General features: G+C 74.1%; 50 protein-coding genes (1 of these 50 cut by a window edge). 26 read left to right on the forward strand and 24 right to left on the reverse strand.

Going from position 1 to position 56188, the window contains the following annotated elements; translation table 11 throughout:
• Nucleotides 1–117 precede the first annotated feature (117 nt).
• From ACFVVA_RS32825 to ACFVVA_RS32835, 3 genes are all read right to left on the reverse strand, one after another.
• Complete coding sequence (locus ACFVVA_RS32825; protein WP_387694400.1) at nt 118–1545, reverse strand: hypothetical protein; 1428 nt, start codon at nt 1543–1545, stop codon at nt 118–120.
• Nucleotides 1546–1780: 235 nt separating this feature from the next.
• Nucleotides 1781–2551, reverse strand: coding sequence for a lysophospholipid acyltransferase family protein (locus tag ACFVVA_RS32830; protein ID WP_359915562.1), 771 nt, complete (start codon nt 2549–2551; stop codon nt 1781–1783).
• Between the two features lie 222 nt (nt 2552–2773).
• The gene (locus ACFVVA_RS32835) at nt 2774–3199 is read right to left on the reverse strand and encodes a DUF4395 domain-containing protein (RefSeq protein WP_359915560.1); all 426 of its coding nucleotides are present in this window, start codon (nt 3197–3199) and stop codon (nt 2774–2776) included.
• A 319-nt stretch (nt 3200–3518) separates the two neighbouring features.
• Between ACFVVA_RS32835 and ACFVVA_RS32840 the strand changes: the two genes are divergently transcribed.
• The 5 genes from ACFVVA_RS32840 to ACFVVA_RS32860 all read left to right on the forward strand — a co-directional run bounded on the left by ACFVVA_RS32840 (nt 3519) and on the right by ACFVVA_RS32860 (nt 8787).
• On the forward strand, nt 3519–3845 hold the full coding sequence (locus tag ACFVVA_RS32840; protein ID WP_387694401.1) for a TlpA family protein disulfide reductase: 327 nt from the start codon (nt 3519–3521) through the stop codon (nt 3843–3845).
• 264 nt (nt 3846–4109) lie between these two features.
• Nucleotides 4110–4895 carry an electron transfer flavoprotein subunit beta/FixA family protein gene (locus tag ACFVVA_RS32845; protein WP_387694402.1) on the forward strand — a complete coding sequence of 262 codons (786 nt, stop codon included), beginning with the start codon at nt 4110–4112 and terminating at the stop codon, nt 4893–4895.
• A gap of 45 nt (nt 4896–4940) precedes the next feature.
• Entirely contained in the window at nt 4941–5903 is a 963-nt protein-coding gene (locus tag ACFVVA_RS32850; RefSeq protein ID WP_387694403.1) for an electron transfer flavoprotein subunit alpha/FixB family protein, read from the forward strand.
• A 293-nt stretch (nt 5904–6196) separates the two neighbouring features.
• Nucleotides 6197–7618 carry an acyl-CoA synthetase gene (locus tag ACFVVA_RS32855; RefSeq protein WP_387694404.1) on the forward strand — a complete coding sequence of 474 codons (1422 nt, stop codon included), beginning with the start codon at nt 6197–6199 and terminating at the stop codon, nt 7616–7618.
• 299 nt (nt 7619–7917) lie between these two features.
• Complete coding sequence (locus ACFVVA_RS32860; protein ID WP_387694405.1) at nt 7918–8787, forward strand: C40 family peptidase; 870 nt, start codon at nt 7918–7920, stop codon at nt 8785–8787.
• Here ACFVVA_RS32860 and ACFVVA_RS32865 read toward each other — a convergent pair.
• Nucleotides 8771–9796, reverse strand: coding sequence for a PfkB family carbohydrate kinase (locus ACFVVA_RS32865; RefSeq protein ID WP_387694406.1), 1026 nt, complete (start codon nt 9794–9796; stop codon nt 8771–8773). The two genes, ACFVVA_RS32860 and ACFVVA_RS32865, sit on opposite strands and share 17 nt — an antisense overlap.
• Before the next feature lie 431 nt (nt 9797–10227).
• Here ACFVVA_RS32865 and ACFVVA_RS32870 point away from each other — a divergent pair, with 431 nt between their 5' ends.
• Nucleotides 10228–11295 (forward strand): NUDIX domain-containing protein, encoded by a 1068-nt coding sequence (locus tag ACFVVA_RS32870; RefSeq protein ID WP_387694407.1) that lies wholly within the window; start codon nt 10228–10230, stop codon nt 11293–11295.
• A 154-nt stretch (nt 11296–11449) separates the two neighbouring features.
• On the forward strand, nt 11450–12346 hold the full coding sequence (locus ACFVVA_RS32875; RefSeq protein WP_387694408.1) for a DUF4184 family protein: 897 nt from the start codon (nt 11450–11452) through the stop codon (nt 12344–12346).
• On the opposite strand, the gene ACFVVA_RS32880 is transcribed toward ACFVVA_RS32875, so the two are convergent.
• Entirely contained in the window at nt 12322–13686 is a 1365-nt protein-coding gene (locus tag ACFVVA_RS32880) for a dipeptidase (RefSeq protein WP_387694409.1), read from the reverse strand. The genes ACFVVA_RS32875 and ACFVVA_RS32880 overlap by 25 nt on opposite strands.
• Before the next feature lie 176 nt (nt 13687–13862).
• On the opposite strand from ACFVVA_RS32880, the gene ACFVVA_RS32885 reads away from it, so the two are divergent.
• The gene (locus tag ACFVVA_RS32885; protein WP_387694410.1) at nt 13863–15119 is read left to right on the forward strand and encodes a geranylgeranyl reductase family protein; all 1257 of its coding nucleotides are present in this window, start codon (nt 13863–13865) and stop codon (nt 15117–15119) included.
• A gap of 143 nt (nt 15120–15262) precedes the next feature.
• Here the strand turns inward: ACFVVA_RS32885 and ACFVVA_RS32890 are convergent, their stop codons facing one another.
• Both ACFVVA_RS32890 and ACFVVA_RS32895 read right to left on the reverse strand, forming a co-directional pair.
• Nucleotides 15263–17566 carry a glycosyl hydrolase family 18 protein gene (locus ACFVVA_RS32890; RefSeq protein WP_387694411.1) on the reverse strand — a complete coding sequence of 768 codons (2304 nt, stop codon included), beginning with the start codon at nt 17564–17566 and terminating at the stop codon, nt 15263–15265.
• A 183-nt stretch (nt 17567–17749) separates the two neighbouring features.
• On the reverse strand, nt 17750–18739 hold the full coding sequence (locus tag ACFVVA_RS32895; protein WP_387694412.1) for an ArsR/SmtB family transcription factor: 990 nt from the start codon (nt 18737–18739) through the stop codon (nt 17750–17752).
• 105 nt (nt 18740–18844) lie between these two features.
• On the opposite strand from ACFVVA_RS32895, the gene ACFVVA_RS32900 reads away from it, so the two are divergent.
• Nucleotides 18845–20293, forward strand: coding sequence for an MFS transporter (locus ACFVVA_RS32900; protein WP_387694413.1), 1449 nt, complete (start codon nt 18845–18847; stop codon nt 20291–20293).
• A 21-nt stretch (nt 20294–20314) separates the two neighbouring features.
• On the opposite strand, the gene ACFVVA_RS32905 is transcribed toward ACFVVA_RS32900, so the two are convergent.
• On the reverse strand, nt 20315–20719 hold the full coding sequence (locus tag ACFVVA_RS32905; protein ID WP_387694414.1) for a RidA family protein: 405 nt from the start codon (nt 20717–20719) through the stop codon (nt 20315–20317).
• 63 nt (nt 20720–20782) lie between these two features.
• Complete coding sequence (locus ACFVVA_RS32910; RefSeq protein WP_387694415.1) at nt 20783–21613, reverse strand: ATP-grasp domain-containing protein; 831 nt, start codon at nt 21611–21613, stop codon at nt 20783–20785.
• A gap of 237 nt (nt 21614–21850) precedes the next feature.
• Here ACFVVA_RS32910 and ACFVVA_RS32915 point away from each other — a divergent pair, with 237 nt between their 5' ends.
• Complete coding sequence (locus ACFVVA_RS32915) at nt 21851–22624, forward strand: enoyl-CoA hydratase family protein (protein WP_380353113.1); 774 nt, start codon at nt 21851–21853, stop codon at nt 22622–22624.
• A 111-nt stretch (nt 22625–22735) separates the two neighbouring features.
• On the opposite strand, the gene ACFVVA_RS32920 is transcribed toward ACFVVA_RS32915, so the two are convergent.
• Nucleotides 22736–23506 (reverse strand): maleylpyruvate isomerase family mycothiol-dependent enzyme, encoded by a 771-nt coding sequence (locus ACFVVA_RS32920; RefSeq protein ID WP_387694416.1) that lies wholly within the window; start codon nt 23504–23506, stop codon nt 22736–22738.
• 106 nt (nt 23507–23612) lie between these two features.
• Here ACFVVA_RS32920 and ACFVVA_RS32925 point away from each other — a divergent pair, with 106 nt between their 5' ends.
• Entirely contained in the window at nt 23613–24368 is a 756-nt protein-coding gene (locus ACFVVA_RS32925; RefSeq protein WP_359911850.1) for a DapH/DapD/GlmU-related protein, read from the forward strand.
• A 65-nt stretch (nt 24369–24433) separates the two neighbouring features.
• Here ACFVVA_RS32925 and ACFVVA_RS32930 read toward each other — a convergent pair whose 3' ends face one another.
• A complete protein-coding gene (locus tag ACFVVA_RS32930) occupies nt 24434–25747 on the reverse strand; it encodes a PucR family transcriptional regulator (protein WP_387694417.1) in 1314 nt (437 codons plus the stop codon).
• A 203-nt stretch (nt 25748–25950) separates the two neighbouring features.
• Between ACFVVA_RS32930 and ACFVVA_RS32935 the strand changes: the two genes are divergently transcribed.
• Complete coding sequence (locus ACFVVA_RS32935; RefSeq protein ID WP_387694459.1) at nt 25951–26844, forward strand: esterase/lipase family protein; 894 nt, start codon at nt 25951–25953, stop codon at nt 26842–26844.
• A 155-nt stretch (nt 26845–26999) separates the two neighbouring features.
• Here ACFVVA_RS32935 and ACFVVA_RS32940 read toward each other — a convergent pair whose 3' ends face one another.
• Both ACFVVA_RS32940 and ACFVVA_RS32945 read right to left on the reverse strand, forming a co-directional pair.
• Nucleotides 27000–27572 carry a HutD family protein gene (locus ACFVVA_RS32940; protein WP_387694418.1) on the reverse strand — a complete coding sequence of 191 codons (573 nt, stop codon included), beginning with the start codon at nt 27570–27572 and terminating at the stop codon, nt 27000–27002.
• 94 nt (nt 27573–27666) lie between these two features.
• Nucleotides 27667–28968 carry an MFS transporter gene (locus ACFVVA_RS32945; RefSeq protein ID WP_387694419.1) on the reverse strand — a complete coding sequence of 434 codons (1302 nt, stop codon included), beginning with the start codon at nt 28966–28968 and terminating at the stop codon, nt 27667–27669.
• 17 nt (nt 28969–28985) lie between these two features.
• Here ACFVVA_RS32945 and ACFVVA_RS32950 point away from each other — a divergent pair, with 17 nt between their 5' ends.
• Both ACFVVA_RS32950 and ACFVVA_RS32955 read left to right on the forward strand, forming a co-directional pair.
• Nucleotides 28986–30266, forward strand: a complete 1281-nt coding sequence (locus tag ACFVVA_RS32950) for an ROK family protein (RefSeq protein ID WP_380353122.1) — start codon at nt 28986–28988, stop codon at nt 30264–30266.
• 168 nt (nt 30267–30434) lie between these two features.
• On the forward strand, nt 30435–31565 hold the full coding sequence (locus ACFVVA_RS32955) for a PLP-dependent cysteine synthase family protein (protein ID WP_387694420.1): 1131 nt from the start codon (nt 30435–30437) through the stop codon (nt 31563–31565).
• 142 nt (nt 31566–31707) lie between these two features.
• Here ACFVVA_RS32955 and ACFVVA_RS32960 read toward each other — a convergent pair whose 3' ends face one another.
• The 5 genes from ACFVVA_RS32960 to mscL form a co-directional block, all read right to left on the reverse strand.
• A complete protein-coding gene (locus ACFVVA_RS32960) occupies nt 31708–32007 on the reverse strand; it encodes a DUF6191 domain-containing protein (protein WP_359911835.1) in 300 nt (99 codons plus the stop codon).
• An 89-nt stretch (nt 32008–32096) separates the two neighbouring features.
• Nucleotides 32097–34604 carry a right-handed parallel beta-helix repeat-containing protein gene (locus ACFVVA_RS32965; protein WP_387694421.1) on the reverse strand — a complete coding sequence of 836 codons (2508 nt, stop codon included), beginning with the start codon at nt 34602–34604 and terminating at the stop codon, nt 32097–32099.
• Between the two features lie 356 nt (nt 34605–34960).
• Nucleotides 34961–35836, reverse strand: a complete 876-nt coding sequence (locus tag ACFVVA_RS32970) for an MOSC domain-containing protein (RefSeq protein ID WP_387694422.1) — start codon at nt 35834–35836, stop codon at nt 34961–34963.
• A gap of 196 nt (nt 35837–36032) precedes the next feature.
• Complete coding sequence (locus ACFVVA_RS32975; protein WP_387694423.1) at nt 36033–36812, reverse strand: DUF6643 family protein; 780 nt, start codon at nt 36810–36812, stop codon at nt 36033–36035.
• 438 nt (nt 36813–37250) lie between these two features.
• Nucleotides 37251–37697, reverse strand: a complete 447-nt coding sequence (gene mscL / locus ACFVVA_RS32980) for a large conductance mechanosensitive channel protein MscL (protein ID WP_387694424.1) — start codon at nt 37695–37697, stop codon at nt 37251–37253.
• 446 nt (nt 37698–38143) lie between these two features.
• Here mscL and ACFVVA_RS32985 point away from each other — a divergent pair, with 446 nt between their 5' ends.
• The 3 genes from ACFVVA_RS32985 (at nt 38144) to ACFVVA_RS32995 (ending at nt 41299) form a co-directional block, all read left to right on the forward strand.
• Nucleotides 38144–39439 (forward strand): glycosyltransferase, encoded by a 1296-nt coding sequence (locus tag ACFVVA_RS32985; protein ID WP_387694425.1) that lies wholly within the window; start codon nt 38144–38146, stop codon nt 39437–39439.
• A 174-nt stretch (nt 39440–39613) separates the two neighbouring features.
• Nucleotides 39614–40288, forward strand: coding sequence for a thiol:disulfide interchange protein DsbA/DsbL (locus tag ACFVVA_RS32990; protein WP_387694426.1), 675 nt, complete (start codon nt 39614–39616; stop codon nt 40286–40288).
• A 135-nt stretch (nt 40289–40423) separates the two neighbouring features.
• Nucleotides 40424–41299, forward strand: coding sequence for an alpha/beta fold hydrolase (locus ACFVVA_RS32995; RefSeq protein WP_387694427.1), 876 nt, complete (start codon nt 40424–40426; stop codon nt 41297–41299).
• Between the two features lie 125 nt (nt 41300–41424).
• Here ACFVVA_RS32995 and ACFVVA_RS33000 read toward each other — a convergent pair whose 3' ends face one another.
• Both ACFVVA_RS33000 and ACFVVA_RS33005 read right to left on the reverse strand, forming a co-directional pair.
• Nucleotides 41425–42171 carry an SAM-dependent methyltransferase gene (locus ACFVVA_RS33000; RefSeq protein ID WP_387694428.1) on the reverse strand — a complete coding sequence of 249 codons (747 nt, stop codon included), beginning with the start codon at nt 42169–42171 and terminating at the stop codon, nt 41425–41427.
• 56 nt (nt 42172–42227) lie between these two features.
• Nucleotides 42228–43415 carry a glycosyltransferase gene (locus ACFVVA_RS33005; RefSeq protein ID WP_387694429.1) on the reverse strand — a complete coding sequence of 396 codons (1188 nt, stop codon included), beginning with the start codon at nt 43413–43415 and terminating at the stop codon, nt 42228–42230.
• Between the two features lie 18 nt (nt 43416–43433).
• Between ACFVVA_RS33005 and ACFVVA_RS33010 the strand changes: the two genes are divergently transcribed.
• Nucleotides 43434–44204 carry a glutamate racemase gene (locus tag ACFVVA_RS33010; RefSeq protein WP_380353138.1) on the forward strand — a complete coding sequence of 257 codons (771 nt, stop codon included), beginning with the start codon at nt 43434–43436 and terminating at the stop codon, nt 44202–44204.
• Nucleotides 44205–45018: 814 nt separating this feature from the next.
• Here ACFVVA_RS33010 and ACFVVA_RS33015 read toward each other — a convergent pair.
• Entirely contained in the window at nt 45019–45852 is an 834-nt protein-coding gene (locus ACFVVA_RS33015) for a polysaccharide deacetylase family protein (protein ID WP_387694430.1), read from the reverse strand.
• A gap of 864 nt (nt 45853–46716) precedes the next feature.
• Here ACFVVA_RS33015 and ACFVVA_RS33020 point away from each other — a divergent pair.
• The 3 genes from ACFVVA_RS33020 to ACFVVA_RS33030 all read left to right on the forward strand — a co-directional run bounded on the left by ACFVVA_RS33020 (nt 46717) and on the right by ACFVVA_RS33030 (nt 48276).
• Nucleotides 46717–46941: a hypothetical protein gene (locus tag ACFVVA_RS33020; protein ID WP_359914598.1), complete on the forward strand. Its 225-nt coding sequence runs from the start codon at nt 46717–46719 to the stop codon at nt 46939–46941.
• A gap of 284 nt (nt 46942–47225) precedes the next feature.
• Nucleotides 47226–47777: a sugar transferase gene (locus ACFVVA_RS33025; RefSeq protein WP_387694431.1), complete on the forward strand. Its 552-nt coding sequence runs from the start codon at nt 47226–47228 to the stop codon at nt 47775–47777.
• 10 nt (nt 47778–47787) lie between these two features.
• Nucleotides 47788–48276: an NUDIX domain-containing protein gene (locus tag ACFVVA_RS33030; protein ID WP_359914604.1), complete on the forward strand. Its 489-nt coding sequence runs from the start codon at nt 47788–47790 to the stop codon at nt 48274–48276.
• Nucleotides 48277–48369: 93 nt separating this feature from the next.
• On the opposite strand, the gene ACFVVA_RS33035 is transcribed toward ACFVVA_RS33030, so the two are convergent.
• Entirely contained in the window at nt 48370–48909 is a 540-nt protein-coding gene (locus ACFVVA_RS33035) for a PTS-dependent dihydroxyacetone kinase phosphotransferase subunit DhaM (protein WP_387694432.1), read from the reverse strand.
• Nucleotides 48910–49344: 435 nt separating this feature from the next.
• Between ACFVVA_RS33035 and ACFVVA_RS33040 the strand changes: the two genes are divergently transcribed.
• From ACFVVA_RS33040 to ACFVVA_RS33055, 4 genes are all read left to right on the forward strand, one after another.
• A complete protein-coding gene (locus tag ACFVVA_RS33040) occupies nt 49345–49572 on the forward strand; it encodes a DUF397 domain-containing protein (RefSeq protein WP_359914630.1) in 228 nt (75 codons plus the stop codon).
• 734 nt (nt 49573–50306) lie between these two features.
• Nucleotides 50307–50801: a hypothetical protein gene (locus tag ACFVVA_RS33045; protein ID WP_030058989.1), complete on the forward strand. Its 495-nt coding sequence runs from the start codon at nt 50307–50309 to the stop codon at nt 50799–50801.
• A gap of 80 nt (nt 50802–50881) precedes the next feature.
• Nucleotides 50882–50965 (forward strand): putative leader peptide, encoded by an 84-nt coding sequence (locus ACFVVA_RS33050; RefSeq protein ID WP_350526312.1) that lies wholly within the window; start codon nt 50882–50884, stop codon nt 50963–50965.
• 400 nt (nt 50966–51365) lie between these two features.
• Nucleotides 51366–52592, forward strand: a complete 1227-nt coding sequence (locus ACFVVA_RS33055; RefSeq protein WP_387694433.1) for an acyl-CoA dehydrogenase family protein — start codon at nt 51366–51368, stop codon at nt 52590–52592.
• Nucleotides 52593–52776: 184 nt separating this feature from the next.
• On the opposite strand, the gene ACFVVA_RS33060 is transcribed toward ACFVVA_RS33055, so the two are convergent.
• A complete protein-coding gene (locus ACFVVA_RS33060) occupies nt 52777–53787 on the reverse strand; it encodes an aminoglycoside phosphotransferase family protein (protein WP_387694460.1) in 1011 nt (336 codons plus the stop codon).
• A gap of 758 nt (nt 53788–54545) precedes the next feature.
• Here ACFVVA_RS33060 and ACFVVA_RS33065 point away from each other — a divergent pair.
• Nucleotides 54546–56027, forward strand: coding sequence for a hypothetical protein (locus tag ACFVVA_RS33065; RefSeq protein ID WP_387694434.1), 1482 nt, complete (start codon nt 54546–54548; stop codon nt 56025–56027).
• Nucleotides 56028–56088: 61 nt separating this feature from the next.
• Here ACFVVA_RS33065 and ACFVVA_RS33070 read toward each other — a convergent pair whose 3' ends face one another.
• Nucleotides 56089–56188, reverse strand: partial view of a hypothetical protein gene (locus tag ACFVVA_RS33070; RefSeq protein WP_387694435.1) — the end only. The gene runs 470 nt beyond the window's last position; the window shows 100 of its 570 coding nt (coding positions 471–570); its start codon lies off the right edge, out of view; it ends in the stop codon at nt 56089–56091.

Below are 56188 nucleotides of genomic sequence, written 5' to 3' on the forward strand. Positions count from 1 at the left end.
CCGATGGTACTGCAGGGGGGACCCTGTGGGAGAGTAGGACGCCGCCGAACAATTATTCAGAAGAACCCCCATCCGGGATCCGGATGGGGGTTCTTTGCATTTCCAGAACTGTGCGATCTATTCGTCGGAGCCGGAGCCGGAGCCGGAGCCGGAATCGGGCTCCGGTCCCGTCCCGGGTCGCGCCTTCTCGGTGGGCTCCTGCCCTTGGGCCTGGGCCTGGGCCTGCTGCTGGTCATCCGGACGCGGCGTCCGGGAAGCCTGTGCTGCCGGCGAAGGCTGACTCGACCCCTGACCCGACGGTTGGTCCGTCGCCGGAACCGACGGCTGATCCGTTGTCTGAGCCGGTTCGGCGGGAGCCACCGAGCTCTCCGCGGTCCCCCAGGCCGGGCGGCCGAGCCACTTGTCCGCGCTGTTGGTGAGACGGGCGACGCCTGTACCGTCCGGCCGCATGCTGTAGAGGTCGGCGCCGGCACCCGAGGGGGCCTGGGCGAAGACGATGGACTTGCCGTCGGGCGCGTAGGCGGCGGTGCCGTAGTAGGTGTCCGAGGGTGCGGGGGTGAGGGCGCCGATGGCGCTGCCGTCGGGGTGCACGGTGTAGATGCCTCCGCCGGGGGCGTTGTCGGGGCCGGCCGGGTAGGTGGTGAAGAGGATCTGGGTGCCGTCGGGGGACCAGTCCGCACGGTCGCCCGCGCGCAGTTCCCAGGGGGTGAGCTGGCGCAGCCCGGTGCCGTCCGCGCTGACGACGTAGATGGCGCGGCTGCCGGCGGGCTGCCCCGTGGCGCTGGTGCGGTACTCGAAGGTGAGCTGCTTCCCGTCGGGGGACCAGCTGGGGTTGCTGACGATGCCGGAGTAGGGCTTGTCGTTGGTGAGGAAGGTGAGCCGCTGGACTTCGGTGCCCTCGGGGCTCATCAGGTAGAGGTCCGAGTACTGGATCTGGCGGCTGCCGGTCGAGTCCTGGGCGCCCCAGGATCGGCTGAAGGCGACCTGCTTGCCGTCCGGGGAGAAGGCGGGGGCTCGTTCGTCCTCGTTGGCGCAGTCGGCGGTGCCGCTGTCGCAGAGCTGGTTGATCTGGTGTTCGGGGCCGCCGTTGGTGGGGACGGTCCAGAGCCGGGCGGTGCCGCTCTGCGGGTCGGTGCGGTCGAAGGCGATGGTGGTGCCGTCGGGGGACCAGTCCGGGCGGTCGTCGAGGGCGCGGGCCGGCGGCTTGGTGACCTGGTGCTGGCCGGTGCCGTCGGGGGAGAGGGTGACGATGGCGCTGCTGGTGCGGGCGGAGTCGGTGTAGGCGCGGCTGACGATCAGTCCGTTGTGCGCGGTGGCCGCGGGCGCTCCGACGGCCGCACCGACCACGCCGGGGGTCTCGGCCGGTCTCGCCTCGGGGGTGCTGGTGGGAGTCTCCGGCCGGATCTCGGAGAGCGGGATCTCCCCGGGTTCGGCTCCGCAGCCGGTGAGCAGGGTGCCCAGAAGCAGGAGGCCCGCACCGGCGCTCGCGCGGGTGCGGGCCCTGCCCGTGGGTGACTGCCGTGTGCCGGTGGTGATCCGTGCCATCTCCGCCTCCGAGCCTTTCGACCGTTCCGACGTGTGCCCCCGCCGCGGATTCAGGACGAAGGCCCCTGGAAGGAGCTGTCACTGTGTCAGACGGGTGGCGTCGGCGGTCGGGCGACACGCGACGGAGAGTTCCCGCTCGGTCGCACGGAGTAGACGGAGGGCGGGGGAGGCGGGGAGGCCGGCAGGTGGGGCGGAGAAGAGAGGAGAAAGGAGAGAGAGGGGGGAGAAAGAGCTGTCAGTCCCGGGCGGCGCGGCGCTCGGCCCGGGCGAGGGCCTCCGCCTCGTCCTCGGCCTCGGCGACCTCCAGGGTGGGGGCGGTGCCACCGAGGTGGGCGGGCAGCCACCAGGTGTCGTCCTGGCCGGAGGGCTTGGCGGGGTACTCGCGCTGGGCCTGGTCGAGCATCTCGCTCATGGCGGCGCGCAGCCGTCGGGTGACCATCACGGGCTTGTCGTTCGGTCCGAGGTGGATCGGTTCGCCGATCATGATGGTGACCGGGACGTGCCGCTTGGTGAGGGTCTTCGGGCGGCCCTTGGTCCAGAGCTGCTGGGTGCCCCAGAGCACGACGGGCAGCAGCGGGGTGCCGGAGTCGGCGGCCATCCGGGCGGCGCCGGTCTTGAACTTCTTCAGCATGAAGGAGCGGCTGATGGTCGCCTCGGGGAACACCCCGACCACCTCGCCGGCCTTGAGGGCGCGCACGGCGGCCTCGTACGCGGGCTGCCCGTCGGTGCGGTCCACCGGGATGTGCTTCATGCCGCGCATCAGCGGGCCGGAGATCCGGTGCTTGAAGACGTCGTCCTTGGCCATGAAGCGGGTCTTGCGCTTGCCGCCGCGGTACGCGCCGAGGCCTGCGAAGAGGAAGTCCAGGTAGCTGATGTGGTTGCTGACCAGTACCGCTCCCCCCCTGGCGGGGATGTGTTCGGCGCCCACGATCTTGATCCGCACGTCGAGCGCGCGGAAGGCGGTGAGTGCGGCGCCGATCACCGGCGGGTACACGAACTCTGCCACGGTCAGTCCTGACTTCCACGGGCCGGAGCCCGGTTCGGCGGGTACCCGCTCCGTTGTGCGGGCGGCGCCGACCGGAGCACGGCACTCCGCGGCGGTCACGGGTGATTCACGGAGATGATCCCCCGAACGAGTGCCCGCTGTCACCTGAGGCGTGCGGTCAAGCGAATTTTGGCGGTGTGATCTCCGTGATGAATTCGAACGGGAACTTTTCCGCCGCGCACATCACGCGCCGGCGGTGAGTCGGCCCTGGGCGCGCCGGACCAGGGGGTAGAGCTCGCTGCCCACGCAGTAGCCGAACGCGGCGTTGGCGAAGGCGGCGGTGAGGGCGGCCGAGCAGGCCAGCGCACCGAGCCAGGTCACCTCGGCGCAGTAGCCGAGGGCGCCGACCGCGGTGAACACCATGAGGATGCCCTGGTCGAAGCGGAGCGGCCGCTCGTCCTCGGTCTCGGAGGGCGGTGCGAGCCGGGGGAGCACGAGCGCCTGGAACAGCCGGACGTACGGGGCCATGCGCAGGCCGCCGAAGGCACCGAGGGCCAGGACGAGCGTCTGGGCGGCCAGGAGGGGGCAGTTGCCGGTGCGCAGGACGACGGCCAGGACGATGGAGGTGAGCGCTGCGGCGAGGCGGGAGCCGCGGGGATCGGTCTGCAACGGTGGCTCCGGGGGTCGCGACGGGCGGCGGCAGCGGCGGGGCGTCGGCGGCGGGCGTCAGCGTCGTCGGTGGAGGACGGCCCGGGCCGTGGCGGTGACGCGGCGGCAGGCCGGCGGCGGCGTTGGGCGACAGTCGGAATCCACCGGCCGATCGTACGTGGCCGGGCCCTGGCGGTCGACCGTGTTTCGGGCGCGGAGGGCCCTGCCGCAGACTGGGGGGATGACCTGGCCGCCGGTGCGTGTTGTGGTGCCTCGACGGTGGCCGGGACCGGCCCGCCGTGGGCCGGGCGCGGGATCGGGAGTGACGGGAGGCCGAGGGTTGAGCACCGAGGACGGGGCGGTACGGCTGTCGGAGGCCGAGTTGGGCGGGCCGCTCGGCACGCGGGCGACGCTGGTGCAGTTCTCGACGGCCTTCTGCCAGCCGTGCCGGGCCACCCGGAGGGTGCTCTCCGAGGTGGCCGGGATGGTCGACGGGGTCGAGCACGTCGAGGTGGACGCGGAGGAGCGGCTGGAGCTGGTCCGCCGGCTGGAGGTCCGGCGGACGCCGACCGTCCTGGTGCTGGACGGGGAGGGCCGGGTGGTGCGGCGGGCGGCGGGGCAGCCGCGCAGGGCGGACGTGATCGCGGCGCTCGGGCGCGTGGTGTGAGCGTGGTGTGAGCAATCCGGCGGCAGTTGTTCCGCCCCGTCGGGTGGAGTCGGCTCCGGGCTGGGGCAGGATGGGCGCAGGCGGCGGGAGCGGCCGAACGGCATAAGCTACTGGCCAGTAGTGACCGCTGCACTACCGGCGAGTATGCTGCCAGGAAGTTCCGGACCGGCACGGGAATTCGCTGCCCGGAGCGGGTGCGTGCCGTGTTCGCGCCCGCTTGCACCGCCGCAGCCGCCGGACGAGACCAGTACAGGAGACAAGGCCGTGAGCTTGAGGATCGTTGTCTGTGTGAAGCACGTGCCGGACGCGACGGGTGACCGTCGTTTCGCGGACGACCACACCACCGACCGGGAGGGTGTGGACGGCCTCCTGTCGGAGCTGGACGAGTACGGCGTGGAGCAGGCGCTGCGGATCGCGGAGGCGAACGAGGGCGCCGAGGTGACGGTGCTGACGGTGGGGCCGGACGACGCGAAGGACGCGTTGCGCAAGGCGCTGTCGATGGGTGCGGACAAGGCCGTGCACGTGAACGACGACGACATTCACGGCACGGACGTGATCGGGACGTCGGCGGTCCTGGCGAAGGCGCTGGAGAAGACCGGGTTCGACCTGGTGATCGGTGGTATGGCGTCGACGGACGGCACGATGGGTGTGCTGCCGGCGCTGCTGGCGGAGCGTCTGGGTGTGCCGCAGGTGACGCTGCTGTCGGAGGTGTCGGTCGAGGGCGGTGTGGTGCGGGGTCGTCGTGACGGTGACGCGGCGACCGAGCTGGTCGAGGCGGCGCTGCCGGCGGTGGTCTCGGTGACGGACCAGTCGGGCGAGGCCCGGTACCCGTCGTTCAAGGGGATCATGGCGGCGAAGAAGAAGCCGGTGCTGTCGCTGGACCTGGACGACCTGGGTATCGAGGCGGACGAGGTCGGTCTGGCGGGTTCGTGGACGGAGGTCGAGTCGGTGGCGGCGCGTCCGGCGCGGACCGCGGGCACGGTCGTCAAGGACGAGGGCGAGGGCGGCAAGTCGCTCGCCGCCTTCCTCGCCGACCAGAAGTTCATCTAGTCCCACCCGTTCGCGCATCCAACGATCGATCAGGAGCAACGAATCATGGCTGAGATCCTGGTTCTGGTGGACCACGCCGACGGTGCGGTCCGCAAGCCGGCCCTGGAGCTGCTGACCCTGGCCCGCCGCATCGGCGAGCCGTCCGCGGTCGTCCTCGGCGCCGGTGCGGCCGCGGCCGGCATCGCGGCGAAGGCCGGCGAGTACGGCGCGGTGAAGGTGTACGTCGCCGACGGCGCCGAGTTCGCCGACCAGCTGGTCGTCCCGAAGGTGGACGCCCTGGCCCAGATCGCCGGGGCCGGCGACGTCGCCGCCGTGCTGGTGACGTCCTCCGGCGAGGGCAAGGAGATCGCCGCGCGTGTCGCGCTGCGGATCGGCTCCGGCATCATCACCGACGCCGTCGACCTGGAGGCCGGCGACGGCGGCCCGGTCGCCACCCAGTCGGTGTTCGCCGCGTCCTTCCAGGTGAAGTCGAAGGTCACCAAGGGCGCGCCGGTCATCACCGTCAAGCCGAACGCCGTCGCCCCGGAGGCCGCCCCGGCCGCCGGCGCGGTGGAGAACGTCGCCGTCGCGTTCACCGGCAACGCCGCCAAGGTGACCTCGCGCACCCCGCGCGTGTCCTCCGGCCGCCCGGAGCTGACCGAGGCCGCCATCGTGGTCTCCGGCGGCCGCGGCGTCGGTGCCGCCGAGGGCTTCGGCGTGGTCGAGGAGCTCGCGGACGCGCTGGGCGCGGCCGTCGGCGCCTCGCGCGCGGCCGTGGACGCCGGCTGGTACCCGCACAGCAGCCAGGTCGGCCAGACCGGCAAGCAGGTCTCCCCGCAGCTCTACATCGCGGCGGGCATCTCCGGCGCGATCCAGCACCGGGCCGGCATGCAGACCTCGAAGACCATCGTGGCCGTCAACAAGGACCCCGAGGCCCCGATCTTCGAACTGGTCGACTACGGCGTGGTCGGCGACCTCTTCCAGGTGCTGCCGCAGCTCACCGCCGAGGTGAAGGCCCGCAAGGCCTGATCCCCGGACGACAGCGGAGGGCGTGGCGCCGAGTGGTACTCGGTGCCACGCCCTCCGTCGTTCTCCCTCGTTCTCCGGCAGCACCCCGGGCGCGCCGCCGCCCCGCCCGCCGCTCCCTCGGCCCAGCCCCACCGCGCCTGAATGCTGGCCCCGCCCGTCGTCCCCGGAGCGCGGCGCGCGGGGCGGCGGCCCGTAGAGTCGGCGCCGGCGCGTGACGCGGAGGCGGACGCGCCGGTCGAGCGCGTGGCGCACGGGCGCGGCGCGGTGGCGCGGGACGAGGCGAGGACGGTGGCATGGCACTGCTGACGGCACTTCAGGGCGGTTTCGGCGACGGGGCGGAGGCGCTGCGGATCGACGGCCGGGCACTCTCCCGGGAGGACCTGCTGGGCGCGGCGACCGCCGTCGCCGACCGGGTGGCCGGCGCCCCGGCGCTCGCGGTGCTCGCCAGGCCCACCGTCGAGACCGTCACCGCCGTGGTCGGCGGCCTGCTGGCGGGCGTCCCGGTGGTGCCGCTGCCGCCCGACTCGGGACCCAAGGAGCGCGAGCACATCCTGCGGGACTCCGGCGCGGCGCTGCTCGCGCACGCCGTCGGGGAGACGCTGCCGCAGGGCACCTCGGTAGCGGGGCTGCCGGTCGACCCCGAGCAGCGCTCCGCCACCACCTACGCCGAGCCGGACGCCGCGTCGACCGGTTTCGTGCTCTACACCTCGGGCACCACCGGCGCGCCCAAGGGCGCGGTGATCCGGCGCGAGGCGATCGCCGCCGACCTGGACGCCCTCGCCGCCGCCTGGCAGTGGACCGCCGAGGACACCCTCGTGCACGGCCTGCCGCTGTTCCACGTGCACGGGCTGCTGCTCGGCGTGCTCGGCGCCCTGCGCACCGGAAGCGGCCTGGTGCACACCGGGCGGCCCACCCCGGCGGGGTACGCGGCGGCCGGCGGCAGCCTGTACTTCGGCGTGCCCACCGTCTGGTCCCGGGTGGCGGCCGATCCGGACGCGGCGGGCCGGCTCGCCGCCGCCCGGCTGCTGGTCTCCGGCAGCGCGCCGCTGCCCGTCCCGGTGTTCGAGAAGCTGGCGGCGCTCACCGGGCACGCCCCGATCGAGCGGTACGGGATGACCGAGTCGCTGATCACCGTCAGCACCCGGGCGGACGGCGAGCGGCGCCCCGGCAGCGTCGGGCTGCCGGTGGACGGGGTCCGCACCCGGCTGGTCGGCGAGGACGGCGCGCCGGTGCCCCGGGACGGGGAGAGCGTCGGCGAACTCCAGATCAGCGGCCCGACGCTGTTCAGCGGTTACCTCAACCGGCCGGACGCGGACGCCGAGGCGTGGACGGCGGACGGCTGGTTCCGCACCGGTGACGTCGCGGTGATCGGGGCGGACGGCTTCCACCGGATCGTCGGCCGCGCCTCGGTGGACCTGATCAAGAGCGGTGGCTACCGGATCGGCGCCGGCGAGGTGGAGGCCGCGCTGCGCGACCACCCTGCGGTCGCCGACGCGGCGGTGGTCGGCGTGCCGGACGAGGACCTCGGACAGGCGATCGTCGCGTACGTCATTCCGGACGGCGCCGTGACGGGGGACCAGCTGACGGCCTTCGTGGCGGAGCGGCTCTCGGTGCACAAGCGGCCGCGCCGGGTCGTCCTGGTGCCCGAACTGCCCAGGAACGCGCTGGGAAAGGTGCTGAAGAAGCAGCTGCTGGCGGAGGCCGGCGGCAGCTGACGAGGGGGGTGGCGGACGCCCTCTCGGATGACGGCCGTTCACCCTGATGCGCCGTCGGTGCTCACCACCGGTGACCCTTCCATTGGCGCACTCCACTGCGCGCAGTGAGCGGACGCGTGCCTAACGTGACACGCAGGCAGAACCGAATCCCCGGGCGACACGCCGCGGCTTCCGGTCGCTGGACCGGAAGCCGCGGCGTGTCGGGCGGGGACCCTGCCGACAAGCACGGCCAGTCCTGGCCGGTCACAGCAATCCGCTGCAGTCCGCAGCGATCCGCAGCAGTGAAGGAAGTCAGCACGATGACCACCGTCAACACCGGCGCGCCGGCGGCCGCCGGCGAACCGACCGGGCAGCAGCCCGCCGCCACCGTCCGTACCTCCCGCCCGTCCCGCACCGCGCGACTCCGTCGGGGGATAGCCATGGTGGCCGTGGTCGCGACCGGGGCGGGCGTGATCGGCCTCGGCACCGGCGCCGGCACCGCGGCCGCCGAGCCCGCCCCGGCGCACGCCGGGTGGGACGGCTCCAGGTACTGGTTCAAGAACAGCCAGGGGCAGTGGCGCTGGACCTCGCACTACAGCGTGTACGCGGCCCGCACCGGGGGTGGCTCCGCGTCCGCCGCCAAGGCCACGAGCAGGCCCTCCGGTGGGATCCGGGAGGGCTGGGACGGCTCCCGCTACTGGTTCCGCAACAGCAAGGGCGAGTGGCGTTGGACCTCGCACTACGACATCTACCTGGACCGCACCGGCGGCGGCTCCTCGTCGGACTCCGCGGGCTCGGGCCACTACAACGACTCGGTCGCCGAGGACCGGGACGTCGAGACCGCGGTGCAGTTCGCTCTCGCCCAGCTGGGCGTACCGTTCCGCACGGCCGGCAACGGGCCGGACGGCTACGACTGCTCGGGCCTGGTGCAGCAGTCCTTCCGACGCGGCGGCATCGACCTGCCGCGCGTGGCCAACGACCAGTACGCGGCGACCACGCCGATCGGGGCGAGCCAGTTGCGCCGCGGTGACCTGCTGTTCTGGGCGCCGGACGGGACCGCCCGGGGCATCCAGCACGTGGCGATCTACCTGGGCGACAACAGGTACGTCGAGGCCGCGCGGCCCGGGACCAACATCCGGGTCTCGGGGATCAGCAGCGGCTACTACCCAGCGTTCATGGGGCGCCCGTAGCGGGGCCGGACGCCGGCCCGTCGGGGGTGCCGGGTCCGCCCGGTGCCCCCGACGGGCGCTGCGCGGGCGGGTCCCGGTGCTCGCCGACGCGTGGTCGGAGGTCCGTCGGGCGGGGCAGGGCTCCGCGGGCGCCGAGGCCGGTGACGGCGAAGGCCCCGGCGGCGACGGCGGTGGCGGCCGCCTCGGACAGCGTGGCGCCGCGGGCGAGCGCGGCGGCCAGGGCGCCGCAGAAGGCGTCGCCGGCGCCGGTGGTGTCGACCACCCGGACGGCGGGGGCGGGCAGCCGGGCGGACGTTCCGTCCACGGCGACCAGCGCACCCTCGCCGCCGAGGGTGACCACGGCGCCCTCGGCGCGTTCGGCCAGGACCCGGGCGGCCTCGGCGACGTCGACGGCGCCGGTGAGCTGGCGGGCCTCGACGGCGTTCGCGACGACCAGCGGGCGGCGTCCGGAGGGGCCGGCCTCCGGCAGGGCCCCGGCGGGGGCGGTGTTGTGCAGCCAGCGGGTGCCGCCCGAGGGGCCCGCGGCGGGGAGGGCGGCGGCGGCCGCCCGGATGCATTCCGCGGGGACCTCGTTGCTGGTCAGGACGACGTCGACGGGGAGCAGGCGCAGGCGGGTGAGCGCGGCGGTGACCTCCTCCGGGGTGAGGTGGGCATTGGCGCCGGGCACGACGACGATGCTGTTCTCGCCGGACGGGTCGACCATGACGATCGCCTGACCGGTGGGTGCGTCCGGGTGGGTGAGCACGGCGCCCGTCTCGACCTGCGCGCCCCGCAGATCGGCGAGCGCCGCCTCGCCCTCGGCGTCCCGCCCGACCTTGGCGACCAGGTGCGTCGCCGCCCCCAGCCGGGCCGCGGCCACCGCCTGGTTGGCCCCCTTGCCGCCGAAGCCCCGGGCGGCGCCGGTGGCGAGGACGGTCTCGCCGGGAGACGGGAGTACGGGGCAGCGGAGGATGCGGTCGGTGTTGACCGAGCCGATGACGACGACCCGACCGGCGGGAAGCAGCTTCATCGTTCCTCTGTACGCGGCAGGGCGCGGGTGGCGCAAGGAGGCGGGCGGTGACGGGCGAGCGCGGGGCGGGCACGGTGTGAGCACAGGGCGGGCACGGGGCGTGCACGCGGGAGCGCGAGGGTGCACGGGTTGGGGCGTGCGGAGCGTACGAGCGGGGCGTGCGCGGCAGGTCGACCCATCGGGCGCCCTGTGCTCCCGCCGTGGTGAAGGGGTGCAATTTTGATGTAGACCGGTCTGCATATTTCCGTCCACGGGCTCCTGACCTGGGCACATGCCCCTGTCACGGGGCAGATCGGGGCGTGGCGGCGGGCGCGCCGGAGAGGTATGGGGAGCGGCATGGCGCGGGTACCACCACGGGTGGCGCCGGTTCGACCGACGGGGGCGCTGCCCGGTGCGAACGGCACCGGGGGAAGTCGAGGGCAGGGGACGTTGTGATCGTCTGGGTCAATGGCACATTCGGGGCGGGCAAGACGAGCGCCTGCCGCGAGCTGGTGGAACTGCTGCCCGGGAGCGTGCTCTTCGATCCCGAGCTGGTGGGCTTCGGCCTGCGCCGGATGCTCCCGGCCGACCGGTTGGCGACGGTGTCCGACTTCCAGGACCTGGCGGCCTGGCGCCGGCTGGTCCCCGAGACGGCGGCGGCGCTGCTCGGTGAGGTCGGGGGTCCGCTGGTGGTCCCGATGACCCTGCTCAGGGAGGACTACCGGGACGAGATCTTCGGCGATCTGGCCTCGCACGGGATCACGGTGCACCACGTCGTGCTGGACCCTGAAGAAACGATCCTGCGCGACCGCATAGCCCGCCGCGAGGAGTGCCCGGGCGATCCGCAGGGCAGCGAGCGGGTCCGCACCTGGTGCCTCGAACACCTGCCCCACTACCGCGCCGCCCGCCGCTGGCTGGTCGGGGACGCCCGGATGATCGACACCAGCGAGCTCTCCCCCCGGGAGACCGCGCACCGGATCGCCGAGCTGGTCCGGGTCGGCGCCGCCCGCTGTCCGATCGTCCAGACCCCGGACCCGACCGGGGACACCGTGGCCTCCGCCGTGCTGTTCTTCGACGAGCAGGACCGTGTGCTGCTGGTCGACCCGGTCTACAAGCCCGACTGGGACTTCCCCGGCGGCGTGGTCGAGCGCGGCGAGGCCCCCACCGACGCCGCCCTGCGCGAGACCGCCGAGGAGCTGGGCCTGCGCCTGGACCCGTCCACGCTGCGCCTGCTCGCCGTCGACTGGGAGCCGCGCACCGGCCCCCGCCGCGGCGGCCTGCGGCTGATGTACGACGGCGGCCTGCTGGACGAGGAGGGCCGGCAGCACCTGCTGCTCCAGCAGGAGGAGCTGCGCAGCTGGCGATTCGTCACCCTGGACGAGGCCGGCGAGCTGCTGCCGCCGGGGCGCTACCGGCGGCTGGCGGCCGCGCTGGACGCGCGGCGGAGCGGCGAGCTGCGGTACCTGGAGGCGGGGAGCCGGGTGGCCGTCGGGCTGGCGAGCACGGCGGACGCGGCGTAGGGCCGGTAGGGCGGCGGGGCTGGTCGGGGCGGGGGCGTCGGGGCGGGGCGGAATCCGTCGGCGCGGGGCGGGAGGCCGGCGTGGCGGCCCGTGGAACCCCATCCGGTGCACCTCCGGTGCGCAGGGCCGCGGTGGCGGGCGGGAGGATGGGGGCATGCCGTTCACGCTGAGCCATCCCGCCGCCGTCCTGCCCCTGCTGCGTGCCGCCGGCGCGCGCGGGCCCCTGGTGGCCTCGGCGCTCGTCGCCGGGTCGATGGCGCCGGACGTGCCGTTCTTCGCCGAGTCCCTGCTGCCCGGGGTGTACGGCCACGGCGGGCTGACGCACCGCTGGTGGGCGGTGCCGACGCTGGACGTGGCGGTCGCCGGCGCACTGGTGGCCGGCTGGCACGGGCTGCTGCGCGGGCCGGTGGTGGCGCTGCTGCCCGAGCGCTGGGCGGGCGGCGCCGAGGCACTGACCGCCCGCCGGGCTGCGGACACCCGGGACCCCGGGGACACCCGGGACTCCGGGGACACCCGGGGCCCCGCAGGCGTCGGGGCGGTCGGTGGCGCGGCGTGGTTCGCGGCCTCGGCGGCGATCGGCGCGGCCACCCACGTCGGCTGGGACGCGTTCACCCACGGGGGCCGGCTGGGGGTGCGGCTGCTGCCCGTACTGGACCGGCCGGTGGCCGGGGTACCGCTGTACGAGGCGGTGCAGTACGGCAGTTCGGCGCTCGCCCTGGCAGCGCTGGGCGGCTGGGCGGTGCGTGCGGTGCGGGCCGTGGAGCCGGTGCGGCCGGCCGTGCGGCTCGCGCCCCGGACCCGGCGCGCGGCCGTCGCGCTGCTGGGCGCGGCGACGGCCGCCGGGGTGGTGCACCGGCTGAGCCCACTGCGGCGGAACCTGGTGCCGGAGGTCTGCTTCGGCGCCGGGGCCGGGCTCGCGGCGGGCGCGGTCGGGTACGCGGCGGTGCTGGCGGCCGCCCGCCGACTGCGCGGCGGACGGCCGGACGCCGTCGGGCGGGCTCCCCGAGGCGCCGCCCCGAAGGTCCGTCAGACGGAGCGCAGTTCGGCGTAGCGGCGGAGGAACAGCGCCTCGGTGAGGGCCATCCGCTCCAGCTCCTGCGGGTCGACGCTCTCGTTGACCGCGTGGATCTGGGTGGTCGGCTCCTCGACGCCGATCAGCACGATCTCGGCCTGCGGGTAGAGCGAGCGCAGGGTGTTGCAGAGCGGGATCGAGCCGCCCTCGCCGGAGGTGACCATCGGGGTGCCGAAGGCCTCGGCCATCGCCTCGCCCATTGCCTCGTACGCCAGGCCGCCGGTGTCGGCGCGGAACGGCGCGCCGTTGCCCTGGCGCTCGACGGTGAGCCGGGCGCCGAGCGGGACCTGCGCCTCCAGGTGGGCGACCAGTGCGTCCTGGGCGGCGTGCGGGTCCGAGCCCGGCGCGACGCGCAGGCTGATCAGGGCCTTGGCGGTGGCCTGGACGGAGGAGGTGGCGCCGATCACCGGCGGGGCGTCGATGCCGAGGACGGTGACGGCCGGGCGGGCCCAGAGGCGGTCCGCGATGGTGCCGGTGCCGGTCAGGGCGACGCCGTCGAGCACCTTGGCGTCGGCGCGGAACTGCTCCTCCGGGTACTGCACGCCGGACCAGGTCTGGTCGGCGGTCAGGCCGGCCACCGCGACGTCGCCGTTCTCGTCGTGCAGCGAGGCCAGTATCCGGACCAGGGACTGGAGGGCGTCCGGGGCGGCGCCGCCGAAGGCACCGGAGTGCAGGTTGCCGGCCAGCGTGGTGACCGTGGCCTCGACGACCGTCATGCCGCGCAGCGAGGCGGTCACGGTGGGCAGGCCGGGGGCGAAGTTGCCGGTGTCGCCGATGACGATGGCGTCGGCGGTGAGCAGCTCGGGGTGGGCCTCGGCGTAGCGCTCCAGGCCGCCGGTGCCCTGCTCCTCGGAGCCCTCGACGATGATCTTCAGACCGACCGGGTAGGCGTCGCCGTGGACCTGACGCAGCGCCCGCAGGGCGGTCAGGTGCATCAGGATGTTGCCCTTGCAGTCGGCGGCGCCGCGCCCGTACCAGCGGCCGTCGCGCTCGGTCAGCTCGAAGGCGGGGCTGAGCCAGGCGTCCTCGTCCAGCGGGGGCTGGACGTCGTAGTGGGAGTAGAGCAGGACGGTCGGCGCGCCCTCGGGGCCGGGCAGCTCGCCGTAGACGGACTGGGTGCCGTCCGGGGTGTCCAGCAGCCGGATGCCGGTCAGACCCTCGGCGGCGAAGGCCTCGGCGACCCAGTGCGCGGCCTTCTCGCACTCCTCGACCGGGAACTGGCGCGGGTCGGCGACCGAGGGGAAGGCGACCAGCTCGGCGAGGTCGGTGCGGGCACGGTCCATCAGGGACCGGACGGCGTCGGCCAGGGGCTGTGACATCGGGGCTCCGAGGAGACGGTCCGCCCTGGGGTGGAGCGGGCGGAGGAGGTGGTTTGCGGTAGTGCCGATCATAGGCGGGCGGAACGGGGAGTTCCGAGGGTGCGGGGTGAGCGGGTGGCGCCGGTGCGGGGGCGGCGCGCTCGCCGGACGGGGCCGGACGCATAGGATTGCTCGACGTGACTGACTCCGGAAGCTCCGATTCCCGCAGCCCGCTCGACAGCCCGGCCGAGAACGGTCCGACCGACGACGCGGCCGCGCCGCTGGACGGCGTCTGGGACGTCGTGGTGGTCGGCGCCGGACCGGCGGGCTCCTCGGCCGCGCACGCCGCCGCGGCTCAGGGCCGCCGGGTGCTGCTGCTCGACAAGGCCGAACACCCCCGGTACAAGACCTGCGGCGGAGGCATCATCGGCCCCTCCCGGGACAGCCTGCCGCCGGACTTCCGGCTGCCGCTGCAGGACCGGGTGCACGCCGTCACCTTCGCCTACGACGGCAGGTACACCCGCACGCGGCGGTCCAAGCGGATGCTGTTCGGCCTGGTCAACCGTGACGAGTTCGACCTGCGCCTGGTGCAGGCGGCCAAGCAGGCCGGGGCGGTGCTGGTCACCGGAGTGACCGTCACCGGCGTCGAGCAGCGCGGCGGCGAGCACCGGACGGCGCTGGTGACGGCCGCCGACGGGCGGACCTTCGAGGCCCGTGCGGTGGTCGGCGCGGACGGCAGCGCGAGCCGGATCGGCCGGCACGTCGGCGTGACCTTCGACCAGATCGACCTCGGCCTGGAGGCGGAGATCCCGGTGCCGGCGCAGGTCGCCGCCGACTGGGCGGGCCGGATCCACCTCGACTGGGGCCCGCTGCCCGGCAGTTACGGCTGGGTGTTCCCGAAGACCGAGACCAGCAGCCTGACCGTCGGTGTCATCTCGGCGCGCGGCGACGGCGAGCGGACCAAGCAGTACCTCGCCGACTACATCCGCCGGCTGGGCCTGTCCGGGTTCACCCCCCAGGTCGAGTCCGGGCACCTGACCCGCTGCCGGGCCGAGGACTCGCCGCTCTCCCGCGGCCGGGTGCTGGTCGCCGGGGACGCGGCCGGACTGCTGGAGCCGTGGACCCGCGAGGGCATCTCGTACGCGCTGCGCTCGGGCCGGCTGGCCGGCGAGTGGGCGGTGAAGGTCGCCGAGGCGGGCGACGCGGCGGCGGTGCGGCGCGAGGCGCTGAACTACGCGTTCGCGGTCAAGGCCGGGCTGGGCGTGGAGATGCGCGCGGGCAAGCAGCTGCTGGGCGCCTTCGAGCGGCGGCCGTACCTGTTCCACGCGGCGGTCTGCCTGGTGCCGGCGGCCTGGCGGGCCTTCGCCCGGACCACCCAGGGGCAGACCTCCTTCTCCCAGGTGCTGCGGCAGTACCGGGCCGCGCGGCGGCTGACGGCGATGGCCTCGCGGTAGCGCGGTAGCGGCCGTCGTGGCGCGGGGCCGGTGCTCCTCCCTGGTGCGGGGAGGAGCACCGGCCCCGTCCTGCCTGCGACGCGGGCTGCGCGGGCCCGGGTCGCGGTGGGCGTGTACGTGGGCCCGGGGCGGGCTCGGGCGGACTACTTGAGGCCGGTGTCCAGCGCGGACATCAGGGTGCCGGACGGGGTGTCGCCGGACATCTCCCAGATCATGCCGCCGAGCAGGTTCTTCGACTTGAGGTAGGCGGTCTTCTGCGCGATCGACCAGGCGTCGTCGAAGGTCCACCACTGGCCGCCGGCTCCCGTGTAGCCGTACGTCGCAATGGACTTGGGGTCGTGGTAGACCTTGAGGCCGGAGAGGCTGGTGATCAGGTTGTTGTACCCGCGGGTACCGGCCTCGTCGGAGAACTGGCCCGGTGCGGCGCCGTTCGCCGACTGCCAGGCGCCGTTCGCGCCGCCGTCCGCGACGCTCTGCCAGCCGCGCCCGTAGAACGGGAAGCCGATGGTCAGCTTGCGCGGGTTGACCCCGGCGTTCAGGTACGTCTGGACGGCCGTGTCCACGCTGAAGTGGGTGGTGTACGGGTCGTTCGGGTCCTGGTAGAGGTTGGAGGCGTGGCCGGTGCGGTTCGGCTCCCAGGAGTTGTCGCTGCCCGAGCCGTGGAAGTCGTAGCCCTGGACGTTGGCGATATCCAGCGAGCCGAAGATCTTCGAGAGGTCCCAGCCGGCGGCGACCTTCGCCGGGTCGGCCGGGGTGAAGGCGGTGAGCAGCTTGTGCGAGCCGCCCAACGCGTCCAGCTGCTTGCGGAATTCGGCCAGCAGCAGGGTCAGGTTGCCCTTGTCGTTGGCGCTCCAGTGGTTGCCCGGGTGGCCGTCGCCGGAGCCGGGCCACTCCCAGTCGAGGTCGATGCCGTCGAAGATGCCGGCGGCCACGCCGTCGCCGCCGGCGCCGTTGTAGGCCGGCAGGTTGCCCTTGATCCAGGTGTCGATGCAGGACTTGACGAACTTCTGCCGGGACGCGTCGGTGGCGGCGGCGTCGGAGAAGTACTTGGAGTAGGTCCAGCCGCCGAGCGAGACGACCACCTTCAGGTTCGGGTACTTGGCCTTGAGCTTCTTCAACTGGTTGAGGTTGCCGCGGAGTTTGCCCCAGCCGTCGTCGGCCACGCCGTCCACCGACTGGTCGGCGCTCATCGCCCGGCCGTAGTCCGCGTCGGCGTCACCGGCGCCGGTGCCCTGGTCGGGGTCCTCCGGGTTGCCGCTGGTGCCCTTGGTGACGCCCGCCATGCAGGTCAGGTTGACCGGATCGATGTTCTCGAAGGCGTAGTTGATGACGTCGAGCTTGGCGGCGGCGCCCGAGGTGTCCAGGTTCTTGACGAAGTACTGGCGGCCGTAGATGCCCCACTGGACGAAGTAGCCGACCCGGGCGTACTTTCCGGCGCCGACCAGGTCCGAGGTGGTCACGGAGAGCGGGGCGGACGCGGGTGAGGCGTTGTCGGCGGGGTCCCGGGCCTTCACGGTGAACGTGTAGGCGGTGGACGGCGACAGGCTGCCGACGGTCGCGCCGAGCGTGCTGCCGGTGACCGTGGCCGCCAGGGTGCTGCCCTGGTAGACGTCGTACGCGGCGACCCGGACGTTGTCGGTGGCGGCGTTCCAGGCGAGCTTCACGTCCGTCGAACCGACCGCCGTCGCCCGGAGGTTGGTCGGCGCGGTGGGCGGCGAGGTGTCGGTGGACGGGTCGAAGGTGGACGCGGTGACGGACGGGCTGAGCGGGCCGGTGTTGCCGCGGCTGTCCTTGGCCCGGACGGTCAGGGTGTACGAGGTGGCCGGGGTCAGGCCGGTGACCAGGACGCCGGTGGACGGGCCGGAGGCGAGCACGGTGCCGCCGCTCAGCACGTCGTAGCCGACGACCGGGAAGTCCCCGCCGGTGGCGGCCGGCCAGCTCAGCGCGAGGGTGTGCGCGGTGGACTCGGTCACCGTCGGGGTGCCCGGCGCGGACGGCGGGACGTCCGCGGAGCCGTCGCACTTGTCGCCGTTGATGCGGCAGTTGAGCGGGGTGGAGACCGGCCCGTTGCCCACGAACCAGAAGCTGTACGGCTCGGTGGTGCTGTGGGCGTTGACGGTGGAGTTGTAGAACGCCGCCGTGGCGGTGACGTGCCGGCCGTTGACGGTGGCGGTGCCGTTGTAGCTGTTGCCGATGGTGACGCCGGCCGGGAGGTCGAACTCCAGGGTCCAGCCGCTCACCGCGGCGGCGTTGTCGTTGTGGACGATGTAGGTGCCCTGCCACCAGGAGCCGTTGTCGGCGCTGGTGAAGGTGGCGGTGAGCTTTCCGGCGGCGTTCGCCGGGGCGGCCAGCGCGGTGAGCGCGGCGAGGGGAAGGAGCAGGACGGAGAGCAGTGCCAGCAGTCTGCTGCGCACGCGCGGGCGCCCGGCCCGGGATCGAGCGGACATGGTTCTCCCTGTGGCTGTGGGGGTTGAACAGGGTGACGTAGAACCTTGGTTGATCCATTGATCCGTGTGCGATCGATGCCTGTGCCGTGGGGAGGCGAAGGCATGGGAACTGTAGGAGGACTGGACCAATGCGTCAACAGGTCTGTACCACTGACGGGCCCCCGGACCCCGCCCCGGCCTCCGTCAGTTCGTTCCCGCCCCCGTCAGCTCGTCCCCGAGCGGGCTGCGCCGGTACAGCACCGAGCGGCCGTGCCGCGCCCGGGTGACCAGGCCGGTGGCGGCGAGGACGGAAAGGTGCTGGCTGACCGCGCCCGGAGTGACGCCGAGGCGGAAGGCGAGGTCGGTCGTGGAGGCGGGCTCGGCGAGCAGCGCGAGCAGCCGGGCCTTCGGCGCGCCGACCAGCGCCGCCACGGCCTGCGGCGGCACCGGCGTGCCCCGGCCGGCCAGCCCGGCCTGTCCGCGTGCCGGGTAACTGATCTGCGGCGCACGGTCATTGCTGATCATCGTGATCGCGCCGCGGACGAAGAAGGTCGGGCAGAGCACCAGGCCGCGCCCGTCCACGGGCGTCTCCACGTCCCCGTCCGTCCAGTTCCGGCTGATCGACAGGACGCCGTTCTCCCAGTGGAGCCGGTGGTCCAGGTCGGCGAAGAGGGCCGCCGCGCCGTGGTGGGCGAGCAGCCGGGCGCGGTAGACCAGGTCGGCCTCCAGAACGGCGCGGGCCTGCGGCCACCAGGTCGGGGCGAGGCACACCTCCCAGTACTCCTCCAGCGTGTCGGCGATCCGCGCCAACAGCCGCTCCGGGCGGGCGAGTCCGGCGGCGAGTGCGGCGGGCAGCGGTTGGCCGTGCGAGAGGAACGTCTGCTCCAGTTCGGCGCGCAACTGCTCCGGGGGGAACGCCCGGACGGTCGCGATCTCGGAACGGAACTCGGGGGAGGGGGAGGTGGGGCGCGGCGTCAGGAAGTCGGGGACGAAGCGGTTCTCGGCGACGAGCGAGAGCAGAAGACGGGAGTCCAGCCGTTCGAAGGTGGGACTGAGCTGCTCGAAGGCCCTGGTCTGGAGGTGGTAGACGCCCGGGTGGGTCCACATCCGCAGGCTGAGTGCCGCCTCGTGGATCGGGGAGACGGCGAACCAGGTGGTGGCGAGGTCGGCCAGGCGGAGCGTGAACCGGTGCACGGGGCATCCTTCTGCGGGGATCGGCCGGGGCGGGCGGTCCGGCTTAGGATTCAGCCAGAGCCTAAAGGAGTACTGGTCCGCTCCGGCGCGCGGTGGGATCCATGCATGACCACCTCGACGGCGGAGTCCTCCGCACCTTCCCCTGCCGTGCCCGAAGACCGGGCTGCGCCTGCGACCCCCCGTGCCACCGGGGTCGCCGCCGCGCTGCGACGCCGGCTGCACCCCGACCCGACGGTCCGTCGGCTGGCGGGGATCACCCTGGTCAACACGGTGGGCAACGGCCTCTCCCTCTCCGTCGCGGTGCTGTTCTTCACCCGGGTGCTCGGCCTGAGCGCCGCCCAGCTGGGCCTCGGGATGACCGCCGCCGGCCTGTGCGGGGTCGTCGCGAGCGTGCCGGCCGGCCGGGCCGCCGACCGCTGGGGTGCGCGGCGGGTGCTGGTGGTGCTGGTGTCGGTGCAGGCGATCGGCACCGCCGGGTACGCGCTGGTGCACAGCTACCCGGCGTTCGTCGCGCTGGCCTGCCTGGTCTCCGCGGTCGACCGCGGCTCCGCCGCCACCCGGAACGCGCTCTACGCCGAGGTGCTGCCCGCCGACCGCCGGGTGGCGGGCCGGGCCCACCTGCGGGTGGTGACCAATGTCGGGATCTGCCTGGGAACGGCTGTCGGCGCGATCGCGCTCCAAGTGGACACCCGGCCGGTGTACCTGACGGCGATTCTGGCCGACGCCGCCTCCTTCGTGGCCGTCGCCGTGCTGTTCCACCGCCTCGACATCCCGCAGCGCCCGTCGGTGACCGGAGCGTCGGCGCCGTCGGGGTCCGGGGCGGCAGTGTGCGAGCCGTCCGAGCCGTCGGAGTCCGGGGCGCCAGCGTCGGAGCCGTCCGCTCAGACCGGAGTCGCGAACCCGTCGGACCCGTCGGGCCGGGGCGTCAAGCAGGGCCGGCGGCCGAACCCGGCGCTGCGGGACGGTCCGTTCCTGGCCGTGACGGTGCTGAACGCACTGCTCTGCCTGCAGTTCGCCGTCCTTGAGGTCGGCGTACCGCTCTGGATCGTCCAGGAGACCGACGCGCCCCGGATCACCGTCGCGGGCACCCTGATCGTCAACACCCTGCTGGTGATCACCCTGCAGGTGCGGGCCACCCGGGGCACCGAGGAGCGGACGGGGGCCGCCCGGGCCTGCGGGCGCGCCGGAGTGGTGCTGGCCGCCTCCTGCCTGGTCGTCTCGCTGGCGCACGGCCTGCCCGCGGTCGTCGCGGCCGTGGTGGTGCTCGGCGGGGTCGCGCTGCAGTCGCTCGGCGAGGTCGCCGCGCAGGCGGGCGGCTGGGCGCTCAGCTACGACCTCGCGGGCGAACGCGATCACGGCGCCTACCAGGGCGTGTTCAACGCGGGGACGGCGGCGGCGCTGATGGCCGGTCCGGCGCTGGTCGGCGCCCTGGTCATCGGGTACGGCATGGTCGGCTGGGTCGTCCTGGGCGCGGTGCTGGCCGCGGCGGGCCTGGCGATGCGCCCCGCCGTCCGGTGGGCCGGGCGGCGGGAGGCGAGCCCCGGCGCGGTGTGAGACGCGACGGCCCCGGGCCGGCTACTCGGGGACGATCGCCATCGCCTCGATCTCCATCAGCACCTCGGGCTTGAACAGGGCGGCCACCTGCATCGCGGAGGAGGCCGGCAGCGGAAGGGAGCCGAAGTGCTCGTCGCGGGCCTCGCGGACGGCCGAGAGGTGGGCGATGTCCGTCATGAAGTAGGTGAGCTTCACGACGTGCTCGAACCCGGCCCCGGCGGCGGCCAGGCAACGCCGCAGGTTCTCGAAGACCTGCCGCGCCTGCGCCTTCGGATCGCCCTCGCCGACCAGGTTCCGCTGCTCGTCGAAGGCGACCTGGCCGGACACCTGGACCATCCGGCCGCTGCCGGTGACGACCTGGGTGTAGCCGGTACCGGGCGCGACTCCGGGGGGCTCGGTGATGTGGGTGAGATGAGAGGTGGTCATGGCGCGGATCCTGATCCATGATCCGCCACAGCCGCAAGCCCCGGCCCCGACGGCCGACCGGCCTCAGCGCACCACCTCGGGCAGTTCGCGCAGGAACGGGCGGTCGGTGGAGGGGAGTTGGGCGGCCGGTCCGCCCGAGCGCAGCACCACGTCGAGGACGGCGTCCGGATCGGCGGCGTAACCACCGCCGGCCCACGCCGCGTTGGCCTCCACCACGGCCCAACGGCCGTCCTCCGTACGCCCGACGTCCACCACGGCGGCACTGGGCAGCGGCGCGTCCGACGCCGACGCGGCCAGCACGTCGGCGGTGAAGGCGAGCACCTCGGCGGTTCCCCCGTCGGGTGCCCTGTCGGGTGCCCCGGCGGTCTCCAGCGGTGCGACGGACAGGTCACCGTCCACGGCGTAGCGGGAGCCGGCCCGCACCGCGCCGTCCAGGACGAACAGCCGGTACTCGACGCCGAACCGAACGACCTCGCTCACCAGCACCGGCGTGTCACCGTCCAGCAGTTCGGGCCCCGGCAGCGTCCCGCCGTCGGGGTGGACCCGGGCGGCGAACAGCTTGTCCACCGGCGGCTTCACGAAGGCCGGGCGGCGCAGCCGGCGCGCCTCGGCCAGGGTGCCGAAGGAGACCCGGCGTCCGGTCAGCGCGAGCGGCAGCCGGGTCAGCCAGTCGGCGGCGGGCTCCAGCAGGCCGAGGCCGAGCTCCCGTCCGACGGCGTCGCCGAACAGCGGTCCGCCGTACACGTGCACCGCCGAGCCGCGCAGCCCGGGCGGCGCCTGCCAGGACGTCGCGGTGCACGCCCGCAGGCCGCGGCGTCCGGCGGCGGTGCGCAGCTGGAGGCCCGTCTCGTTGATGCGCGGCGCGAGCAGCAGGACGGGATCGGCGGTGGTCATGGCGACGATGCTGCCCCCGGTGCTGGGCCCGCCACCACCGGATTTCGGCGGAGCCGAGCGGCCGGGAGCCGGTAGCGCCCGGCCGCTCGGCTCCGGCCGAGGGGCGGGTGGGCTCTGGCCGAGGGGCGGGTGGTCATGCCAGAGTCGTGCCGCGTTGTCCGGGCACCTCCCGGACCGCACCCGCAGTCCGACCCACCCGCAGTCCGACCCACCCTCAGCCGGAAAGCAGGCCCGCCGATGACCAGCGCAGCGCCCCTCGTCCACGTCAGCACCGCCGACGCCGTCACCACGCTCACCCTCGACTCGCCGCACAACCGCAACGCGCTCTCCACCCGGCTGATGGCCGAGCTGCACGCCGGGCTGGCCTCCGCCGCGGCCGACCCGGAGGTCCGCGCGGTGGTGCTCGGACACACCGGCAAGGTGTTCTGCGCGGGTGCCGACCTCTCCGAGGCGACCGGCGCGGACCCGACGGTCGGCCCGCGCGGCCTGGTCGAGCTCCAGCGGGCGATCGTGGACTGCGCGAAGCCGGTGATCGCCGTCATCGACGGGCACGTCCGGGCCGGTGGGCTCGGTCTGGTCGGCGCGGCCGACCTCGCCGTCGCCGGACCGGCCTCGACCTTCGCCTTCACCGAGGTGCGGCTCGGCCTCGCGCCCGCCGTCATCTCGCTGCCGCTGCGCCCGAAGCTGGAGCCGCGCGCCGCCTCCCGCTACTACCTCACCGGCGAGGTCTTCGACGCCGCCGAGGCCGCCCGGATCGGGCTGATCACCAGCGCCACCGACTCCGCCGAGTCCACCGGCGTGGTGCTGAAGGGCCTGCTGGACGCGCTGCGCCTGGGCTCCCCGCAGGGCCTGGCGGAGTCGAAGCGACTGGCCAACGCCGAGGTGGTGCGCTCCTTCGAGCGGGACTCGGACGAGCTGGTGGAGCTGTCGGCGCGGCTCTTCGGCTCGGAGGAGGCGCAGGAGGGGATGCGGTCGTTCCTGGAGAAGCGGCCCGCGCGCTGGGTGCGCTGACGGCGGGGTTCCCCGGGCGGCGGGTCCGCTCGCCCGGGTCCGCTCGCCCGGGTCGGCCCGCCCGGGGGCGGCGCCGCCCCCGGGCGTCGCGGCCGCCCGGCCGCGGCGGCGTCACGACCAGCGGACCGCCGCCGCGTCGCTCCAGAGACCGAGCAGGTCCTGGTCGCCGATCGCCTTGGTCTCCGTGGCCCGCTCGGCGGACAGCCGGTTCCACAGCAGCGGGTAGAGCTCGTGGGCAGGGCCGGTGAGGGTCAGGTCGGCCGGCTCGGAGCTCTCGCCGGTGGTGACGACCGGCGGCTCCTGGGTGATGGTCAGTCGCCAGGAGCCGGCCCCGTCGGTGGCCCGGACCTGGAGGGTGAGCGGCCGGTCGCTGCGCAGTGCGGAGCGGCTGCGGGTCATGAAGCCGCTGACCAGCTCGTCGATGCCGTCCAGGGCGAGCGCGGTGTCCACGACCGGACCGGGCGTCCCGGCGGCGGCGTCGGCGTCATGGCGGTGGATGGAGGTCTCGTGCGCCTGGCGCCGGGCCCAGAACGCCAGCGGGCGGGGCGAGGGCAGGAAGGTCCAGCACTCCAGGTCGGCGGGCGCGGCGGTGAGCACGTCCACCAGGGCGGCGTGGCCCTCGCGGTACCAGTCGAGCAGAGCGGCGTCCGAGGGCATCGGCCCGACGGCGGCCTGCGCGTCCGCCTCGTCCGGCCGGGCCCGCAGGCCCTGGGAGGGAATGGTGGCGGCCCAGCGGTGGACGGAGCCGATGTGCCGCAGCAGGTCCGTCAGCCGCCACTCCGGGCAGGTCGGTACGGGGGCGGACAGCTCGGTGCGGGCTGCGGCCTCGGCGAGCCGGGTGCCTTCGAGGCGCAGCGCGTCGATGTGCTCGGTGATCTCCATGGGACGGAGTCTTCCACCGCGATCGGCCGCCGGTCGCGGACTTCGGACATTTCCTCGGACGCCTCCCGGCGATCGGGCGGACGCTACGGGCCGGTAACGTGAGCGCATGCCGATAACCCGTTCCCTCGTCTCAGCCGTCCGGACCGGTGGCCGCCGCGCCGCCGGACGCCTGGTCCACCGGGGCTGGCGCTGGGTGCAGCGGACCGGCGCGGTCACCAACCGCAACCCCGGCCCGTACCGGTTCGGCGAGCTGGGGGACGGCACGACGCTCAGCTTCCCGCTCGGGGCGGTGTTCAACGAGCAGTGGATCACCATCGGGCCGTTCTCGATCATCGGCGAGCGGGTCACCATCAGCGCCGGGTTCCTGCCCGGGCTCGACCTCGGGCCGGAGCCGATCGTGCGGATCGGCGGCGGCTGCGTGATCGGCCGCGACAGCCACATCGTCGGCCACCAGTCGATCGTCATCGGCGACGACGTGTGGACCGGGCCGGGCGTGTACATCAGCGACCAGGCGCACGAGTACCGGGACACCGAGCTGCCGATCGGCAAGCAGTGGCCGCGCAACGAACCGGTGGAGATCGGCGCGGGCAGCTGGATCGGCACCGGTTCGGTGATCCTGCCGGGGGCGCGGATCGGCCGCAACGTGGTGGTCGCGGCGGGGGCCGTGGTGCGCGGCGAGGTGCCCGACCACAGCGTGGTCGCCGGGGCGCCGGCCAAGGTGGTGCGCCGCTGGACCGAGGACGAGGGCTGGCAGCCGCCGCTGCGCCACGACGCTCCGCAGCCGGTGCCGGACGGCGTGACCGCGGAGCAGCTGCGCGCCCTGGTCGGCTGGGACCTGCGACTGCCGGGGGAGTCGGGCTGACGTCACCCGCGAAGGGGCCGGCGCTCTTCGCCGGTGCAGTGCCCTGAACTCGCGAGCGGCCTGAACTACCCCGCGAGGGAAGCCTGTTCGGCGGTACGGGCGGCGATGGCGGCGGTGATCCGCGGGACGTCGGCGGGGCGCGTCGGATCCAGACCGGTCAGCGCGGCGATCCGGCGCAGCCGGTAGTCGACGGTGTTCGGGTGCAGGTGCAGTGCGCTCGCGGTGTGCCGGCGGTTCAGGCCCCCGGCCAGGTGGGTGCGCAGGGTGATGAGCAACTCCCCGCTGTCGGCCAGCGGTTCGAGCAGTGCGGCGAGCCGGGAGCGGGCCTGGCCGGGCCGGGTGAGCTGGTACTCCAGCAGGATGTCGTCCAGCCGGTGCAGGCCCGGAGGCCGGCCGAACGCCCGGGCCACGTCCAGGACTTCATGGGCGAGGGCGGCCGCGCCGGGCACCTCGGCGGGGGCCGCGGAGGCCGCCCCGGCCAGTACGGGGGCGCCGGCCGCGCGGGCCGCCGCGGCGAGGGTGGCGGCGAGCAGCGGCCAGGGCGCCTCGTCGGGATCGTCCCCGTCCGGACCGGGTGACGGCCCGAACGGGACGAGCACCAGGCCGCCCGTGGGGGTGAGCGCGGTGAGTGCCGACTGCCGGGTGCGGTGGTCGAGTTCGGCCTCGAAGCGGCGGAGCTTGCGGCGGGCGGCGATGCCCGGGTCGATGCCGGGGGAGTGTTCGTCGGGGTGGTCGGCGACGGACAGGCAGAGCACGGCGTACCCCGAGGGCAGCCGGACCCCGGCGCGACCGGCGGCCCCGTCGGCGGGGGTGCCCGCGAGGAGCGCGCCGAGCAGGGAGTGCCGGGTGGCGCCGCGCCGGTCGGTGGTCGGGTGCCGTCCGTCGAGGTAGCCCGCCCCGGCGGCGGTGGCGGCCCGGCGGAGCTGGTCGAGCAGCAGCCGGTTGAGAACGAGCAGGTCGCCGGCGTCGCCGTCCCGGGCGTGCCGGGTCACGAATTCCCAGCAGACCTCCAGGCCGAGGTGGTGGGCGAGCAGCACGGCGTCCAGCGGCAGGCCTTCCTCGGCGCGCCGGGCGGCGGCCTCCCGGACAGCGGTGAACTCCTCGGTGGGGGCGGGGGCCCCGGTGCGTACGGTGTGGGCGAGGGCGCGGATGCGGCGTTCGGTGTCCCGGGTCAGCTCGCCGGTGAGTTGCTCGCGGGGCATCCGGCGGTAGGCCGGCACCCGCTCCACCAGGGCGGCGACCACGGTCTCGGCCAGCTCCCGTGCGCCGCCGAGCAGTCGCTGGTCGGCCGGGAGCCCGCCGATGGCCGGGACGCGCCAGTCCGGCGGCCGGTCGGAGGTGTTCGGGGGCGGGCAGTGGGGTGCGTTGTGACCGGTCACAGAGAACACCGTCCAGGTCTGGGGAACGCCCAAGGGCCGGGCCGGAGGGGCGACCGCATGATGGAGCCCTCGGGTTACCTGTTGGTAACAAACTTCCGCTGTGGAGGCAACAGTTGAGAACCCCACTTCTCCGCTTCCCCGCAACTCCCGTGCGCGGCAGAGCCGGTGGCGCGCTGGGCGTCCTGCTGCTGGCGGGGGCGCTGCTGGTCGGGGCGACGGCGTCGCCGGCGGGCGCCGCCACGTCCCCTTCGGTACCGGCTGCCGCCGCCGTGACCGCAACGCCTGACGGATCCGCCGACCTGCCGCCCGACGGTGACACGGTGGCCTCACCGCCCGGCGCCAACGACTGGACCTGCCGGCCGAGCACCGCGCACCCCGACCCGGTCGTCCTGGTGCACGGCACCTTCGCCAACCGCTACGAGAACTGGCTGGCGCTCTCCCCGCTGCTGAAGAGCCTCGGGTACTGCGTCTTCGCCCTCGACTACGGGACCATCCCCGGCATCACCTCCAGCGGCAGCGGCCTGCTGCTGCCGATCGGCGGCCTCCGGCCGGTCCCGGAGTCGGCGGCCCAACTCGCCCGGTTCGTGGACCTGGTGCGGAACGCGACCGGTGCCGCCAAGGTCGACATCGTCGGGCACTCCCAGGGCGGCATGATGCCGAACTACTACCTCAAGTTCCTCGGCGGCGCCTCCAAGGTCGGCAGGATGGTCGGGCTGGCACCGTCCAACCACGGCACGACGCTCGACGGGATCACCAACCTGGTGCCGTACTTCCCGGGCGTCGCGGACCTGATCTTCACCGTCTGCCAGGCCTGCCGGGACCAGGCGGTGGGTTCCGACTTCAACAAGGTGATGGCCTCCCGGCCGGACACCGTGCCGGGAGTGAGCTACACCGTGGTCTCGACGGTCCTCGACGAGGTCGTCACCCCGTGGCGGACCCAGTTCCTGAGCGGCCCGGGCGTCGACAACGAGGTGGTGCAGGGGCACTGCCCGGTCTCGCTGGTGGAACACGTCGGGATCGCGTTCTCGCCGACGGCGCTGCACCTGGTGACCAACGCCCTGGACCCGGCGCACGCCACGCCGGTGTTCTGCGGGTGAGTCCGACGGCGGGCCGGTGACGGCGCTCCTGCCTCCGGGTGTTCCGGGAGGCGGGAGCGCCGTTCCGTGCGGGTGTGCGGGTGTGCGGGTGTGCGGGTGCGCGGGGGCGGCGGCTGCCGACGCGTCGGCCCGTCCGCCCGCCGGCCTGCCCGCTGTCAGGGGGTGGTGCGGAAGCCGACGACGGCGGTGGTGCCGTTCGGGTGCAGCGTGTACGTGCCCGGGGCGTGGAGCAACGCGGCGTCGTAGCGGGTGAGTTCGACACCGTCGACGGAGGCCGTGCCGGCAAGGCAGACCAGGAGGCCGGTGCCTGCGACCGGGACGTCGACCGCGGTGGCCGTGGTGGCCAGCTCCACCGTGGCCTGGACCCGCCCGCGGCGCGTCATCACGTTGAAGTCCACCACCGGGCCGGCCAGCAGGCGGCAGTCGGTGGTGGCGTCGCCGGAGAAGGCGAACGGCCGGAACGGCGCGTCGACCAGCTGCTCGGTGCCGTCGACGGTGAGTGCCATGCCGGGGCCCTCGACCAGGGTGATCACCCGGTCGATCCCGGGAAACGGGGAGAACGGCCCGGCCGAGGCGACGTCCGCGAGGCTGACCCGCCAGTCGAAGGCGTCCAGCCCGGCTCCGGTGGGGAATCCGGCGACCTCCCTGGTCACGCCGCCGCCGTTGAGCCACGCCGTCGCCGGGCGCTCGCTCGCCCGCAGTACCTGGAAGCCTTCGCTGCTCGTCATGGCCCCGCATCCTGTCACACGGCGGACGGCGGACAGCGGATGACGGATGACAGATTTCATCATCTGTCATCTGTCATCCGTCGGTTGTCGGCTGTCACCTGTCGGCTGTCACCCGCCGCCCGACCGACAGCGGCAGGAGCGCCGCCACCGTGGCCGCGAGCGTCACGGTGGTGAGGGCCAGCGGCAGTCCGGCGGCGTCGGCGAGGAAACCGATCACCACCGGGCCGATCAGCATCCCTCCGTAGCCGAGCGAGGAGGCGAACGCGACGCCCTGCGGTCCACCGGCCTCGCCGGCCCGGGCGATGGCGAGCGGGAAGAGGTTGGCCAGGCCGAGGCCGACCAGGACGAACCCGCAGATCGCGACCGGCACCACCGGTGCCAGGGCGGCGATCAGCATGCCGACGGCCGCCGTCAGCCCACCGAGCAGCATCAGCCGGTTCTGGCCGAGCCTGATGGACAGCCAGGTGCCGCCGACGCGCCCGCCGGCCATCGCGAATGCGTACGCGCCGTAGCCTGTGGCGGCCACCGCGGAGCTCGCACGGACGTCGTCGGTGAGGTGGAGCGTGGCCCAGTCGGCGACCGCGCCCTCGCCGTACGCGGTGCAGAGCGCGGTGAGGCCGAGCAGCAGGACGAGCAGTCGGGTGCGGGTGCGGACCGAGCCGGCATCCGCCGTCGCGATTCCGGACGGCTCCGCGGCACGGCCCGTACGGCCCGCACGATCCGTACGGCCCGCATGATTCGGTGCGACGGCTGCCGCCGCCGGGCTGCGCAGCAGGACGATTCCCGCGCCGACCGTGACGGCCATGCCCAGCGCGGCGCTGAGGGCGAGCGCCCACGCGGTGCTCAGCGGGCCGGCGAGGAGTCCGCTGACCCCGGTGCCGGCCAGCCCGCCGAAGCTGTACCCGGCGTGGAAGCTGGGCATCACGGGCCGCCGCAGCTGCGCGACCAGGTCGACGGCGGCGCTGTTCATCGCGACGTTGGCCCCGCCGTACCCCGCGCCGAACAGCAGCAGCACCCCGCCGAGCGCGGTGACCGAGTGGGCGTGGGCGGGCAGCAGGACGGCGAGGCTGAGCAGGGCGAGCGAGCCGACGGTGACCGGGCGCGAGCCGTACCGCAGGCAGAGCCGGCCGATCATCGGCATGGTGAGGACGGCGCCGATGGAGAGGCAGAGCAGGGCGAGCCCGAGGGCGCTGTGCGAGGCGCCGACCTGCCTGCGGATGTCGGGGATGCGGACGACCCAGGCGGCGAAGAGGAAGCCGTCGATGGCGAAGAACGCGGTGAGGGCGACACGTGCGGCCCCCCAGGGGCTGTCGGCCGCCGGGGGTGTGCTGCGAGACTGGGAGGAGGGATGATGGTTCGGGCGCGCGAGTGGACCGATTTTGTTTCGAAGCGACACAAAGTCACAATAGGGGCGTGCAGCTCTCACCATCAAGCCCGAGGCCCGGTACCGGAACCGACTCCGACGCGCAGCGCGACAGTCACCGCCGCGCCGCGCCCGACCGGGGCCGGACGCTGCTGGGTCCTGCGCTCTCCCTGATCCACACGGGCCAGACGCCGACCCGCTCGGCGCTCACCCGAGCACTGGACGTCACCCGGGCCACGGCCGGCGCGGTCACCGCCGAGCTGGAGGCGCTCGGCCTGATCACCGTCGACTCGCGCCCGGCGGGCGGGGGCCGCGGCCGCCCCTCGCACCGGCTCGCGATCGACCCGCAGGGCCCGGTCGTGGTCGCCGGGCAGATCCACGCCGACGGACTGAGCGTCACCCTGGCCGGCCTCGGCGGACTGCTCGACCCGCCCGTCCATCTGCCGCTGCCCGCCGCCACCGACCCGGTCCGGATGCTGCGCGCCGTCGCCGTGGCGGGCGCCGAGCTGGCCCGCGCGACCGACCGTCGCTGTCTGGGTGCAGCCCTCGCGCTGCCCAACCCGGTCACCGAGCCGGACGGCGCCGCCCTTGCCGCGCTGCACTTCGCCTGGCCCAGCGGCACCCCGGTCGCCGACCTGTACGACGTCGAGGTCGGACGCGCCGACCACGGTCCCAGGGCGATGCGCCCGCTGCCCACCGCGATCGCCAACGATGCCAACCTGGCCGCGCTCGCCGAGTACCGGCACGGTGCCGGCCGAGGCGCCCGCCACCTGCTCTTCGTCACGTCCGGCCACCGCGGCGTCGGTGGTGCGCTGGTCATCGACGGCCACCTGCACACCGGCAGCGCCGGCCTGGCCCTGGAGGTCGGCCACCTCACGGTCGACCCGCAGGGCCGACCGTGCAAGTGCGGCAACCGGGGCTGCCTCAACTCCGAGACCGACCCCGACGCGCTGTTCGCCGCCGCCGGACTCACCCCGGAACCGGGGCGCCCGCTGCTCGACCAGGCGCGCGAGCTGTGCCGGGCGGCCGCGACGGACGACCGGGCGCGGGCGGCGGTGGAGCACGTCATCGACCGGCTCGGGCTCGGCCTGGCGGGCGTCGCCAACATCCTCAACCCCGACCGGGTGGTCCTCAGCGGGCTGCACCTCCACCTGCTGGACGCCGCGCCCGACCGGCTGCGGTCGGTGGTCGCCGAGCGCAGCCTGTGGGGGCGCAGCGGCCGGGTGCCGATCGTCGGCGCGGAGCTGGCGCACGGCGCGCTCGCGGGCGCGGCCGAACTGGGCTGGGGACCGTACCTGGCGGATCCGCAGTCGGTGCCGGTTCTGCCTTGACGGTAGATCGAGGGCAGTAGAGGGCAGTAGAGGGCGATAAAGGCCGATGAGGCGATCGGGGCGGTGGAGGCGATAAGCGGAAGCTGGGACTGCGAAAACGGTCACTTATCGTGACTCTCATACACTCGTAGTGAGCAGTGGGGGGCCATTACGAGGGAGACAGCGACCATGAGCACCCAGCGCGGCACCCAGCCCGGTATCGAGCCGACCGTCGACGTCGACCGCTCCGACCCGGAGTACCGCGCCTGGCTCAAGGAGGCGGTGCGCAAGGTCCAGGCCGACGCCAACCGCTCCGCCGACACCCACCTGCTGCGCTTCCCGCTGCCCGCTCAGTGGGGGATCGACCTCTACCTCAAGGACGAGTCCACCCACCCGACCGGCTCGCTCAAGCACCGCCTGGCCCGCTCACTCTTCCTCTACGGGCTCTGTAACGGCTGGATCCGGCCCGGCAAGCCGGTGATCGAGGCCTCCAGCGGCTCCACCGCCGTCTCCGAGGCGTACTTCGCCCAGCTCATCGGCGTGCCGTTCATCGCCGTGATGGCCAAGAGCACCAGCCAGGCCAAGATCGACCTGATTCAGTTCCACGGCGGCGAGTGCCACCTGGTCGACCGTTCGGACGAGGTGTACGAGGTCTCCGCCCGGCTCGCGGAGGAGACCGGTGGGCACTACATGGACCAGTTCACCTATGCCGAGCGGGCCACCGACTGGCGCGGCAACAACAACATCGCCGAGTCGGTCTTCGCCCAGCTGCGCCTGGAGCCGCACCCCGAGCCGGCCTGGATCGTGGCCACCGCCGGTACCGGTGGCACCTCGGCGACCATCGCCCGGTTCGTCCACTACATGCAGTACGACACCCGGATCTGCGTCGCGGACCCGGAGAACTCCTGCTTCTTCGACGGCTGGGTGCACCACGACCCGGACGCCGTCTGCGAGAGCGGTTCGCGGATCGAAGGCATCGGGCGGCCGCGGATGGAGCCGAGCTTCGTCCCGGGGGCGATCGACCGGATGATGAGGGTGCCGGACGCCGCGTCGATCGCCGCCGTACGGGTGCTGGAGCAGGTGCTCGGCAAGAAGGCGGGGGCCTCCACCGGGACGGGCCTGTGGAGTGCGCTGCGGATCGTCGCCGAGATGCGGGCGGACGGGCGGACGGGCAGTGTGGTCGGCCTGATCTGCGACCCGGGGGACCGCTACCTGGACAAGTACTATTCCGACGACTGGCTGGCGGGCGAGCGGATCGACATCGCGCCGTACCGGGCGGCGCTGGAGTCCTTCCTCGCGGGCGGTGCCTGGGTGGGCTGAGCCCGGTGGGCGGACAGTCGAGGGCCGACGGATGACAACTGTCAGCTGACAGATTTCATCATCTGTTATCTGACATCTGTTGTCTGTCGCCTGTTCGCCCTCGCCTGTTCGCCCTCGGCTGTCCGCCTGAGGCCCGAGGCCGTCACCGCCGGATGACCGCCCGGCCGCCTGCGAGGTCGATCCCCGTACGTTTCGGTGCGCCGTCGTGCTCGTCGTCCCGCAGCACCAGTTCGACCCGCCGCTGCTCCAGCTGCACCCGCTTGCCCGGGTAGAGCAGCGCGTGCAGCTCCTCCGTGGCGGTCGCGCCCGCACCGCGTCCGCCGCCCGCTTCCGCCGTCGGGCGGGCGCGCAGCCGCCGTACCACCGCGCCCAGGAAGAACACCACGACCAGTCCGGCCGGCAGCAGCAACCCGCCCGCCGCGCCCGTCAGCAGCACACCCATGTCCGCCTCAACGGCCCGGTACGGCCGACGAGTTCCCCTGTCGCGACGCTGCCTGCCTGCTCCCTGCTCCCCGCTCCCAGTCGCCGCCGCTACGGCAGCGGCGCGGCCGGCAGGTCGGCCGGGACGAGCAGCTGGAGTTCCTCCGTGGACGGGTTCGCGAGATGGGCGATCCGCACCGCGTGCCGCTCGACCATGGTCTCGAAGACCTGCCGTGCGGTGCGCCCGTTGCCGAAGGTGGGCCCGCGCTCCAGCCCGCCGAAGTGTTCCAGCAGCGACTTCTCCGTGTCCTCGGAGAGCGCGTACTCGTGCTCGGCGCACTGTGCTCTGGCGATCTCCAGGAGTTCGTCCGCTGTGTAGTCGGGGAAGCCGATGGTGCGGGAGAAGCGGGAGGAGACGCCGGGGTTGGCGGAGAGGAAGCGCTCCATCTCGGCGGTGTAGCCCGCCACGATGACGACCACCTCGTCCCGGTGGTCCTCCATCAGCTTGACCAGGGTGTCGATCGCCTCGCGCCCGAAGTCCCGTGCCCCGTCCTCGGGTGCGAGCGCGTACGCCTCGTCGATGAAGAGCACCCCGCCGCGTGCCCGGTCGAAGGCGGCCGCGGTGCGGATCGCGGTGGAGCCGATGTGCTCGCCGACCAGGTCCACTCGGGCCACCTCGACCAGGTGCCCGCGCTGGAGCACCCCGAGCGAGGCGAGGATCTCGCCGTAGAGCCGGGCGACGGTGGTCTTGCCGGTGCCCGGGGCCCCGGTGAAGACCAGGTGCCGGCGCAGCGAGGGCGCCTTGAGTCCGGCCTGGCGGCGGCGACGGCCGACCGAGATCAGGTCGATCAGCGTGCGCACCTCCTGCTTCACGGTGGCCAGTCCGACCAGGGAGTCCAGCTCGGCGAGCGCTTCCTCGGCCGGCCGGCAGTCCGGGATCGGCGAGATGGCCCCCGAGCCGCCTGCGGGCGGTGCCAACGCCGGTGCCACCGAGGCCAGTTGGGCCGCGCGCGGCGCCGGTACGTCGGGGGACCCGAAGGACGAGCCCAGCCCCGGCCCGCGCCCGGAGGCCGGTCCGGACCCGCGCCCGGGCCCCGGTCCCGCACCGCCACCGGGGGCGGCGGGGGCGGCCGGTACCGGAGCGGCCGCGACGTCGTCCGAGATGCACCCCTCCGTGACCGGCCCCGGTTCGGAGAACTCGAACCCGGTCCGCTGGTTGTGTTCGGCCCGGCACCGGATGAGCTGGGTCCGGCAGCCGTCGATGATGTGGAAGCCGAAGCCCTTGCCCTGGGAGACCCGGCAGTCCTCGAAGGTGCCCCGCCCCTGCGCCGAGACGTACACCCCGGCGTCCGTGCTGGCCCGTACGGTGCAGTCGCGCAGCACCGGGTCGGCGCCCTTGGTGACGATCACGCCGGTGGCCACGTCGGAGATCTCGCAGTCGGTGAGGAGTCCGCCGCTGCCGTGGTCGCGGAACCAGAGCCCGGTGCCCGCCTCCTGCACCCGGCAGGAGGCGAGGGAGACGGTGGCCCCGCCGCTGACCGAGACCGCCGAACTGCGGATCCGGCTGAACGAGCAGCCCTCGGCGGTGGCGGCGGAGTCCCGGTCGAGGACGAACAGGGCGTCCGGCAGGTCGTGCAGCGAGCAGTCGGTGAGGGTCAGCCGGGCACCGTCGCTGACCCACAGTGCCGGGTACTCGCCGGTCGAGCTGTGGATCTGGCAGGACTCGGCGACGGCCTCGGTGCCCTGGTCCCAGACCGACAGCGCCCCGCGCCCGAAGTCCCGGACGGTGCTGTTCGCGAGGCTCAGCCGGGCGCGTCCGCGCAGGTCGGCGCCGTTCTCCGGCAGGTCGTGCACCCGGCAGCCGGTGAGCACCAGTTCGGCCTCGCCGTCCAGGGTCAGGCCGTTGCCGGTGACCCGGTGGATCTCGCAGTCGACCAGCCGCCCGCCCGCCTGCGCCTCGGCCTGCACACCGCTGCCGCGGATCTCGTAGATCTCGCAGCCGGTCAGCTCGGCCGCGCTGCCGGGGTCGGAGAGCAGGACGCCGGCGCCGGAGGCGTGGTGGACGCGGCAGCGGTCCAGGGCCGCGGTGGCGCCGCCGAGGACCGCCAGTCCGGCCTGCCCGGCGGCGGCGACCTCGCAGTCCTCGAAGGCGGCGGCGGTGTCCGCGCCGCGCAGCCGCAGCCCGAGCCCGCCCGGGTTGGTGACGACGCAGCCGCGCAGGGTCGGCCGGGCGCCGTCGGTGATCTCGATCCCGGTGGCAGAGCGGGTCTCGATCCGGCAGCCGCTGAAGGAGGGTGTCGCCTCCGGCCCGGTGACCAGGACGGCGGGGGTGGAGCTGTCGCCGCCCTCGACGACCAGGTCGCGTACGGTCGCGGCGGCGGTCACGGTGAGCGCCACCCCGGAGGGCGGGTCGATCCGGACCGTCCCCGGACCCTGGGCCGGGACGAGCGTCACGGGCTTGTCCAGGAGCACGTTCTCCCGGAAGGTGCCCGGACGGACGGTCACGGTGTCGCCGGGTTCGGCGGCGGCCAGGGCCTCCGCGAGCGTGTCGTACTCTCCCGCGCGGCGACGCCAGCGGGATGCGCTGTCCTGGGTGACTCGGACCCTGTGCTCAGCCATGACGGTCTGTCGTCCCCACCTTCGTCGAGCCGGCGATCAACGGGCCGTACGCGCGGGGGTGCGCGGGCCGTCCGCCCACCGTAGCGCGCCCACGTGGGTGGTCCGGCCGCCCGCGGTCGCGCGGACACCGGTAGCGTTCAGCGCCGCCACAGGTTCCGACCACTTGTTTCAACGAGCGCGCACAGAGGTGGTTCCGCTCGGGTCGGCTCGCGAAGTCGCACGGGAGGTCGGAACGGGAGGTTGGAACGGCGGCCGGCGCGGGCAGTGGGCGCGGGCGGTCGGCACGGCCCGCCCCGCGGAATCCCGGTGCCGCCGCCCGCCCGCCTGCCCGCCTGCCTGCCCGCCCGCCCACGCGTTCAGCGCCCGTCGGCAGGCCAGTGCGCCCCGTCCTCCAGCACCTCGACCTCGTCGCCCAGCCGCAGCGTGCCGAGCGCGTCGCCCTCGACGCCGGCCGGCCGCTCGGGGATCAGGTTCTGCCCGAACGCGGCCTTGCGCAGCAGCCGGTGGTGCCGGGCCAGGGTGCGCAGCGGTTCCTTGCCGTGCCGCTCGCCGGTCTCCTGGTCGGTGGTGGTGATCACGCAGCGGCCGCAGGGCTTGACCACCTTGAAGGTGACCGAGCCGATCCGGATCCTGCTCCAGGTGTCCTCGGCCCACGGTTCGGCGCCGCCGACCACCACGTTCGGGCGGAAACGTTCCATCGGCAGGGTCTCGTGGCCGTCCGGGTTCTCGGTGGCGATCAGCTCGTTGAGCCGGTCCAGGGAGGCGGTGGTGGTGAGCAGCAGCGGGAAGCCGTCGGCCATCGAGACGTTGTCGTCGGGCCGGCCGTACTCCGGGTCGACCGGCCGGGCGCGCGGGTCGTCCAGGTGCACCAGGCGGTAGTCGCCGAGGTGCTCGGCGATCCACTGGTGCGTCTCCTTGTCGGCCTCGGCGGCGTGGAAGCGGGTGCCCCAGACCTCGACGTCGGCGAGCGGGTCGCCGGCCGCGACGGCGGGGGCGGTGACCTCGATCCGGGAGCCGTCCGGGGCGGTCAGGCCGAGGGCGCCTTCGGGCAGCAGTTCGGCGCGGACCTGTCCGAGGGCCGAGTTCTCACGCTGGCTGACGAACCGTCCGGTCGCGTCGGCGAGCATCCAGCGACGGTCTCCGGCCAGGCCCCACGGTTGGACCACGGCGGTGTCCGGGCTCAGGCGGTACATCGACTTGACGGGGTAGACGTGGAGTCCGGTGAGCTGCATTCCCCCATCCTGCCAGCCGGTCCCGGCCCGCAGGGAAGGACCCCGGATGCGCACGGACCGCCCGGACGCCGTGGGGGCGTGCCGGGCGGTCCGTGGATGACCCGTTTCTCCGTTCGCCCGGCGCACGGGGCGCCGGGTGGTGCTCAGGTGGTGCGGGTTCGGGCCGTGTGGGGGACGGCCTCGGGGCGGCAGTGGCTCAGTAGCCCTGGCCCTGCGGCTGGTAGCCGCCCTGGAACTGGCCGGGCTCGCCGTACGGGCCCGGGCGCTGCGGCTGCATCGGGCGGACCGGCGCGACCGGCGCCATGGCCGGGCGCAGCTGGGCGCCGCCGAAGGCCTGGTCGCCGCCCTGGCCCTGGAGGCCGGGGCCGCCGGCGCTCGGCCCGCCGAAGGACTGCTGGCCGCCGAAGCTCTGCGGACCGGCCGGCTGGCCCTGGCCGAAACCGCCCTGGCCGCCGGGCTGCTGCGCGCCGAAGGTCTGCTGACCGCCCTGGGCGCCGATGAAGGTGTTCTGGCCGCCGAAGCTCTGGCCGCCGGTCGGCTGGTAACCGCCGCCGGTGGCCTGGGCGAAGGCGGGGGCGCCGGGCTGCGGTCGCTGGTACGGCTGGGGGGAGCCGTAGCCGGGGACCGGCGGCTGGGGAGCGGCGTACGCCGGCGCGGGCTGCGCGGGGATGTACGCCGTGGCGGGGCCGGCGGAGGGACCGCTGCTCGGGCCGGGGCCCAGGGCGAGGCGGGCGGGCGGCAGCGCGGGGAGGTTGCTGCTGGCGTTCTCGTACCCGTTGCCGTAGCGGTTCTCGTAGGACTGGCCGGGGCCGGATCCGTAACCGGACGACAGGGCCGGCGGCAGGGCGGCCGGCACGTTGATGGGCGCGATCTGGGGGACGCCGCGCTCAGCCACGAGGCTGTCGTAGATCGGCGTGCCGGAGGAGAAGGACGGAGAGGGGTAGCCGACTCCGTCGTAGGAGCGGGGCGAGGTCATGGGCCATACGGTAAGCCCACAACGCGCCTGCTGAGGAGAGCGGGAGGGGGAGCAGTTCGAGTGTTTACACAGTCTTCGCTCGCACAAAGGTTTCGAAAGTAGGAAAGACGGACATTCCGGCGTCCGGTTCCGGACAACCTTGGCGCCCCGTCAGTGGTCGAACGGTCGCCGGACGGAGTCGCCGGAAGGCCTTGTGGTGACCGGCCGGTGGACGGTCGGGGGCCCTGCGGAGAAACTTTTTCCGGACAGGGCGTGCGCGGGCGCATTCGAGCCCCCGCCGTGGGGGCGGCGGAGGCTCGTGAATGTTTCGGGAATAAAATTCTCGTCAGTTCTCCGGGCGTTCGATTCAGGCCTGCGACCTGCCCGTGACCTGCGCCGTTGGCCCGGGGCTTCCCGATTCCGGCCCGTGCAGGCCGGGTGTCGGCGCGGCCGCGGCGGTCAGTGCGACTGCAGCGCCTGGGCCTGCGCGGGCAGGGCCGGCTTGCCGACCTCGGAGGTGCAGAAGGAGCACCGGGTCGCGGCGGCCGGGATCGGGCTCAGGCACTCCGGGCAGTCCACCTTCGAGGCCGGCGCGGGCCTGGCCGATTCGAAGCGGGCCTGGAGCTTGCCGACCGGCAGCACCACGGCGAAGTAGATGACGGCCGCGGTCAGCACGAACCCGATGACCGCGTTGACGAAGAGGCCGTACGGGAACCGGGTGCCGGCCACGTCGAAGGTCTTCTGGGTGAAGTCGCCGACGGCACCGGTCGCGACGCCGACCAGCGGGGTGAGGAAGGCGCTGACGAACCCGGTGACGACCGCGGTGAAGGCCGCGCCGATCACGATGCCGACCGCGAGGTCCACCACGTTTCCGCGCAGCAGGAAGCTGCGGAATCCCTTGAACACCGGGTGACTCCAAATCCGTACGAGGAAGGGGGAGATGGGGCGGCACGGCGGGTGCCGCCCCCGGCCGGACATCCTGCCGAGCGGCCCGGGTCGAGGTCCAACCGCGTTCACCCGAATCGGGTAACCGCCGCGGGGCCCGGCCCCGACCGGCCGGGCGGGGTGGGGGCGCTCCGCGTACCGGCCTTTCGGCGGTCGAACATCCGCCTCGACCGCGCTGCGCGAAAGCGCATGTGACACCGGCACACGCCGAGCCGGGACGGCGCCGACCCGGCGCGACGGGGTGAACCGGAGCGCGGCAGGGGGCGAGGCGGGGCGCACAGTGGTCGCATCCGGCGCACGACGGCGGCCCCGTGGCGCACATCGGGTGTACAAGTGCGGGCGGATGGGCCACCATCAGGTTGCGCGAAGGGGATGTACCGGACGGAGCACTGTGCCAAGGTCGGTCCATGCCCGACCATTTGTCGGCCGATCCGGCCGGAAACCGTCCGCGTGTCCTGCATCTGATCAGCGACTCACGCCGTGGCGGCGCACAGAACTTCGCCCGTGACCTCCACCGGGAACTGGGCCGTCGGGGGCAGTCCTCCGCGCTGTGCGCCCTCGCCCCGCATCCGGCCGTCCACCCCGGCCCCGTCGAGTCGAGGCGGGACTGCGCGGATCCGGGTCCCGACTCCGGCTCCGGGGGCGGGGGTTCCGACTCCGCGGGCCGGGCACCTGACGCCGCCGGCAGGGCCCCCGACTCCGCCGACCGGGGCCCTGGCTCCGCAGGCCGGGCCTCCGCGGACTGCTCCGCCGCCTCCGGGTTGCGCTCCGCCGCCGTGCTGGGCCCCGGGCGGCTGCACCCGAGCACCCTGCGGGCGCTGCGCGCCGCCGCGCGCGCCGCCGACGTGGTGCTCGCCCACGGCTCGGACACCCTGGCCGCCTGCGCCCTCGCCCTGGCCGGGACCCGTACGCCCTTCGTCTACGTCTCGGTCGGTCACCCGCGCTACTGGACCGCCAACCGGCTGCGCCGGGTGCGCGGCGGCGCGCTGATGCACCGCGCGGCCGCCGTCACCACCCTCACCGAGGAGGCGCGCGTCGTTCTGGAGGAACAGTTCCGGCTGCCTGAGGGCAAGGTCCACGTAATCCCCAACTCCCGTGCTGCCGAAAGCTATCCGCCCGCCGACGGCCGGGACGACCGGCGCGCCGCGCGGCACGCGCTGGGCCTGCCGGCCGACGTGCTGCTGGTCGCCTGGATCGGGGCGATAGCTCCGGAGAAGCGGCTCGACCTCGCCCTCGACGTGCTCGACCGGCTGCCCGACGTCCGGCTCGCCGTCGCCGGGGACGGGCCGCTGCGCGAGGCGCTGGCCCGCCACCCGGCCGCCGCCCGCGCCCACTTCCTCGGCCCGCTGTCCGACCCGGCCCCGCTCTACCGCGCCGCCGACGCGCTGCTGCTGACCAGTGACAGCGAGGGCGTGCCCGGCGCGCTGATCGAGGCGGCGCTGGCCGGGGTGCCCGCCGTGGCCACTGACGTCGGCTGGGTGCGCGAGGTGGTCCGGGACGGTGCGACCGGCGCGCTGGTCGCCCCCGGGGACCCGCTCGCCCTCGCCGAGGCGCTGGGCAAGGTGCTGGCGGTCAACCGGGCGGGCCTGGGGGCGGCGGCCCGGGCGCACGCGCTGGAGCACTTCGAGCTGGGTGCCGTCGTGGACGCCTGGCAGCACCTGGTCGCCGAGGTGTGGACGGCGGGCCCGGAGGCCGCCGGCTGACCCGCCGCGCACCCCGGTCCTGTGGGCCCGCCGAGCACGTCGGTTCTGCTGGCCCCGTCGGGTGGTCCGTCCCGTCAACGGGCGCGGGCCCGGGTGCGCCGATCGAGCGAATCCGGCCCTGCCTGCGCCGCAGCAACCGGCCGGTAGCGAACCGTCGCCAGCACACTGCCCGGTGTGAACTCGAAGTCGCTGCTGCGGTCCACCGTCCTGCTCGCCGTCGCCGTCGGGATTGCCGCGTCCCCCGTCCAGGCCGGCGCGATGTCCCACCAACCCCCTGCCGAGGGCGTCAAGTTCGTCGAACTCGACCACCCGCAACCGGTGCGCGTGAGCGCCCGGACCGAGGCGGTCGAATTCTTCTGGTACGACTGCGGCCACTCCCAGGCGCTCGAACAGCCTTTGCAGGCCTGGGCGGAGAGGCACCGCGCCGATGTCGTGCTGCGCCGCGTCCCGGCCGTCTGGCCCGGCAGTCAGGACGAGGCCGTGCAACGCGGCCACGCCCGGCTGTACTACACGCTGGACCGGCTCGGCCTGGTCGGCCGCCTTCAGACCAGCGTGTTCCGCGCCGTGCACAACGAGGGCCTCGACCTCACCACCGAGGCCACCGCCACCGACTGGGCCGTGCGCAACGGCGTCGACGCCCAGGCGTTCGGCCGGGCCTACCGCTCGGCCGCGGTGGGCCGGTCGGTCGACGAGGCCGCCGCCGCCTTCACTCGTTACGGCATCAACGAGCTGCCGACGGTCGTCGTCCAGGGCGAGTACCGCACCTCGCCGACCCAGGCCGGCGGGGTCGAGGCGATGCCCGAGGTGCTCGACCACCTGGTGCAGCAGGAGCGGCAGCACCGCCACTGAGCCGGCCCGCCCGGCCGCGTCGGTGACATCGGATCAGCTCGCACATGTGCCTTGCCCGGCAAGCGGTTTGCCGGACAAGGACCTTGTCCGACCGTTCGGCTTGTCTAACCGTTCAGATGCTGTTTAATGGTTAACATGAGCGAGCTGACGATCCCGCACGTCCACCACCGCCACGTCGACGTCGACGGCCTGCGCGTCTTCTACCGCGAAACCGGCCCGGCCGACGCGCCCGTGCTCCTGCTGCTGCACGGCTTCCCGTCGTCCTCCCACCAGTACGCCCGGCTGCTCGACGCGCTCGGCACCCGCTACCGCCTGATAGCCCCCGACTACCCCGGCTTCGGCCACAGCGAAAGCCCCGCGCCCGGCACCTTCACGTACCGCTTCGACAGCCTCGCCGAGGTGATCGAGGGGTTCTGCCTCGCCCTCGGCCTGGACCGCTTCGCGCTGTACGTCTTCGACTTCGGCGCCCCCGTCGGCCTGCGCCTGGCGACCCGGCACCCGGAGTGGATCACCGGCCTGGTGATCCAGAACGGCAACGCCTACGAGGAGGGACTCTCCGGCCAGGCACGGGAGTTCATCGCCAACAAGCGCGGCGTGCCGGGCGCCGAGCAGGCCGCCCGCTCGATCCTCACCCTGGACGTCACCCGCGACCAGTACGAGGGCGGCACGGGCGACCCGAGCCTGATCGCCCCCGACGGCTGGACGCTCGACCAGCACTTCCTCGACCTGCCCGGCCGCAAGGACATCCAGGTCGAACTCGCCCTCGACTACTTCTCCAACGTCGAGCTCTACCCCGCCTGGCAGGCCTGGCTGCGCGCCGACCAGCCGCCCGCTCTGGTGCTCTGGGGCCTGGGCGACCCGTTCTTCACCGAGGCCGGCGCCCGCGCCTACCTGCGCGACCTGCCCGGGGCTGAGCTGCACCTGTTCGACACCGGGCACTTCGCCCTGGAGGAGAAGCTGCCCGAAATCGCCCCGCTGATCGACGACTTCCTCGCGCGGATCCCGAAGTAGCCGATCGCCCGGGCGGCGGGAACCCGGTCGCTCCGAACGCTCCAACGGGGCCGGAGGCTTCCGCGGCTTCGGCCGTCGCGGTCGCTCCGGTCACTTCAGTCGCGTCAGCCGTCAGCCGTCAGCCGTCAGTCGCGGCGCAGCAGGTACGTGACGAAGCCGAGCGTCCCCCGGTAGCCGTGCAGCCACTCGGTGCGGTGCCGGTCCGCGGCCTCGCGGGCGGCCGCCGCGTCCGGGTGGTCCGGGTGATCCAGTGCCCACTCGGCCAGCGAGCCCGTCCAGGAGAACTCGTAGTCGTCCCACTCCTGTTCGGAGCTGACGTGACCGAACACCGGCGACCAGCCGTCCGCGAGGACCCGGTCGGTGGTCGTCGCCAGATCGGCGAAGTCCTCCCGGGCGGCGCCCAGCCCGTCCAGTGCCGGCTGCGACGGCTCGCGCTGCCAGAACCCTTCGCCGACCAGCAACCGGCCGCCCGGGGCCAGGAGTTCGCGGGCGGCGGCGAGCGTCGGCAGCAGACCGCCGAACGCGTGGGTGGCGCCGACGCACAGCACCAGGTCGAACGGCTCCCGCGAGGTGAACTCCCGTACGTCCACGTGGTGCAGGCCGATCCGGCGGACCACGCCGAGCGCGGTCGCGGTCTCCCGGGCCCGGGTCAGCGCGGCCGCGTCCAGATCCACGCCCACCGCCCGCCAGCCCGGGTGGGCGGCCAGCGTCCGGAGCAGCCAGACGCCCTCGCCGCAGCCCAGGTCCAGGGCCCGGCCCCGCTCCGTCCCGGCCGTGGCGCGATCCAGCAACCGGGCCACCGACTCGTCCGCCAGCGGGGCCGCGACCGGGTGGCGGGCATGGGCGAGGCGGGAGATCTGCTGACGGTCCATCCGAGCAGTATGGAACGGGTCGGCCTACCGCGCAGCGGGTTCGGCACAGGGACCTCTCAGGTTCGGGGGTACGTCCGGCCCTTCCACGCGGCGCCCCGGCCGCGCCAGTGCCGCACCGCCGAGTCGACCGTCATCAGCAGGTACAGCCCCGCGGTGAACGGCAACAGCAGCACGGCCGCGGCCGGCTGCCCGTAGTACCGGACCATCGGCAGGTACGTGCCCGCCATCAGCGCCCACGCCGCCCCGCCCGCGGCCGCCACCGGCGGCACCCCGCCCACCAGCCCGGCCACCGTCGCCACCGGCGGCACCAGATAGACCAGCGCCAGCCCCAGCACCGTCCCGAGCAGCAGCACGGGCGAGTGCCTGAGCTGGGCGTAGGCGCTGCGGGAGACCATCCGCCACAGCTGCTCCAGCCGCGGGTACGGGCGCACGCTGTCCACGTCGTCGGCCAGGCCCAGCCAGGTCCGGCCGCCGGCGGACTTCACCGCCCGGGCCAGCGACACGTCGTCGATCACCGCGCCGCGGATCGCCGCCACCCCGCCCGCCCGCTCCAGCGCCTCGCGCCGCACCAGCGAGCAGCCGCCGGCAGCGGCCGCCGTCCGGGCACCGGGGCGGTTGCTCCGGCGGAACGGGTAAAGCTGGGCGAAGAAGTACACGAAGGCCGGCACGATCAGCCGCTCCCAGCCGGTCTCCACCCGCAGCCGGGCCATCTGCGACACCAGGTCCAGCCCGTTGCTCTCGGCGGCGGCCACCAGCTCGGCCAGCGAATCCGGGCCGTGCGCGATGTCGGCGTCCGTCAGCAGCAGGTACTCGACGTCCGGCCCGGCCAGCGCCACGCCGTGCCGCAGCGCCCACAGCTTGCCGGTCCAGCCCGGCGGCAGCGGGGGAGGGGTGGTGACGGTCAGCTCCAGCCCGTCGATCGTCCGCAGTTCCGCCGCCAGGGCACCGGTGCCGTCCGAACTGTGGTCGTCCACCAGGAACACCCGGGCCCGCCCCGGATACTTCTGCGCGAGCAGCGTCGGCAGGCTCGCCGGGAGCACCGGGGCCTCGTCCCGGGCCGGCACCACGACCGCCACCTGCGGCCAGCGGACCGGTGGGCGACGCGGCGGCAGCCGTACGTCCGTGCGCCAGAACGAACCGTGGCAGCACGCCAGCCAGAGCCAGACCAGCAGGGAGAACGCGGCGATCCACAGCAGGACGGTCACCCCGGCAGTCTGCCGCAGAACCGGGCCGGACGAGCGCATCGACTAAAGTCTTGACCCGTGAAGATCGCACTGATGGACTCCGGAATCGGCCTGCTGGCCGCCGCCGCCGCCCTTCGGAAGCTGCGCCCGGACGTGGATCTGGTGCTCTCTTCCAACCCGGCCTCGATGCCGTGGGGGCCGCGTACGCCGGAAGAGGTCACGGAGCTGGCCCTCGGCTGCTGCCGGGCCGCCGCCGCGCTCGAACCCGATGCGCTGGTGATCGCCTGCAACACCGCCTCCGTGCACGCGCTCGCCACCTTGCGGGCCGAGCTGGAGCCCGGGCTTCCGGTGATCGGCACCGTCCCGGCGATCAAGCCCGCTGCCGCACAGGGCGGCCGGGTCGCCATCTGGGCCACCCCGGCCACCACCGGCAGCGACTACCAGCGCGGGCTGATCCGTGACTTCGGCGGTTCGGCGGACGTCACCGAGGTCGCCTGCCCGGGCCTCGCGGACGCGGTCGAGCACGGCGACGACGAGGCCATCACCGCCGCCATCGCCGACGCCGCCGCCCGGACGCCGGTCGGGACCGACGTCATCGTGCTCGGCTGCACCCACTACGAACTCGTCGACGACCGCATCCGCGCCGCCGTCGCCCCGACCGCCTCGCCGGGGCTCACCCTGCACGGCTCCGCCGACGCCGTGGCCGCCCAGGCCCTCCGCCGCGTCGCCGACCCCACCCGGACGGGCGGCGGCACCCTCACGGTCCTCCACGCCGGCGCCCCCGCCAACCTCCCCCCGGTCGCCGCCCTCTACCCCCAGGGCAACGCCCTCGCCACCCTCATCGGCTGACCCCGGACGAAAGCCGGCCGCCCCGACCGAGCGACCGCCGCAGCGCAGAAAGTCGAGCCGGTCGACTTCCCGCTTCGCGCTCGGGCGCCACGGCTCCGCCGCCCCGAGGCTTGTTGATCGCCCACCCGAGCGCGCCTGGTGCGTGAGAAGTCGATTTGGCCGACTTCTCACGCGGCGTTTCGCTTGGGTGGGCTTCACCTCTCCCGGCGTGGCCGGCCGCAGGCCGGAGGACTTTGGTGCGTGGATCTGCCGTGCGCAGGAAGTCGACCGGGCCGACTTCCTGCGCGGTGCCGCGGTGGCTGCGGCTCCGCTGCCGGGCGGCTTGAGGGCTTCTGATCGCCAGCCGAGGCCCTCCCGGTGCACGGGAAGTCGATATGGCCGACTTCTCATGCCGAGCTGCTGTGCGCGGGGCCGGCTTCGGGCGGCCTCTACGCGCATAGAATCGGGTCGTGCGTGGGGTGTCGGGCGCGGTGGGGTGTGGGGGAGTCGGGCTGGCCGGATTTTGGCGCGGGGCCATCTTTGGGCGTGCGGGAAGTTGGCGGGATCGGCATTCCTGGGGCGCGCGGCTTCGGCCGGGTGAGTGCGCGAGAAGTCGATCTGGTCGACTTCTCGCGCGGGGGTGACGGCCCGGACCGGCTCGTCGCTCACATGATCTTGGAATCGAAAAGTCGGCGCGGCCGATTTTCTGGTGCGGGGATTGCGGGAGGCCAGGCGGGGTGCGGCGGCCGTGCCTGGATGGCACTTCTGATGCGGCGCGCGCAGGAAGTCGGCCGCGCCGACTTCCTGCGCGTAGATGGGGGCCTGGTGCCCCCCGTTAGGCGACGGCTTGACGGCGCCAGCGGCGGTAGGCGGGTTCCAGGCCGGACAGGATGGTGTCGAAGCGGCGGGTGCTGGTGGTGGAGTCGACCTGGAGGCGGCTGATCTGGAGGGGATGGGACGGGAGCCGGGGGCCCAGGCGGTGGTCGGAGAGGAAGCCGAGGCGGTAGCCGAGCTCCTGCAGAACGGTTTCAGCACGGACGTCGTGGCCGCCGTCCGGGTAGGCGAAGGCGATCGGTGGTTCGCCCAGCCAGCGGGTGAGGGCCTCGTGGGCGCCGGTGATCTCGGTGCGCACGGTGTCGTCGTCGCAGCGTCCGAGGCACGGGTGCCCCTGGGTGTGGTTGCCGATGGCGACGCCCCCGTCCCGCAGGGCGAGCAGGTCGGCCGGGGTCAGCTGCTCCTGGCGGGGCGGCCGGCGGTCGGCGCTGACCCGCAGCTCGTGCAGGCTGCGCCGGCGGTCCGGGTCCGGCATGGCCTTGAGCCGCCGGAGCAGTTGGGACGGGTGTCCGCAGTCGAGCGAGCGGGCCCGGCCCCCGTGCCGGGCCAGGAAGTCGGCCTCGTGCCACCAGAACGGCCGCTCGGTGCCGATGAGCTCCGAGATGACGAACGCGGTGGCCGGAATGCCCCGGGCGTCGAGGGCCGGCAGGGCGTGGGTGAGCACGCTCCGGTCGGCGTCGTCGAAGGTGACCAGGACGCTCCTGGGCGGTAGCGGCCGCCGCTCGGTGACGGCCTGGAGGACCGCGCCGAGCGAGACGGGTGTCGCGAGCCGCTGGAGCCGGTCGAGCTGGGCGCCGAAGGAGTGGTGGTCGGTCACCCCGTGGTACGCGAGCACGGCGAGTCGCTGGGCGGCCAGGGCCCGGAACAGCGGCTGGACGGGGGCGAACCGCAGCCATTCGCCCCGAGCGTCCTGCTGTTCCGTGCCGCCGACCGCTCGGTGACGGCCCCCGCCGTCCCGATGCCCGCCGTGACGGCCCCCGCCGTCCCGGTGCCCGGCATCCCGGTGTCCGGCATCCCGGTGTCCACCGGGCCGAGGTTCGCGATGCCGAGGCTCGCTGTGTCGATGGTCGCCGTGAAGGAGCTCACTGCGCAGAAGCTCACTGTGCAGAAGTTCGCCGTGGAGCAGCCCGCCGTGCAGACGGTCGGTGGCCGGGCGGTCGGCGGGCCGGCCGATGTCGCGCCGGTCGGCGGGCCGTCCGGTGGGCGGGGGCAGCGCGCGCGGGCCGGGTGCCGGCCGGGCGCGGGCCGTGGAGATCGATGTACTGGACTGGGACTGCGGCACGGTTCCCCCTCGTTCGCCGAGCGGCGTGGCGGTACCGCCGGAGGACGGAGCCCGGCCTCCGACTCCAGGGGCGGCGGCTCCGCTCCTGGATATTCCTGTTCTCGGTGGGGGTTCACGCCCACCCTCGAACGGCTCCTGGATCACTCAATGCCATTGAGACCGCTGTACCGGACCGATGGTTGTACCGGGGGGACGAGGATTTTTCGTGGACTGATTGTGGAGCCGGAATGCCCGCGCCGACGTCTCGGACACACCTCGCGGCGATCTCGGTGAGCCCCTGACCAGCCCGGATTCTCCGGTAGCGGAGGGTGTTCGACCCTTCACTCCCTGCGGGCTGCCACTCGCCCCGCCCCGGGGTACCTTGGGCTCATGGCAGATGCGGACCGTGACCCCTTCCATCTCCACGGGGCCTCCCGAATGGCTCGCGCGTGCAGTGGCGGAGCGCTGGTCACCCACCAGCTCCCGCTGGCCGTGGTGGGCCTGGCCTGCCTGGTGCTCGGCATCGCCGTGGCCGTGTTCGTGCCGGACAGTGACGGGCCGGCCTGGGCGATGGCGGTGGCCGGCTGTCTGGCCGCCGGCGTCCTGCTGCTGGGCCGGATCGCCTTCGGCGTGTTCCGCGACCGTCGCCGCGCCGTGCTCTGACGGCTCCCGGCCGGGGTGCCGGCCGCGTGGCAGGCGGGTTCCGTCCGGGCGTCGCCCCCACCCGTTATGTCGATCGCTCTCGGCATTTCGAAACGGCAGATCGAGCGAAATTGGTCAGACCGACTGAATATCGTCCAGTCGGACAATCTTGGGTCCCCTTCTTTCACCATTTCCGGACAACGGCTTCATCCCGCGTCTACTGTGAATGCGTTCTTCCGGCTCGACTCGAAGCGCCGCGGAGGGGGAGCGATGGGCGGCAGACCGGATCGTGCCGTGGCCGCCTCATGAGACGCGCCGGCGACCTCGCCGTCGCCGCCCTGGCCGCGATCGTCGCGCTGCCGCTGGCCCTGCTGATCGCCGTTCTGCTCCGCTGCTCCGCCGACGGCCCGGTGCTCCAGCGGCGGACGCGGACCGGACGGCACGGCCACGAGTTCCAGATCCTGCGCTTCCGGACCGGCGGGGACGGCCGGCTCACCACCCTGTTGCGCCGCACCGGCCTGGACGAGCTGCCCCGGCTGTGGAACGTGGTGCGCGGCGAAATGGGGGTGATCGGTCCCCGGCCGGCCAGCCCCGTCCAGGTCGTGGGCTACTCCCGCCGGGAGCGCGGCCGCCTCGCGGTGCGGCCCGGCCTCACCGGCTGGGCCCAACTGCACGCCCTGGACCGGGGCCGGACGCCCCGCCCGCTCAGCCGTCCCGAGTGGGCCGAACTCGACCTCTGGTACGTCGAGCACCGCTCGCTCGGGCTCGACCTGCACATCCTCGGGCTCACCGTGCTCGCCCTGCTGCGGCCCGACACCGGCCGGGCGCACCGGGTCGCCCCGGAACCGCCCCGATAGGCTGCGGTTCATGGCCATTCCCCCTTTCCTCGCCGAACTCCGCGCCATCGTGGGTACCCGTCCGCTCTGGCTCAGCGCCGTCGTCGCCGTCGTGCTGGACGACCGCGACCGGGTGCTGCTGGCCCGCCGGGCCGACGACGGCCGGTGGGCGCCGGTCGGCGGCATCCTCGACCCGGGCGAGCAGCCCGCCGACGGCGTGGTGCGCGAGTGCGAGGAGGAGACCGGGGTGGTGGTCGTGCCCGAGCTGCTCGCCTCCGTCACGGTCTCGCCGCAGGTCACGTACCCGAACGGCGATGTGACGCAGTACCTGGTGCTGACTTTCCGCTGCCGCGCGGTCGGCGGCGAGGCGCGGGTGAACGACGACGAGTCGCTGGACGTCGGCTGGTTCGGGCTGGACGAGCTGCCGCCGATGATCGAGACCGAGCACGAGCGGCTGCGCCACGCGCTGGAGTGCGAGGGGCCGGCGGTCTTCACCTGGGAGGGCAAGGAACGCCCCTGAGCCCGAGCGGCCCAACGGCCGTGCCCGTCGCGGCCGGGGCGCCCACTGAGCCCGCCGCGCCCGCCCGACCCACCGGGCCTCGCCCGGGCGAGGTCAGCCCTTGTACTGCCGGTAGGCCTCCTCCGCCGCGTCCAGCACCGCGGCCAGGTCCCCGCCCGCCGTGGCCGTCGCGGTGGCGGCCACCGCGCCCTCGACGAACGGGGCGTTGGCGAACCTGACGGGGAACGGCAGTCCGTGCTCGTCCGCGTCGGACAGCAGCGCGCGGACGGTGGTGACCGCCCCGCCCAGGTCGGCGAGCACCACCACGCCGTGGCCCTGGTCCACCCGTCGGGTCGCGGCGGCCACCAGGACGGCGCTGATGCCCGGTCCGTCCGACGGGTCGCCCCCGGTGGCGGCGACCGGCGCGGGGGAGTCGGATCCGGTCAACGCGAGCGCGAGGGAACGTACGGCGGTGGCCAGTTCCTGGCTGTGCGAGACCAGGACGATCCCGACCCTCCCGTGCACGGCGGGCCGGGCGGGGGTCGGCCGGGGCACCGAGGCGGGCGAGGGGGGCGTACGGGGTGCCGGGGGGTGGGCCGAGGGGGCGTCGGAGATGGGGATGACGTCGGCGCGGGTGCCGTCCCGGCGGCTCATCGGCTGCTCCCTTGAGCGGATCCTTGGGTGGATCGGTGGATGGATCGTTGGGCGGGTCAGCGGGCGGGTCGCTGGGTGGATCGGTGGATGGATCGTTGGGCGGGTCAGCGGGCGGGTCGCTGGGTGAACCGGTGGATGGATCGTTGGGCGGGGCCGGTGAATGGATCGGCGTCCGGATCGGTGGCTGAATCGTTCGAGTGGCGCGGGCCGGCAGGGCGGTGGGGCGGCGCCCTGGCAGCACTCTGGCAGCTGCCCGCCGCCCCCGCCGGTCGGGACACGCCTCGACCCGTCCTCCGGCGGTGTCCGTCCCCGCCCGGAGGAGTCCTCGTCAACCCGCTGACCGGGGCCGGGCGGTGTGGCTAGGCTGGCTCCGGAACGCCGTCGGGAGGAGATCGGTCAGTGGGATCCAGCAGCGGGACGAATACGGAGGCCGGCGTGGCGCGGCCGGAGTTGGCGCCGAACGGGAAGCCCAGGGTGGACTTCACCGGGGCGGAGTGGCTGTGCAGCAGTCAGGGCGTCGGGGACGTGCAGATCGCCTTCGTGGACGGCTACATCGGAATGCGGGACGGCCGTCAGGAGGACGGGCCGGTCCTGGTCTTCACGCCGGGCGAGTGGCGGGCCTTCGTGCTCGGCGCCCGGGACGGCGAGTTCGACCTCACCTGAGGCGGCGCGCCGGGCGGTTCACAGCGGGAGCGGACCCCCGATCGACGGGGGTCCGCTCCGCAGACGATCTTTCGGGTCCGAACATCACAAGTGATGATCCATTGAGCGTGCCCCGTCAGAATTTCTGTTGACTGTTAGACAAACGCAGCTCAGAGTATGAGCACGGGCAGACGCCGTGCCCACCGCCCCCACGCGGCCAGACACGGCGCCTGCTGTGCGGCCCGGCAGTACTGCCAGGCCATCCTCCCAGTCATCCCCTGCGCACCGGGGTGCGTCGGCCGGTCCCGGCCCCATGAGGGGCCGGCAGTCGCCGGGAGGTTGGCGCCGACGCCGAGAGCGACTCGGATGACGGCACCGATGCTCGGGACCCGCACGCCCCCACGCGGCGGCGTCCCGAGCAGATCCACGGGAGCGACGGGCCGGGGCCCCGCGGATCTGGCTTGTGATGCATGGAACTGTTGGCTTGTGTGTTCGTGCTGTGTGCGACGACGAAGCTGGGTGCTCGGCGGTTCGGCACGACAAGTGCACAGTGAGGGAAACGCGTGTAGGGCCGCGTTGCGACATGCCGTCCCCCCGAAGGGTGAAACCCAGAACGGCTGTCGTGCTGAACCGAACGTAGCCCGGACGGTTGCTCAGAGTCAACATTGGTCTCTGAGCGTCGATCTCCCGCTCGTCCCCCGGCGGCGCCCGACCCACCTCGCGAGCGTGGTCTGCCGGACACGTACGATGTTCCCATGTCTTTTCTCCGCCGTCGCTCCGGACAGCCCGCCGGCCCGGACTTCGACGTGCTCGCGATGGACCCGGGTGACTGGCCCGGTGACTTCGGTGCGGCCATGATGACCGGCCCGGACGGCTCCTGCCAGGGGATTTTCCTGCGCTACGACCTGTTCGGCGGCAGAGGCCCGGCGATGTTCATCGGCAACCTCCCCGAGGGGTCGCCCGCCAGGGAGACCGGCGACGACGTGCCCTTCGAGGTGCGGCAGCTGCTCGCGGCGCTGGAGAACGACGAGCCGGTCGAGTTCGTCTCGGCCGAGGACTTCCCGGTGATGCTCGGGGACGACCTGCTGATCGTGAAGAAGGTCAAGGTCAGCGAGGAACGCGTGTTCTGCGCCCAGTTCGGCCGCAGCGACGGCGTCCTGGTCACCATCGCGTCCTGGGACCGACCGATTTCGGACGACCTGTATCAGCTGCTGAAGCCGCTCCCCGCGGACATGTTCCAGCAGGGCTGATCCCGGCGGGGCCGGTCGGTCCCGCCCGGGGGGCGGACGCTGCTTGACGGTATCGATCAACGGTTCGTACAGTCGCGAACATGCCGTGCCGTCTCCCGCTGCTGACCCGTCGCAGGCATCTGGACCTGCGGCGCACCGCCAGCGCGGCGTGTCCGGGCCGCTGAGGGGGGATTCGTCCCCCGGCGGCGGGCGGTCGACCGGGTGTCCGGTCGGCGCCGACACCAGGGGGCGGGCCGCGAGCCGGCCTCCGGGGCCGCCAGTCGGTACCGCGCGCCCGTACGGCGTGCCGCCCGCATTCGCCGAGCCCACGCTGCCGCCCGGAGGCACCGCATCATGACGACCCGCACCGTCAACCGTTCGACCGTCGATCGTGCGTCCGAGGACGCTCCCGCCGGACGCCGCTCCCGGACCGCTCCGCGAACGGCGGATTCCGACCGGTCCGATTCCGGCCATCTCGAATCCACCGGTTCCACACCCGCCGGTTCCGCCGCTTCCGCCGGTTCCATGCCCGCCGCTGCCGGCTCCGCGTCCGCCGCATCCGCCGGGCCCGCCTCCGCCGGCCCGGTGCGTTCCGCCTCCGCCACCGCGCGCGCTGCTTCCGCGTCCGCCGCCACCGACCCCGGGCCCGACCGCACCGGGATCGAGGCCGCGCTCGCCGGGCTGCCCCGGGTGGTCGACCTGCTGGCCGCCCGCGCCGAGGAGCACGACCGCGACGCGACCTTCCCCTACCAGGGCATCGAGGCGGTCCACGAGGCCGGGCTGCTCACCCTCACCGTCTCCGCGCGGTACGGCGGTCCGGGCGGAACGCTCGCCGACACCGTCCGGGTGCTGTCCCAACTCGGCCGCGGCGATGCCTCGGTGGCCGTGGTCACCGCCTTCACCCTGCTCCGGCACGCCGAGCAGGCCCGCCGCGCCGACTGGCCGACGGCCGGATACCGGCGGCTGCTCACCGAGTCCCGGCGCGGCCCGGTACTGATCAACACCCTGCGGGCGGAGCCCGGGGCCGTCGTGGGCGAGCTGCCCGCCACGGTCGCCCGACGGGACGGCGACGGCTGGCTGCTGACGGGCCGGAAGACGTACTGCACCGGCGCCGAGGCGCTCGCCTGGATGGCGGTCACCGCGCGGACCGACGAGGAGGAGCCGAGGGTCGGCACCTTCCTGGTCCGCGGCGAGAGCGAGGGTCTGGAGATCGACCCGACCTGGGACCAGCTCGGCCTGCGGGCGAGCGCCAGCCACGATGTCGTACTGGACGGGGTCCGGGTGCCGGCCGACCTCGCGCTCGGCCTGACGACCGGCCGCCGGACGACCCGTCAGGGCGTCGACGCCGAGGCCGAACTCTCCCTGGCCTGGCACGACCTGGCCCTCTCGGCGGTGGCGATCGGCGTCGCCCGGGCAGCCGAGGCCTGGCTGATCCGTTTCCTCAACCAGCGCACTCCGGCCAACCTGACCGAGCCGCTCGGCACCCTGCCGCGCTACCGGACCGCCCTCGGTGAGATCGAGGCCCAGCTGATCGGTGCCGAGGAACTGGTCGAGGGGCTGGCCTCCCGGGTGGACCGGGGCGAGCCGGAGGCGGTCGCCCGGTCCGGTCCGGCCCACCTGCTGGCGACCCGGGCCGCGACGGCGGTGGTCCAGCAGGCCGTCGCCCTCACCGGCAACCCCGGCCTGAGCCGGCGTCACCCGCTGGAGCGCTACCTGCGGGACGTGCTCAGCAGCCGGGTGCACCTGGCCGCCGACGAGACCGTCCTGGAGGCCGTCGGACGGGCCGCGCTGGAACGGGGTACCCGGCCGTAGCGCCCGGGCCCGGCGGTCGTTACCGGGGCCACGAGGTGCCCCGGCCCGGCGGCCGGGAGAGGCCCCCGACCTCCGTCCGGCGATGCCCGGACCCCGCCGCCGCGCCCCGCCCACGCCGACCAGCGGGGCGAGCAGGGCAGGGCGGGCGGGCAGGGCAGGGCGTCGGACCTCTGACCCCCGCGGCTCAGCGGGTCCCGACCGCGGCGCGGACGGCGCGGCGGGCGAGCGCCGCGTCGTCGTAGAGCCGGCGGATCATGATCCGCTGCTCCTCGCCGGCGCCCGGCACGTCGTACAGCCGGATCTCCCGCATGAGCACCAGCACCAGGTTCACCAGGAACGCGTCCCGGGCCATCGTGCCGCCGTTCTGGGCGAGTTGGCTGATCTGGCGGCGTGCCGCGGTGTCCCCGGACAGGACGCTCCAGAGCACCGCCAGGTCGTAGCCGGGCAGGTACCAGCCGGCCTGCTCCCAGTCGACCAGCACCGGGCCGGACGGCGCCAGCAGCATGTTGCTGAGCAGGGCGTCGCCGTGGCAGAGCTGGAGCGGGGTGTGGCCGAGGCCGTGCAGCAGGCCGCGCAGGTCGCCGGCGTCCCGGTCGGTGAGCTGGCCCACCGAGTGGTAGCGGGCGATCTCCAACTGGTAGTCCAGGCGCGGCTGGAAGACGTCGGTCGGCGGCCGCCACAGGTTCAGCGTGCGGACCGCGGTGAGCAGCGCCCGCACCTCGCCCGGGGTGGGCGCGTTGACCGGGTGGCGCTCGCGGGCGGCCGGGCGCCCGGGGATGCGCTCCATGACCAGCACGCACCGGTCGTGGTCGGCCGCCACCAGCCGGGGCAGCCGCACCGGCGGGCGGTGCCGGACGAACGCCCGGTAGACCGCGACCTCGTGGTGGAAGTCGGCCACCAGCTGCTCGAAGTACTCACTCCGCACCGCCTGCGGCGCCAGGCACTTGGCGACCACCGGAGCCCGCCCGATGGTGCCCGCCACCAGGATGTGGCGGCTGCCCTCGCGCAGGACCTGGCGCGGGGTGAACGCGGGACATATCCGCGCGACACTGGCGAGCGCCGCCCGGACCGCCGGGGTCTGGAGTGCGGAGGGATCGATCCGCTCGGGGCCGCCGCCGGGCTGGCCGGGCCGCCGGGCCCGCAGCACCTGGCCGTCGGCCTGCCGGGCCAGCGGCATCCGGCCTCCGGCCGGCATGGCGGTCTCGGGGGCGCGCAGCCCCAGCGCGGTACGGCCGGTGGGGCCCAGCGCCGTGCGGCCGGTCGGGACGACCCGGGTGTCCGTGGCCCGGCCCTCCGCGCCGCGCGGGGCCGCCGGACGGCTCGCCGGGGGCACCGCCCTCGGGCCGGTGCGGCCGGCGGCTGCGGCGGGGGGGCGCAGCGCGGGGCGGGTCGCGGTGGGCGTGGGGGTCGTCGCTGAGGAGTACATGGGCTGAGGGTGGTCCCTTCCGGTCCGTCGGCGGGTGTTGCCCCGCGGGGGCGGGGGAGGGCCGGTGCCGTGTGCTTCCTGGCGTGACGGCGGCCCTGCGGGTGGTGCGGTACGTCGGGTGGTGCGGTACGTCGGGTGGTGCGGTACGTCGGGTGGTGCGGGGGGTGGTGCGCGGGCGCCGGGCACGGACGCGGGGTCAGGAACCCCTGTTCGGCGGTGCTCCGGCCGTCCGCACCCTGGGGAATGCGGTCGGCCGGACTGCCGTGGCCGTGCCCGGCGCTCCCGCGCCACCCGGCCGCGCCACCCCCTCGGGTGAGGACCGGGAGCGTCCCGCGCCACCGTCGGGGGACAGCCCCGACGCTGGTGGGACGCCGCCCGACCCGGGGGGCGAGGTGGCGCACCCCTACAACACACCCGTCGGGCACTGGCTTAGTAGTCTGGCGGGCCCTGGCGAACGGTGGCGAATGCTCGCCCGGCACTTGCCCGAGCCTCTAGCCTCGGATCAGCCGAGGAACCTGGGGGCTTCATTGAGCAGGGAACCCAACACCCGACTGGCCGATCTGTTCGTCCTGACCGGATGGTCGAAGGGCGAGCTGGCGCGGCTGGTCAACCGTCGGGGTGCCGCGATGGGTCAGCTGCAGCTGTCCACCGACACGTCGAGGGTACGGCGTTGGATCGAGCAGGGGGAGATCCCGCGCGATCCGGTGCCGAGGGTGCTGGCGGCCGTGTTCACGGAGCGGCTCGGCCGTGTCGTCACCACTGAGGACCTCGGTCTGGAACGACACCGGCCCACCAGGTCCGGAGCGGACACGTCCGGAGCAGTCCCGTGGTCGCCGGATCGAACAGCCGCGGTCCTCACCGAGTTCACGGGAATGGACCTCATGCTGAACCGACGTGGATTGGTGGGCGCCGGAGCCGCGCTCACGGCCGGGGCGGTCATCGCCGACTCGCTGAAGGGCTGGCTGGGAGGGGACGCGGTCGCGTACGCGGCGTCCGTCCCCGGGCCGCGACAGGTGGTCACCGGGAGCGGAGCGCACCCGGTGGTGGACGTGTACGACGCGGGCCCGGTCGGGTTCGACGAGGTGGAGTCGCTGGAGCACTCGGTGCAGGTGTTCCGGGCCTGGGACGCCGCCCGCGGCGGCGGCCTGCAGCGCAAGGCGGTGGTCGGCCAACTGAACGAGGTCGGCGGGCTGTTGACGCACCGGCACGCACCGGCGGTCGAGCAGCGGCTGTGGCTGGTCGCGGCCAACCTGGCGGTGCTGGCGGGCTGGATGTCGCACGACGTGGGCCTGGAGCCCACCGCCCAGAAGTACTTCATGATGGCGGCGGACGCGGCCAAGGAGGCCGGCGACCGGCCGCGGGCGGGTGAGGCGATCTCCCGGGCCGCACGGCAGATGGTGCACCTGGGCCGCGCCGACGACGCGCTCGACCTGATGTCGGCGGCCAAGGCGGCCGGCGGGCGGCTGCTGCCCAGAACGCGCGCCATGCTCAATACCGTCGAGGCGTGGGCGCACGCCTCGATCGGGCACTCCCAGGACACCTACCGGCTGCTGGGGGAGGCCGAGGACCTGTTCGGCGAGGAGGCGTCGGAGCCGCCGCCCTCGTGGATGCAGGTGTTCGACGAAGCCGAACTGCGCGGTATGCAGGCCCTGGTGCTGCGCACGCTGTCCGAGCACGTCCCGGCGGCGGCCGACGAGGCCCGTCGGCACGCGGAGCGGGTGATCACCCTGCGGGAGGGCACCGGGCAGCTGCGTTCGGCGCTGTTCGACCGGATCACCCTGGCGTCGGTGCACCTGATCACCGGGGAGCCGGACGCGGCGCAGTTCCAGGCCAAGATGGTGCTGAACCTGATCGGCCAGAACTCCTCGCACCGGACCTGGGACCGACTGCGGGAGATGTACCGGCTGACCGCGCAGTACCGGGGGCTGGCGGTGGTGGACGAGCTGCGGGAGGAACTGGGCCGGGAGCTGCGGGCGGCGGACGCCAAGAACCGGCGGCGGCTGACCTGACGGGCTCCCGGGCGGCCCCCGGCGGGTGCGCCCCGGGGGCGCGGGTGTCCGTCCGCCGGGGTCAGAGCGGCGGGGCCGGGCGGAGCAGCATGTGCAGGGCGACCACGGTGCCGTCCGTGCCGAGGACGGGCTCGCTCGCGCACTCGACGCCGTCGTGCCGT

Source organism: Kitasatospora sp. NPDC058048, assembly GCF_042885555.1.
Classification (GTDB): Bacteria; Actinomycetota; Actinomycetes; order Streptomycetales; family Streptomycetaceae; genus Kitasatospora; species Kitasatospora lactacystinica.

Bases quoted from the DNA above. Each gene is read 5' to 3' on its own strand.
- ACFVVA_RS32880 (WP_387694409.1), bottom strand. From the start codon at position 13,686: ATGTCACAGCCCCTGGCCGACGCCGTCCGGTCCCTGATGGACCGTGCC.
- ACFVVA_RS32905 (WP_387694414.1), bottom strand. From the start codon at position 20,719: ATGACCACCTCTCATCTCACCCACATCACCGAGCCCCCCGGAGTCGCG.
- ACFVVA_RS33000 (WP_387694428.1), bottom strand. From the start codon at position 42,171: ATGGACCGTCAGCAGATCTCCCGCCTCGCCCATGCCCGCCACCCGGTC.
- ACFVVA_RS33060 (WP_387694460.1), bottom strand. From the start codon at position 53,787: ATGCCGGCCGGAGGCCGGATGCCGCTGGCCCGGCAGGCCGACGGCCAG.
- ACFVVA_RS32910 (WP_387694415.1), bottom strand. From the start codon at position 21,613: ATGACCACCGCCGATCCCGTCCTGCTGCTCGCGCCGCGCATCAACGAG.
- ACFVVA_RS32970 (WP_387694422.1), bottom strand. From the start codon at position 35,836: ATGCAGCTCACCGGACTCCACGTCTACCCCGTCAAGTCGATGTACCGC.
- ACFVVA_RS32955 (WP_387694420.1), top strand. From the start codon at position 30,435: ATGAGCACCCAGCGCGGCACCCAGCCCGGTATCGAGCCGACCGTCGAC.
- ACFVVA_RS33020 (WP_359914598.1), top strand. From the start codon at position 46,717: ATGGCTCGCGCGTGCAGTGGCGGAGCGCTGGTCACCCACCAGCTCCCG.
- ACFVVA_RS32890 (WP_387694411.1), bottom strand. From the start codon at position 17,566: ATGTCCGCTCGATCCCGGGCCGGGCGCCCGCGCGTGCGCAGCAGACTG.
- ACFVVA_RS32975 (WP_387694423.1), bottom strand. From the start codon at position 36,812: ATGACCTCGCCCCGCTCCTACGACGGAGTCGGCTACCCCTCTCCGTCC.
- ACFVVA_RS33050 (WP_350526312.1), top strand. From the start codon at position 50,882: ATGCCGTGCCGTCTCCCGCTGCTGACCCGTCGCAGGCATCTGGACCTG.
- ACFVVA_RS33005 (WP_387694429.1), bottom strand. From the start codon at position 43,415: ATGCGCTCGTCCGGCCCGGTTCTGCGGCAGACTGCCGGGGTGACCGTC.
- ACFVVA_RS32965 (WP_387694421.1), bottom strand. From the start codon at position 34,604: ATGGCTGAGCACAGGGTCCGAGTCACCCAGGACAGCGCATCCCGCTGG.
- ACFVVA_RS32960 (WP_359911835.1), bottom strand. From the start codon at position 32,007: ATGGGTGTGCTGCTGACGGGCGCGGCGGGCGGGTTGCTGCTGCCGGCC.
- ACFVVA_RS32855 (WP_387694404.1), top strand. From the start codon at position 6,197: ATGGCACTGCTGACGGCACTTCAGGGCGGTTTCGGCGACGGGGCGGAG.
- ACFVVA_RS32925 (WP_359911850.1), top strand. From the start codon at position 23,613: ATGCCGATAACCCGTTCCCTCGTCTCAGCCGTCCGGACCGGTGGCCGC.
- ACFVVA_RS32850 (WP_387694403.1), top strand. From the start codon at position 4,941: ATGGCTGAGATCCTGGTTCTGGTGGACCACGCCGACGGTGCGGTCCGC.
- ACFVVA_RS32995 (WP_387694427.1), top strand. From the start codon at position 40,424: ATGAGCGAGCTGACGATCCCGCACGTCCACCACCGCCACGTCGACGTC.
- ACFVVA_RS33045 (WP_030058989.1), top strand. From the start codon at position 50,307: ATGTCTTTTCTCCGCCGTCGCTCCGGACAGCCCGCCGGCCCGGACTTC.
- ACFVVA_RS32865 (WP_387694406.1), bottom strand. From the start codon at position 9,796: ATGAAGCTGCTTCCCGCCGGTCGGGTCGTCGTCATCGGCTCGGTCAAC.
- ACFVVA_RS32915 (WP_380353113.1), top strand. From the start codon at position 21,851: ATGACCAGCGCAGCGCCCCTCGTCCACGTCAGCACCGCCGACGCCGTC.
- ACFVVA_RS33035 (WP_387694432.1), bottom strand. From the start codon at position 48,909: ATGAGCCGCCGGGACGGCACCCGCGCCGACGTCATCCCCATCTCCGAC.
- ACFVVA_RS32985 (WP_387694425.1), top strand. From the start codon at position 38,144: ATGCCCGACCATTTGTCGGCCGATCCGGCCGGAAACCGTCCGCGTGTC.
- ACFVVA_RS33030 (WP_359914604.1), top strand. From the start codon at position 47,788: ATGGCCATTCCCCCTTTCCTCGCCGAACTCCGCGCCATCGTGGGTACC.
- ACFVVA_RS32875 (WP_387694408.1), top strand. From the start codon at position 11,450: ATGCCGTTCACGCTGAGCCATCCCGCCGCCGTCCTGCCCCTGCTGCGT.
- ACFVVA_RS32940 (WP_387694418.1), bottom strand. From the start codon at position 27,572: ATGACGAGCAGCGAAGGCTTCCAGGTACTGCGGGCGAGCGAGCGCCCG.
- ACFVVA_RS32920 (WP_387694416.1), bottom strand. From the start codon at position 23,506: ATGGAGATCACCGAGCACATCGACGCGCTGCGCCTCGAAGGCACCCGG.
- ACFVVA_RS33025 (WP_387694431.1), top strand. From the start codon at position 47,226: ATGAGACGCGCCGGCGACCTCGCCGTCGCCGCCCTGGCCGCGATCGTC.
- ACFVVA_RS32825 (WP_387694400.1), bottom strand. From the start codon at position 1,545: ATGGCACGGATCACCACCGGCACACGGCAGTCACCCACGGGCAGGGCC.
- ACFVVA_RS32900 (WP_387694413.1), top strand. From the start codon at position 18,845: ATGACCACCTCGACGGCGGAGTCCTCCGCACCTTCCCCTGCCGTGCCC.
- ACFVVA_RS32860 (WP_387694405.1), top strand. From the start codon at position 7,918: ATGACCACCGTCAACACCGGCGCGCCGGCGGCCGCCGGCGAACCGACC.